Here is a 48,519-nt window from a genome sequence, read left to right on the forward strand (position 1 = left end):
TTGTACGTTTTGACTTCAAACGTGCTTAATTTTTAGCTTGTGACTTGTGATAAGAACACCAATAATGATGAGTTATTGGTGTTTTTTCTTTTCAGGCAAAGTGCGGTCAAATTTGAAATCGTTTTAGGAGTATTTTCCAATGAAGATAGCCTTAGGCATTGAATATAATGGAAAACAGTATTGTGGCTGGCAGCGACAAGAGAAAGTGCGTAGCGTACAAGAAGAATTAGAAAAAGCGTTATCTTTTGTGGCAAATGAAAAAATTGAAGTGTTTTGTGCGGGCAGAACAGACTCTGGAGTGCATGGCACAGGACAAGTCGTGCATTTTGAAACCACAGCAGTTCGTCCTGAAAAAGCTTGGGCATTTGGTACCAATGCGAATTTGCCTGATGATATTTCTGTGAGTTGGGCAAAGGTGGTAAATGATGAATTTCATGCCCGTTTTTCGGCAACAGCGCGTCGCTATCGTTATATTTTGTATTGTAATAAATTGCGTTCAGCCATTTTGCCGGATGGAATTACCCATTGCCATTTAGATTTGGACGAAAAGAAAATGCACCAAGCGGGGCAGTTTTTATTAGGCGAAAATGATTTTTCCTCTTTCCGTGCGGCACAATGTCAATCAAATACCCCTTGGCGAAATGTGCATCATTTAAATGTGGTGCGAAAAGGGCAGTACATTATTGTTGATATTCAAGCCAATGCTTTTGTGCATCATATGGTACGCAACATTGTGGGAAGCTTGATTGAAGTCGGTGCCGGTAATCAACCTGTTGAGTGGATGAAATGGTTGTTAGAGCAAAAAGATCGTAAATTAGCCGCTCCAACAGCGAAACCCGAAGGCTTATATTTAGTGAATGTCATTTACCCTGAAAAATTTGCAATTCCACAGAAAAATTTAGGGCCATTGTTTTTAGAAGATAATCTCATCTGACTAGCAAATTTCGCTAAATTATGATTAAATACGCAAACTTTTCTAGTTAATAAAAAAGGTAAAAAATGAGCTGGATTGATAGAATTTTTAGCAAAGGAACCTCTTCCTCTGCATCACGTAAAGCCAACGTACCAGAAGGGGTTTGGACAAAATGTACCTCTTGTGAACAAGTTCTTTACGGTGAAGAAGTAAAACGTAATTTATATGTTTGTCCAAAATGCGGTCATCATATGCGCATTGATGCTCGTGAGCGCCTTTTAGCCTTATTAGATGAAGGTTCAAGCCAAGAATTGTCAGCTGATTTAGAACCAAAAGATATTCTTAAATTTAAAGATTTAAAAAAATATAAAGATCGTATTACTGCTGCACAAAAAGAAACCGGTGAAAAAGATGCATTAATCACAATGACGGGTACACTTTACAACATGCCTGTAGTTGTTGCCGCATCTAACTTCAGTTTCATGGGCGGTTCAATGGGTTCTGTTGTGGGTGCAAAATTTGTGAAAGCGGCAGAAAAAGCAATGGAATTAAATTGTCCGTTCGTTTGTTTCTCTGCAAGTGGTGGTGCGCGTATGCAAGAAGCACTTTTCTCCTTAATGCAAATGGCAAAAACCAGTGCTGTCTTAGCAAAAATGCGTGAAAAAGGTGTGCCGTTTATTTCTGTATTAACGGATCCAACATTAGGTGGGGTGTCTGCAAGTTTTGCGATGTTAGGTGATGTGAACATCGCTGAGCCAAAAGCATTAATTGGTTTTGCAGGCCCACGTGTTATCGAACAAACTGTACGTGAAAAATTACCAGAAGGCTTCCAACGTAGTGAATTCTTACTTGAGAAAGGGGCGATTGATATGATCGTGAAACGTTCAGAAATGCGTTCAACCCTTGGAAACCTTTTAAGCAAACTCACCAATCAACCTTCACCTTTTGTTGAAGTAGAAGTTGTTGAACATGAGTAATGCAATGAATTTAAAAGCCACTTCGCCACTCGCTGAGTGGCTTTCTTATTTGGAAAACAGTCACTTTAAAGCTATTGATTTAGGGCTAGATCGTATTAAATCCGTGGCAGAAGAATTAGATCTTTTGAATCCCGCACCTTATGTGATCACGGTGGGGGGCACAAATGGCAAAGGCACGACTTGTCGTTTGCTTGAAACTATTTTGTTAAATCACGGTTTGCGTGTGGGTGTGTATTCCTCACCTCATTTATTGCGTTATAACGAACGTGTTCGTATTCAAAATCAAGACTTGCCAGATGAAATGCATACCGTTTCTTTTGATTTCATCGAAAAGCATAAAACGCAGTCCCTCACTTATTTTGAATTTAGTACCTTATCAGCTTTGCATTTATTCAAACAAGCAAAACTTGATGTGGTGATTTTAGAAGTAGGGCTTGGTGGGCGTTTGGATGCAACGAATATTGTCGATAATGATCTGGCGGTTATCACCAGTATTGATATTGATCATACGGATTTTCTGGGTTCAACTCGCGAAGAAATTAGCTTTGAGAAAGCGGGGATTTTCCGTGCGAATAAACCGGTTGTAATTGGCGAACCAAATGTTCCGCAACCTATGTTAGAACAAGCGGAGAAATTACATTGCCACGTTTCACGCCGAGATGTCACTTGGTCGTTTAAAGCTAATGAACAAACTTGGATGTGGCAGAGTAATAAAGTGCGGTTAGAAAATCTGCCGTTTTGCCAAATTCCATTAGCTAATGCGGCAACCGCTTTGGCTGCTATTGAACAGCTGCCTTTTGATATTTCTGTTGAGACCATCAAACGTTCATTAATTGAAGTGGAATTGGTGGGTCGTTTCCAACAATTAAAAGGTAATCAATTAGAAAAGCTAGCAGGACGCTTGAATGTCTCCTATTTACAGTTGCCAAAAGTGATCATTGATGTTGGGCATAATCCTCATGCGGCAAAATATTTAGCTGAAAAATTGACCGCACTTAAGACACAAATTTCAGGTTGCATCATTGCTGTTTGTGGTATGTTGAAAGATAAAGATGCCGAGTCGGTGTTTACCCAACTGATATCCGTTATTGATCAATGGCATTGTGTAACATTAGGCGGTTACCGTGGTCAATCAGGTGATGACTTAAATGCAAAATTAACATCAGTTTATTCATCAGCAAAAAGTGTTTCTGAAGATTCTGTTATTGAAGGGGTTCAAAGTGCGATTAAAAATGCAGATAAAAATGACATTGTGCTGGTATTTGGATCTTTCCACACCGTAGGGGAATTTTTAGAATATTTAGCTTAATGGATATAATAAAGGCTGGTTTTGACCAGCCTTTTGTTTTTAAAGTATTTTGTGAAAGTAATCACTTAATTCTGAGTATTGGAATGTAAATCCGCAATCTAACAAATGTTTTGGATAGGCATTTTGGCTATCTAAAAGAATGCAAGCACGCTCACCTAGAATAGTAGTTAATAAAAATTGAGGTACTTGAGCAAAACAAGGTCGATGTAATGCTTGACCTAATAATTGGTTAAAGGTCTTATTTTTAACTGGATGTGGTGCAGTAAAATTAAATGCCCCTTCGCAAGCGTTATGATCAAGTAAAAAGAGCAGGCCTTTTACCATATCCTCTAACGCTATCCAGCTCCAATATTGCTCACCATTCCCTAATTTTCCGCCTAGTCCAAAGCGATAGAGCGGTAGAATTTTAGCAAAAGCCCCACCTTTTGGAGAAAGCACTAATCCGGTTCTCACTAAACAGACTCTTGCATTGGCTTGTTGTGCTGCATTTTCCCAATCAATACAAAGCTGTGCGGTAAATTGAGTACTTGGATTTGTGTGTTCAGTGATCTGCTCGTCACCACAGTTTCCATAAATACCGGTTGCAGAACCTGAAATCAAGACTGGGGGATGTTCACTTTGGTTAATAAATTGAACAATCTGCTGTGTTAAATCAATGCGGCTATGACGCAGTTTTTCTTTTTGTTGAACTGTCCATTTTTTATCGAAGATTGGCTCACCGGCAAGATTAATAACTGCATCAAAGGTATTCAAGTCTTTGAGTGCTGAAAGTGCGGTCAAAAATTGCGGTGTTTTTTCAGGAAAAGCGGCTTGAGCTTTTTCAATAGAGCGAGTTAATACTGTAACACTATCGCCACGAGACAGTAGTGCCGTAACTAAGGCTTTTCCAACAAATCCAGTTCCACCGGTTACTAAGATATTCATTATAAGCTGCTTTCAAAGAGCGCTTGAATTTGTGCTAAAAGCGCTTTAATTGTTGTATTTTTGGTTGGAGTTACAAAAATAGTGTCATCTCCCGCAATCGTACCCAAAATGCCTTCAGGTTTACCAATGGAGTCCAATAAACGGGCAATTAACTGTGCCGCACCGGGAGAGGTTTTAATGACGATAACGAAATCATTGTGATCAATATCCAAAACCAGATTTTTTAATGGGCTGCTAGTAGCGGGGACGCTTAATTCACTTGGTAAGCAATACACCATTTCCATTTTCGTATTTCTTGCACGAACTGCACCAAATTTACTTAGCATGCGTGAAACTTTAGATTGATTAATGGTTTGGAATCCTTGATTCTTTAAGGCTTCAACAATTTCACTTTGAGAAGCAAATCGTTCTTGATTGAGCAGCTCTTTAAATGCTTTAGTTAATTGATCTGACATAGATATTCTCATATAGGGGAATTTGCATAAGAATTGCATAAAAATTCATTTTAGGCAATTAAAATAAACCTGTCATTTGAAAAGTTTGAACTAGATCTCATAATTGAATTTCTCTGTTTGTAATTTATTAATGAAAACCTTAAAATCCTACCTAGTTAGGATTAATTAATACATGAGGAGTATTTTATGAAAGTTGCAGTATTAGGCGCAGCAGGCGGTATTGGTCAAGCATTAGCCTTATTACTTAAATTACAATTACCCGCTGAAAGTGAATTAGCACTGTATGATATTGCACCAGTGACACCAGGTGTGGCCAAAGATGTGAGTCATATTCCGACAGCGGTTAAAGTAGAAGGTTTTGCAGGAGAAGATCCAACGCCTGCACTTAAAGGTGCTGATGTCGTTTTAATTTCTGCAGGGGTAGCTCGTAAACCGGGCATGGATCGTTCAGATCTTTTCAATATCAATGCAGGTATCGTGCGTAACTTAATTGAACATGTTGCAAAAACTTGTCCAAAAGCTTGTGTAGGTATTATCACCAACCCTGTGAACACGACTGTTGCGATTGCTGCAGAAGTATTGAAAAAAGCGGGTGTTTACGACAAACGTAAATTATTCGGTGTCACCACTTTAGACGTGTTACGTTCTGAAACATTTGTATCTGAATTAAAAGGCTTAAATGTTTCTCGTACAAGCGTACCAGTTATTGGGGGACACTCAGGTGTGACGATTCTTCCATTACTTTCACAAGTTCAATACGCTGAGTGGAAAGAAGAGGAAATTGCACCATTAACTAAACGTATCCAAAATGCAGGTACTGAAGTGGTTGAAGCAAAAGCAGGTGGCGGTTCTGCAACACTTTCTATGGCTCAAGCGGCAGCACGTTTTGCGCGTTCATTAGTGAAAGGCTTAAGCGGCGAAACTGTGGTTGAATGTACTTATGTTGAAGGTGACGGTAAATATGCACGTTTCTTTGCTCAACCTGTACGTTTAGGTAAAGAAGGGGTAGAAGAAATTTTACCAATCGGTACCTTAAGCAAATTTGAACAAGAAGCTTTAGAAGCAATGTTACCAACATTGCGTGCGGATATTGAATTAGGCGAAAAATTTATTAACGGCTAATTTAATTCTATTTCTGGAGAAGAGGAGTAGTCAGCTCCTCTTTTTTTATACGAAAACGATTAAACATAAAAAAGTGAAGAAAAATCGTGATTTAGCTCACAAATTTGAACATTGCTATTTGCAATGTAAAGGACTTTGCCGTATTCTTAAATCACTAAAAATAAGTGCTATTTTTAAATAGCCGACATCTATTTTGCTTTCCGAGTAGTGCCCCAGTGGGGCACTTTTTTTTGCCTTATTTTTAGTCGCAGCATAAAAAGTGCGGTCAAAAAACACTGGATTTTCTGACCGCACTTTTAAAATGAATGCTAAGCGAAAGAATTATTCAAACATTGCTGAAATAGATTCTTCATTACTGATACGACGAATTGCTTCAGCAAGCATAGCTGAAAGGGTAAGCACGCGTACTTTACCAAGCGCTTTCATTTCAGGTGAAAGTGGAACAGTATCAGTCACCACGATTTCATCAATCGCATCGCTCGCTAAATGTTGTGCGGCTGCACCAGAGAATACGGCGTGAGTTGCGTAAGCAAATACGCGTTTTGCACCGCGTTCTTTTAATGCTTCAGCTGCTTTACATAATGTACCACCTGTATCAATCATATCATCTACAAGGATACAATCACGATCTGCGACATCCCCGATAATATGCATAACTTGTGATACGTTTGCGCGTGGACGACGTTTGTCGATAATTGCCATTTCGGTATCGTTTAATAATTTCGCTACCGCGCGAGCACGTACCACACCGCCGATATCAGGAGAAACAACGATAGGATTGACAAGATCGGTTTTCTTCAAGATATCATCAAGTAAAACTGGTGAACCGAATACGTTATCAACTGGTACATCAAAGAAACCTTGGATTTGCTCTGCGTGTAAGTCACAAGTTAATACTCGGTCAATCCCTACTGTTGAAAGTAAATCTGCTACTACTTTTGCAGTGATTGGAACACGAGCAGAACGCACACGACGATCTTGACGAGCATAACCAAAATAAGGAACAACGGCAGTAATACGGCCGGCAGATGCACGACGTAAAGCATCAACCATTACAATCAATTCCATCAGGTTGTCATTCGTTGGCGCACAAGTGGATTGAATAATAAACACGTCTGCACCACGCACATTTTCATTAATTTGCACTTGGATTTCACCATCGCTAAAGCGTCCAACTGTGGCATCGCCTAATGAAATGTAAAGACGTTCAGAAATCTTTTTCGCTAGCTCAGGCGTAGCATTTCCAGCAAAGAGTTTAATGTCTGGCATTTTATATAACCTCAGGTTGAGTGTAGATAGATTGGTTGGTCGAGAGTTGTTTCAACATCGCATGTAATGGTGAAACGTTTAATCCTTTAGCAACAAAGCCGAAAAATTCCTTCGGTTTTTGTTGGAAAACAGCTTGTGCTGGTTTTTCATCATCAAATTCAGCAAAAACACAAGCCCCGGTTCCGGTTAATCTGGCTGGTGCATATTGTAGCAACCATAGTAGGGCTTTTTCAACTTCAGGATATTGAGTTCGCACGACTTTTTCGCAATCGTTTGCAAACGGTTGATTCAAAAGTTCGGCAAGGGATCTTTTTTCTGTATTGCGTGGTAAATCGGGAGCGCTAAAAACTACTGCAGTAGAAATCGCAGTTTCAGGTTTTAGTACCACATAATATTTTTCTTGTGGTTCGCAGTATTGAATTTTTTCACCCACACCTTCTGCAAAAGCGGCTTGGCCATGAACAAAGATAGGCACATCAGCCCCAAGTTTTAGCCCAAGTTCGGCAAGTTCATCAATGGATAAATGGGTTTGCCATAAATAGTTTAAAGCAAGCAGAGTCGTTGCGGCATTGGATGAGCCACCGCCAATCCCACCGCCCATTGGAAGAATTTTATCTAAATGAATTGTTGCGCCGAGCGTACAGCCTGTTTTTTCTTGTAGGAGCGTGGCTGCACGATAGATTAAGTTTTGCTCTAGAGGTAAGCCTGGAATTTCTGGTGTAATATGGATTTGTTTATCTTGGCGAATATCAATGGTGAGCCAATCGCCGAAATCAAGAAATTGGAAAAGAGTTTGTAATTCGTGGTAACCGTTTGACAGTTTACCGTTTATATAGAGAAATAAATTGAGTTTTGCGGGGCTTGGAAAGCGGTTAGGCTTTCCAAGAGAAGTTGAAAGTGCGGTCGAAAAGTGATGTGTTTTCATTAGAACGCCCATTCATCCACACGAATTTTTAGGGTTTGCGATGTGCTTTTGTTCTTTAACAGAATATTTTCAGGCATCGAATTATCGGCATGATAACTTAAGTAATCGGCTGTCCACATCGAGCCATCAAGTGGGTAGCTAAATTCGGATAAAAGATGATTCGTTCCAACTTGGTAATCTGCGTTATCTGCTGGCTGACCTTTTAACCAATAAGATAAGTGCTCTAATGGCACATCCATTCCGATGATTTCGCGTAATAATAATTTGGCATTTTTATCAGATTGTTGATTGCCTTTATTATCTGAAATTGTCATGCCATTAGGATGCATTTCCATAGTTAGCGTCGTTTTGCTAATCAGAGAATAAAGTTTTAACTTATAGGCTTTCGGGTTTTGATATTGCCATTCAAAGCGACTAGAAAAACGCTCTTGTGGACTGATGTAACCAATTTGTCCTTTTGTACTATAAGATTGAATTTGTTTGATTTTTTTGAGGTGCTGTTGCCACGTAATATCGTTCTTATCGATATGTTGAACATCTGTTGGGCGTTCTGCATCAAGGGTACAAGCAGACAAGATCACACTTGCAAATACAGGTGCGAGAAGAGATTTTAATAATTTCATAACAAAATATTTACTAAAAAATTGCGCATATTGTAAGGGTTAGTTTACTTTTAGTAAAGCTCGATTAAGCATTTAAGCGAGTTTTCTCGGCTTTCACTGCGGCAATTCTTCGACATGTTAATTCATCTCGAATACCTTGCTTTTCAAAACCATCGGAAATCACTTGTTGCACATCAACGGCTAGAGCAGCTTGATAAAGTGTTTTGAGGTAATCAATTTGCGGATATTCTTTATGTTCAAAGCCAGTTCGTCCGCGAGTATCAGATAAACATACCAATAAAAATTCCTCAAATCTCTGAGGTTTGCGCCAAACATCAAAAGTATTAAAGAGTTTCACTACCGTTTCTGGGCGAAGTTCTAATGCTTTGTGTGCATGCGTGTGATATTCGCAAGTTAATTCAGCTAATTCTTGAAGATAATTAGGCACTCTAAGGCGTTTGCATAATGAGCGAGTCGGTTTAATCCCCGCTTTTTCATGTCCATGATGACTAGGCCATATTTCTTTTGGGGTAAGGGCTTTTCCAAGATCATGACAAATCGCAGCAAAACGGACCGCACTTTTATTCAAATTGCTATTTTCTGTAAGCTTAACGGCTTGTTGCAATACGAGCATGGTATGAACAAAGCTATCAATTTCAGGATGATATTTGGCTGGGTTCGGTACACCATCTAAGGCCGCAATTTCAGGGAAGAGCACTTTGAGCGCGCCAACTTGATGCAGCGTTTCAAAATAAATTTCAGGATGCGGTTCGTTTAATGCTTTTTCCGTTTCCATCCAAACACGCTCAGCCGTTAGGTGGGCAAGTTCGCCTTGTTCAGTAAGTTCAGCCATTAATTTAAGGGTTTCTTCGGCAATTGAGAAACCTAAATGATGAAAGCGAGCAGCAAAGCGCGCAACACGTAATACACGAAGTGGATCTTCAGCAAAAGCGGGGGAAATATGGCGTAAAATACGTTGATGAATATCCTCTACACCATGATAAGGATCGTGCAGCTTGCCATCTTTGTCTTGGGCAATGGCATTAATAGTGAGATCTCGACGAATTAAATCCTGTTCAAGCGTAATATCATCTGAAAAATCACAAATAAATCCGGTGTAGCCTTTGCCTGATTTTCGTTCTGTACGGGCAAGTGCGTATTCTTCATGGCTTTCAGGATTGAGAAAAACAGGGAAGTCTTTTCCAACTTGTTGGTAACCTTGAGCCAGCAACATTTCTGGTGTGGCACCCACGACGACCCAGTCACGATCTTTAATCGGTAAACCTAAAAGTTGATCACGTACAGCACCGCCGACAAGATAAATTTCCATTTTGCTCTCCCGTCAAAATATAAAGAAAAGGTAGGCAAAAGCCTACCTCAACGATGAATCATTACCAGCTATCACGGCGTTTACGTCTAGGTAAAATGTAAGGTACTACAAGACCAATTAACAAACCTACGCCCAACACAGAACCACCATAAATAAACCATTGAATTGCAATTTCACGTTTATTGGCATCAAGCATGGCTTCTAAATCACGATTTTTATTTTTCGTCATTTCTAATTCACGTTTAAGTTGTGAATTTTGTTCAAGCAATTCACTGCTTTGTTGTTCAGCTTGTTTGCTACGGCGTTGAATTTCGTTTGTGCGTTGTTGCCAATCTGAATCGACACGATTCAGCTTTAACGTTAATTCTTGTACCTGAGCTTTTAATTTTGGATTTTCTTCACGGCTACTTGGTGTAGAGCTTAGTTCAGAGGTTAAAATCCAAGCTTCACGATTTTTATTATCACGAATTAGGGTGTATTTTCCTTGTTGTTCCAAGACTGTTACCGCTTCGCCAGATTGGATTGCACCCGCGATCTTAAACTGATCGCCTGCACCTTTGCGTAAATATGTGTTCAGATTTTCTGTCACATATTGCGTTTCAGCTTGTACTGTCCCAATGGTTGAGCCTAATAAAACACAAGAAAATAAAAGTTTGCTCACTTTTGACATAATACTTCCTAGATTCGTGAAGGAAGTGCGGTTAGAAAATACAATGAAAAATAACCGCACTTTTAATAATTATACTAATGGAAAATCGCGCGAAGGACGTAGAAAATCACAATCGCAAAGAATGCACCAGCAGGTAACGTCACAACCCATGAACTAATGATGTTACGGATAACCGTCAAGTTAAGCGCCGCAATACCACGTGCGAAACCGATACCTAAGATTGCACCCACTAAAGTTTGTGTGGTAGAGATTGGTAAACCTGTACCAGATGCCACAACAACAGTCATCGCCGTTGCAAATTGTGCAGCAAAACCACGACTTGGGGTTAAATCTGTAATTCCTGACCCTACGGTTGCCATCACTTTTTGTCCCATTGCGATAAGACCAACAGCGATACCTAATGCACCTAAAGGTAAAATCCACCAAGCTAAATCACCACCACTCAGGATTTTCCCGCCATTTTGCACGATTGATACCACAGAAGAAAGCGGACCAATTGCATTGGCTACGTCATTAGAACCATGTGCGAACGCCATAGCACAAGCGGTTAAAAGCATTAAGATACTAAAAATCTTTTCTACTGATCCGAACGATCCTTTTCTTGCTTTTGCTGTAAATGCTTTGCTGCGGAAGTAGAAATGGCAGAAAATCATACCAACAACACTGATAAGCAATGAAATAATGAGCGTTTCATTGTTGGAAAGATTTAAACCAACGTGTTTTAAACCTTTTGCCATGGTAACGATACAAAGTACGAATACGGTAATCGCCATGTAGTAAGGCCCGTATTTTTGTGCGTTTTTCAGCGGTTCTTCTGTATCGAAAATGAGTTTCTGGATACTTGCAAAGATGGTATAAGCTAAAAGTCCTGCGATTACGGGGGTGATAAACCAGCTTCCAACGATCCCACCGATAGTAGACCAGTCAACAGAACTTGGACCAATCGTAATACAAGCAAAACCAATTAAAGCCCCAATGATGGTGTGAGTACCTGAAACAGGCCAACCCATTTTAGTAGCGATAAATAACCAAGCTCCTGATGCAAAGAGAGCAGAAAGCATTCCCAATGCCAATACGTCTGGCATTTCGACAAATTGAGTGGGGTCGATCACACCACTTTTGATGGTTTCTGTTACTTCACCACCGGCTAAATAAGCCCCGGCAGATTCAAAAATAAGGGCAATAATAATTGCTTGTTTGGCTGTAATGGTACCAGAACCAACCGAGGTACCCATTGAGTTTGATACGTCGTTGGCACCAATACCAAATGCCATAAAAAAACCGAATACCGCGGTAATTAAGACTAACCACGAACCGTATGCATTAATAATTTCCATAGTGATTTCCTATGTTGTAGTTAATGTCGTCAAAATTAGGAACGGGCTAGCATTAATTCAATGCGAGATCCTACACGTTGAGCTTGATCGGCTAATACGCCCACCCATTCGATGATTTTGTATAAGAACATCACATCGATAGGGTTATAACGACTTTCAATCGTGTAGAGCATTTTGCGTAATTTAATTTGCATTTGATCCGTATCATCTTCAATGCTGTCTAGCTCTTGAATCATATGGTTCACTAACTTTAATTCACGGCCTTTAAAACCGGTTTCAAGTAGTTTATCCATTTCTTCAATCACTAAATGAGCTTGATGAATAGAATCTAAACTACGTTGAACATAATGCAAAAATTCTTCCTGCATTTCTTCAGGAATACCAAATTGGCGACCAATCATGCGGCCAGCAATATCTTTAGCATAGTTAGCTAATTTGTCTTGTTGGGTGACTAATTCGAGTAAATCGGTACGATCAATGGGTAAAAATAAACCGCGAGGCAATTTCAAACGGATTTCGCGTTTTAGACTATCTGCTTCACGTTCACATTGAGAAATGTCTAGACGTGTTTTTTCTGCATCATCCCATTGTTTTAAAAAGGTATGTTGGAAGAATGGAATTAATAAATCACAACATTCAGTCACTTTGTCAGAATGTTTCTGCAGTGGTTTTAAAGGAGAATGGGCAAATAATCCGAGAATATTATTCATTGCCATAGGTGTTTTACTCCATAACAAGGGTTAAAATTTCGGTTGCATATTACCTGATTTTATAAGGAAATACACGAAAAAGATCTTGATTTGTATAAAATTATCTGTATATTTAAACAGTTAAAAGTGATAAGGAAAAATAAAATGAGTAATGAAGTTGAATTAAAGCTTGCAGTTACCTCTGATGCTTTCGATACCTTAAAAGTACATCTCAATCAATTCAAAATCTTAGAACAAAATAAAGTCTTTCTGGGAAATACCTATTTCGATTATCCCGATCATTTTTTGGCAAAACAAAAAATGGGATTGCGTGTTCGTCGAGAAAATAATGATTTCACACTTACCTTAAAAACTGACGGAAAAGTGGTTGGTGGGTTGCATAGTCGTCCAGAATACAATTTATCTATACCTGATAATTCCGTACCCACAACGGAACAATTAACCTCATTGTATCCATTTGAAAGCTTGCCTTCCGCTACATTACAACCAATTTTCTCAACAGATTTTAACCGCACTTTTTGGTTAATTGCGTTTGGTGTATCAAAAATTGAAGTGGCCTTTGATCAAGGAAAAATTTTATCAGGGGAAAAAATACAGCCTATTTGTGAAATTGAATTTGAATTAAAAGAAGGGCTCGTTTCAGATCTTTTCCATTTTGTCTCACTTTTACCTTTTGAACAGGATGTCTATTTTAGCTCAGCAAGCAAAGCAAAACGCGGCTATCAATTAGGCAGTAAACCACTTCTGATTGATTGGTTAAATAAATGGCGGGATTTCTTAAAAGAAGAACGAGAGGGAAATGCGGTTGATTCTCGCGAACGATTAAGTGCAGTCATGAAAATGGAGCAGCAATTGATTGAGGAAACTCTTTCATTCCCAACGGATGTGTTTGCTTTTGATTTTATGAAAACCGTTGAACGTGTCGGCGCATTTTTCAATCTTTATCATTATTATGATGACAACAAAGCCTTGTTTGAAAAACTGGAAGAAAATCGATCAGCTGAGTTATTAGCAAGTAATCAATTTTTCCTTAATGAAATAAAAGGCTTGATTACCTTTCATAGCGAAACAAAAGATAATTTTCAAACTATTGAGAGGTTAAAAGCGTTATTAAAGAGCCGTGCGTATTTTGAAAGAATGCTTGGCTTAATGATGTTGATGGCGTAAAACGGGTTCTCGAAAGGATAATAAAAATGGCTAAAGCCCCGAAAACAGCTTATGTATGTAACGATTGTGGTGCGGAGTTTTCGCGCTGGCAAGGGCAATGTTCAGCCTGTAAAGCGTGGAATACGATTAGTGAAGTACGGTTAATTTCAGCCTCAAATTCCACAAAAAATGATCGTTTTAGTGGTTATGCAGGAGAAACTCGTGCAAAAATCCAAACACTTTCTGAAATTAGCTTACAAGAGACACCGCGTTTCACCAGTGGATTTAAAGAATTAGATCGAGTATTAGGTGGCGGGATTGTGCCGGGGAGTGCTATTTTAATTGGTGGGCATCCTGGTGCAGGGAAAAGTACCTTGTTACTTCAAGTCATGTGCGGATTAGCGAAAAATATGACCGCACTTTATGTAACAGGGGAAGAGTCACTTCAACAAGTGGCTATGCGAGCTAATCGCTTAAATCTGCCGACAGATAAATTAAATATGTTATCTGAAACCTCAGTTGAGCAAATTTGTAATTTGGCGGATCAACTAAAACCGCAAATTATCGTAGTAGACTCGATTCAGGTTATGCATCTTTCAGATATTCAATCCTCTCCAGGAAGTGTGGCACAAGTGCGTGAATGTGCCTCTTTTCTTACTCGTTATGCGAAAACCCGACAGGTCGCCATCATTATGGTTGGGCATGTCACCAAAGACGGCACCCTTGCTGGTCCGAAAGTATTGGAACATGCCATTGACTGTTCGTTATTGCTGGAAGGAGAGGCTGATTCCCGTTTCCGTACGTTACGTAGTCATAAAAACCGTTTTGGCGCAGTGAATGAGCTAGGGGTATTCGGTATGACAGAGCAAGGATTGCGCGAAGTGAAAAATCCATCGGCAATTTTCTTAAGTCGTGGAGATGAACAAACGCCTGGTAGCTCGGTAATGGTTCTTTGGGAAGGAACGCGTCCGCTTTTGGTGGAAATTCAAGCGTTAGTGGATCATTCCATGCTTGCAAATCCGCGCCGTGTGGCGGTGGGGTTAGAGCAAAATCGTTTAGCTTTATTGCTTGCGGTATTACATCGTCATGGTGGACTACAAATGTCGGATCAAGATGTTTTTGTGAATGTCGTTGGCGGTGTAAAAGTCGGGGAAACTGGAGCAGATCTTGCGTTATTGCTTGCATTAATTTCGAGTTTCCGTAATCGTCCATTGCCACAAGATTTAGTTGTCTTTGGTGAAGTAGGGTTAGCCGGTGAAATTCGTCCGGTAACTAGTGGTCAAGAACGCATTAGTGAAGCGGCAAAACATGGTTTTAAACGCGCGATTGTACCTTTTGCCAATAAGCCGAAAAGTGCGGTTGAGAATATGGAAGTTTTTACGGTGAAAAAACTCGCTGATGCACTTGCCATTTTGGATAATTTCTAAAAAAACGTTGTCCTATTGTTGTCTGATTACTGAAAGTTTTTGATAAATTAGATAGAATATGCGCCGCACATAAGGAAAGGTTATGGAAAAGAAATTAAATAAAGCGTTGGATAGCATTGATATCAAAATCTTAAATGAATTACAACGCAACGGTAAAATCTCTAATATCGATTTATCAAAGAAAGTGGGGTTATCGCCAACGCCTTGTTTAGAAAGGGTAAAACGCTTAGAAAAACAAGGTGTGATTATGGGCTATCGGGCGCTATTAAATCCTGAATTACTGGATGCGCCTTTATTGGTGATCGTTGAAATTACGCTCGTGCGTGGTAAACCTGATGTTTTCGAAGAGTTTAATGCAGCGATTCAAGCGCTTGATGAAATTCTCGAATGTCATTTGGTATCAGGTGATTTCGATTATTTACTCAAAACACGTGTAGCAGATATGGCGGCATATCGAAAATTATTGGGTACCACATTATTGCGCTTACCAGGTGTGAATGACACCCGAACTTATGTTGTAATGGAAGAAGTGAAACAAACTAATTATCTCGTACTAAAATAAAAATGATTAAACGAATTACAAAACGATTTACACCGAAACAATATTTAGCAGAATTATTACTCGGATTGACCGCGCTTTTAGGTTTATATTTAATCGTGGCATGGTCAAGCTATACGCCATTAGATAACTCTTGGTCTACAGCAAGTTTTCAAACTGAAACCATCAATAAAGCCGGTGCTTTTGGCGCTTGGTTAATTGATGCGTTTTTTGTTTTTCTCGGCTATGTAGGTCATCTCATTCCGTTTGTCATTTTCATCGTACCGATTTATTTACTGAAAACCAAAGCGGTGCATTCTCTCTCTGTAACCCGTATTGCATTACGTTCCTTTGGCTTTATTGCTCTCATCGTTGGTTTAACCATGATGGCAACATTGTTGCTTTCAAATACGAACTATTATTTAGCTGGTGGGGTGTTTGGTGGCAGCTTAGTGGTGAATTTATATCCTACACTCGGTAAGTTTGGCTGTATTTTAGTGGGCTTTATCTGTGCAGTTGTAGGCTTTATTTTCTGTTCCGGTGCATCATTAATTCGTTTAATTGTAAAATTCTATCATTGGCTGACAATGAAAAATCAGCCGGCAGAAGAGGAGCATGCAGAACATACTTCTGTAGATGATCTTGAACAAATTGTGATTGAGGCACCTCAACAACTTGCTTTCTCTGATTCTCAATTGGAAACTGAATCTACAGAAGATGAAAAAGAGGAGGGTTCTGCAAATACCTTTGTTAAGCCTGAGCAACTCATTAATATTAGTGGGTTATCCTCACCGAGTGCTTCAGAGCCTGCAGATGTTGAAAAATTAGAAGATAAGTTTAAAGGCTTCACCGTTGAATCTGACAATTTACCGAATGTGTCTATTTCTGCCTCTTCTTCCGTTGAATTACCAACAAAAGAAGATTTTTCAGCAACATGGAAAAATTCACCAGTGAATCATCAAAGTGCAGATGATTCAGATGATATTTTTGAAGAAAATGTCATACCAAAAGTGTCACTTAAAACACCTGAAAATACGACCGCACTTTATCCAACTTATGATGAACCTTTAGAATCAGACAATGATGGTTTAGAAGATGAATTAGCGCGTCAGTTTGCTGCGCAAGAGCAAGATCGTATGCAAGAAATGGAAGTGCGAGCAAAAGCCTCAAATGCTGAAGATGCATTAAAAGTGATCTTGAATGAGCCGACAGCTTCACCAGTTAAAGCGCGTGAAATCCATATTGAGAATGCAACTGAAACAACCTATAAGCCGTATTCTGATACGCTTATTCACCCAGCATTCCAACAACCAACGAATAAACGTGAAAAACCAACAACACCATTACCAAGTTTGGATTTACTTGAGCATCGTCCAACGCAGGCTCAAGACATTACGCGTGAAGAAATTTTAGACACATCTGCACGCATAGAACAACAATTAAAGAATTTTAATGTCAAAGCAACAGTACAAGATGTGTTAGTAGGCCCAGTGGTGACTCGTTATGAACTTGAATTACAACCGGGTGTAAAAGCATCTAAAGTAACAAGTATAGATACCGATTTAGCACGTGCCTTAATGTTCCGTGCGATTCGTGTAGCAGAAGTGATTCCAGGCAAACCTTATATTGGTATTGAAACGCCAAATGCGCACCGTCAAATGGTACCATTACGTGATGTGCTCGATAGCAATGAATTCCGTTCATCAACATCATTGCTTTCAATGGCTTTGGGTAAAGATATCAGCGGAAAACCTGTTGTGGTTGATTTGGCTAAAATGCCTCATTTGCTTGTTGCGGGTTCAACAGGCTCGGGTAAATCTGTGGGTGTGAATACCATGATTTTAAGTTTGCTTTTCCGTGTGACACCGGATGAAGTGAAATTTATTATGATTGACCCGAAAGTGGTTGAACTTTCTATTTATAACGATATTCCACACTTGCTTACTCCTGTGGTGACGGATATGAAAAAAGCGGCGAATGCATTGCGTTGGTGCGTAGATGAAATGGAACGTCGTTATCAATTATTGTCAGCCTTACGTGTGCGTAACATTGAAGGGTATAACGAAAAAATTGAAGAATATGAAAAACTCAATATGCCAATTCCAAATCCAATTTGGAAGCCTGGTGATACAATGGATAAGATGCCGCCTCCATTAGAAAAATTGAGTTATATTGTTGTGATCGTTGATGAGTTTGCTGACTTAATGATGGTTGCAGGCAAACAAATTGAAGAGTTAATTGCTCGCTTAGCACAAAAAGCTCGTGCGATTGGTATCCACTTGATTTTAGCAACACAACGCCCTTCAGTAGATGTAATTACAGGATTAATTAAAGCTAATATTCCAAGCCGTATTGCCTTTACTGTGGCAAGCAAAATTGACTCTAGAACGATTCTGGATCAGGGCGGTGCAGAAGCCTTATTGGGCCGTGGTGATATGTTATATTCAGGACAAGGCTCTTCGGATCTTGTTCGTGTACATGGTGCCTTTATGAGTGATGATGAGGTGGCGCGTGTAGCAGATGATTGGCGTGCACGAGGTAAGCCAAATTATATTGATGGCATTTTAGACGGCGCGGATGATGAAGATTCTGGTGAAAAATCAACGGCAAGCAGTGGCGATCTTGATGCATTATTTGATGAAGTCGTTGAGTTTGTATTAAGCACAGGCAATACCTCGACTTCTTATGTTCAACGTAAATTTAGTGTTGGGTTTAACCGAGCTGCTCGAATTATGGATCAGCTCGAAGAACAAGGTATTTTAGGCCCAATGAAAAATGGAAAACGAGAAATTTTAGCTCGACGTTCCGAATATTAATTCTCTTAAGTTTCACTTTATAAAAAGGAAAGTAGAATGAAAAAAACATTATTAAAAATGACCGCACTTACTGCGCTATTAAGTGCGAGTAATTTTGCCTTTGCCGATGCTGCTGATGAGCTGCAAAATCGCTTAAATCAAGTGACAGTATTGAGCGCTGATTTCTCTCAAACCGTGACCTCTGTTGGCGGTAAAAACGTCCAACAGGGAAGTGGAAAACTTCAAATTAAACGTCCAAATCTTTTCCGTATGGATACCAAATCACCGCAAGAAACACAAATTATTGCAGATGGTAAAACCCTTTGGTATTACGATCCATTCGTGCAACAAGTGACGGCTCAATGGGTGAAGGATGCGGTAAATAATACCCCTTTCGTCCTTTTAACCAGTAACGATAAAAGCCACTGGAATCAGTATTCAGTGACGCAGAATGCGGATACCTTTGTGTTAAAACCGAAGGCGAAAAATAGCAATATTAAACAATTTGATATTCGTGTAGATACAAATGGTGTGTTAAAAAATTTCAGCACCACAGAAAAAGATGGTCAAACCAATCTTTATGTGTTGCGTAACATTACAAATCAAACACTAGCTGATAGCTTATTCCAATTTAGCGTACCAAAAGGCGTGGAATTGGATGATCAACGTAAAGGTAAAAAATAATCCATAAGGTGTGAATGATAATCTTCACACCTTTTGCTTATTAAGGAAAGAATATGTCTAATCTTAATTTTGATTTTGCTGAAAATGACTTTCGCCCTTTAGCTGCTCGTATGCGTCCAACAAATTTGGAACAATATTATGGGCAGACGCATTTAATTGGGGAAGGAAAGCCGCTTCGTAAAGCAATTCAAGCAGGGCATGTTCATTCTATGATTCTGTGGGGACCGCCAGGTACAGGTAAAACAACGCTGGCGGAAATTATTGCACATCGTATCAATGCAGAAGTTGAACGAATTTCAGCGGTGACAAGTGGCGTGAAAGAGATTCGAGAATCGATTGAGCGCGCTAAACAAAATCGACTTGCAGATCGCCAAACGATTTTATTTGTGGATGAAGTGCATCGTTTTAACAAAAGCCAACAAGATGCGTTTTTACCCCATATTGAAGATGGGACGATTATTTTTATTGGCGCCACAACGGAAAATCCTTCTTTTGAATTAAATAATGCATTACTTTCTCGTGCGAGAGTCTACCTACTTAAGTCATTGACAGTGGCTGAAATCGAACAAGTTCTGCAACAAGCCATTTCTGATCCTGAGCGAGGATTAGGTAAAGAGCGTTTAGTTTTAGAAGAGAATTTGCTACAGGTTTTAGCTGAATATGTGAATGGTGATGCTCGCCTGGCTTTAAATTGTCTTGAACTGATGGTAGATATGGCTTCTGACACAGAAAACGGTAAGAAATTAGACCGCACTTTGTTGAAAGAAGTATTAGGTGAACGACAAGCGCGTTTTGATAAACAAGGCGATCGTTTTTATGACTTGATTTCTGCTTTACATAAATCAATTCGAGGTTCAGCAGCAGATGCAGCACTTTATTGGTATGCACGAATTATCACAGCCGGTGGAGATCCCCTTTATGTAGCACGACGTTTATTAGCGATAGCCTCAGAAGATGTAGGTAATGCTGACCCAAGAGCAATGCAAGTTGCACTAGCGGCTTGGGATTGTTTTACGAGAGTGGGCGCTTATGAAGGAGAGCGAGCTATTGCGCAAGCCATTATTTATTTGGCTGTAGCACCGAAGAGTAATGCGGTTTACAACGCATTTAATGCGGCAAAACAACATGCAAAAGAGTTTCCTGATTTTGATGTACCGCCTCATTTACGTAATGCGCCAACGGCTTTAATGAAAGAATTGGGCTATGGCGCTGAATATCGTTATGCACATGATGAACCTAATGCTTATGCCGCTGGAGAAAATTACTTCCCACCAGAACTGAAAGATACTCAATATTATTTCCCAACTAACCGTGGTATGGAAATTCAAATTAAAGAAAAGCTTGAGCGTTTACAAGAGCAAGATAAAAACGCATCAAAAAAACGCTATAAATAATTTTTCTAGTATGGTAAATATAAAAAAGTGCGGCTAAGTTTGGCCGCACTTTTTGTTATCACTTAAAAACGCATTATTTTGCTGCTTTTAACTCTTGGTAATACTGTTCGTAATATTGAATCGCATCACCTACATCATCTTGCCAGTGGCTTTTTTGAAGAATTTCAGCTGTTGGATAAATTGATGGATCTTCAGTGATTTCTTTTGGAAGTACTTTTTTCGCTTCAAGGTTAGCTGTAGGGTAACCGATCGCTAAAGTCAATTTTTCCGCAGCTTTTGCACCTAGCAAGTAGTTAATTAACTTGTGTGCACCATCTGGGTTTTTAGAAGTTTTAGGAATAGCTAAAGTATCAACCCAAAGAACAGGACCTTCTTTTGGGAACACCATATTTAATGGAGCTTGTTCTTTTTTCGCGATACGCACAGAACCATTCCATAACTGACCTAATTCTACTTCACCAGAGATGAATGAGTTTGCAGGGTTATCAGAATTGAAAGAAAGTACGTTTGGACGTAATTTCAATAACTCTTCATAAGCTTGCTTGATAATTGCAGGATCTTTGGTGTTTGGATCTTGACCAATTTTTAATAACGCAATATTGAATACTTCACGCGCATCATCCAATAATTGGATTTTGTTTGCATATTCTGGTTTCCAGAAATCGCCCCAAGAAGTGAAGTCAGAACCTTTATAGGTATTGGTATTAAATGCAATACCTGGCGCACCTAACAACTGAGGAAGTGAGTATTTATTGCCTTTGTCATAAGGTTTGTTGAGCCAATCAGGGTCTAATTCTTTGATAACAGGTAATTTACTGTGATCTAATTCTTGTAGCATTCCTTCGCGTGCCATTTTAGATACGAAGTAGTTAGATGGTGCAATAACATCATAACCGCCTGCATCACCTTGGGTTTTCATTTTGGCATACATCGTCTCATTAGATTCAAGACTTGCTACAATAACTTTGATACCAGTTTCTTTTGTGAAGTCATCTAAAAGACCATCTGGTACGTATTCAGTCCAAGTATATAAGTACACAGTATTATTTGCTGGAGCCTGTGCTTTTGTTGCATCAGACTTGGCTTCTTTGTCGTTACAAGCAGTTAATGTAGCGGCAACTAAACCGGCAGTAAGCAAACCTGCAAATTTTTTCATTTTTGTTTGTTCTCCGTAAAAGAGGGGTAAAAAACCACCTGCATTAATGCAGGTATAAAAAAACGCCTTGATTGTGCGTCAAGGCGTATTTTATTTGATCTTAAAAGATTTGTGAAACCTTTTTATATCAATGTTTAATGATTATTTTTGCGTGTAACTAATTGACTTAAAATTACTAATCCTAATGAAAGCACGATCATAATCGTTGCTAACGCATTTACTTCCGGTGTTACCCCTGTTTTTACAAGTGAGAAGATACGCAATGGTAGGATCTCATAGCTTACACCACTTACGAAAGAGGATACAACAACATCATCTAATGAAATAGTAAAGCTTAATAACCAACCTGATACTACCGCGGGTAAAGCAAGTGGTAGGATAATTTTACGTAAAATAGTGACTTCGCTAGCACCTAAATCTTTTGCTGCTTCAAGCATTCTTGCATCAAAGCCATTTAAGCGAGAGAAAATTGTCACGGTAACATAAGGTAGACAGAATGTTACGTGCGCCAATAGTAATGACCAGAAACCTAACGAAATCCCTACAACCATGAATAAGGCAAGTAGAGAAACCGCCATTACGATATCTGGAGACATCATGACGATAAATAACATACCGCTTACGGCTTGTTTACCGCGGAAACGATAGCGGTAAAGCGCGATAGCAGTTAAACCACCCACAATAGTCGCTAACGTTGCGGCAAAGAAAGCAATAGTGACAGAGTGGAACGCAGCTTGGATTAAGGTATCGTTATTAAATAAACGCTCATACCAGTTCCAACTAAAACCTTTCCAACTTAAACCATAACGGTCTTCGTTGAAGGAGTTAGTCACCAAAATAATAATTGGGATATACAAATAAGCGTATACCACAAACATAAAAATATTACGCAGTAAACGACTCATTATTCTAACTCCACTTTCTTATTCAACAATTTATTTGCACGATAGTAAACGAAAATCAACAATGCCATTAAAATGGTTAAACCGATGCTGATTGCCGAACCGAATGGCCAGTTACGGGAAATTAAGAATTCACTCTTAATCACGTTACCAACTAATAATACTTTCGCACCACCAAGTAAGTCTGCTACATAGAACATCCCCATTGCTGGTAGTAATACTAATAAACAACCTGCAACAATACCTGGCATGGTTAGTGGCAAAATAACGCGGAAAAAACGTTGAACAGCATTAGCACCTAAGTCTCTTGCCGCTTCTAATAAACGTCCGTCTAATTTTTCAATAGCAGAGTAGAGCGGTAGAATCATAAATGGTAAAAGGAGATAAACTAAACCAATGATTACAGCTACTTCGGTATTTAAAATACGAATAGGCTCACTTAAAATGCCCATATCCATTAACATGGTATTTAACACACCTTTCACACCAAGGAATACTTTCATCCCATAGATACGAATAAGTGAGTTTGTCCAGAATGGTAATACCACGAGGAACAACAAAAATGGACGATATTTTGGATTAATTTTGCTGATCATAAAGGCAAATGGATAGCCAATGAGTAAGCAAATAATCGTCGCGATGCCAGACATATACAATGAGTTCCACACTACCTGCGCATAAAGTGGATTAAACAGGTTCGTGTAGTTATCTAAAGTAAATGGCAAAGCATAAAAGTCGCTACCATCTCGGGTTAAAAAACTTACGGTTAAAACCAATAAGTTTGGAATTAGCACAAAGAAGATTAACCAACTGAAGATAATTGCAACAGTAATTTTCTGGAATTTATTATTGATTATCTTCATCGTTGAGTACAACCTCCCAACCTTCGTGCCATGTAATACCTACACGTTGACCAACACTGTGATCCATATGCGGGTCATCTTCGTTAAAGAATTCACTCACTAATACGCGTTTACCGTTGTGATCAAATTCTACTGTAGACTCAAGTGTCATCCCTTTATAGGTACGATCCACAATACGGCCAATAATTGCATTTGAGTGTTCATTTTCGTCAAGCTCCTCAATCACAATATCTTCTGGGCGTAATAATACTTGCAATTTTTGACCTTTTTCAGCAGAGATACTGGTGTGAATATCACATACACGACCTTCTACGTTAGCAAGTAGCTCATCATCAGATTTACGCTCAATGACAGTTGCATCAAATACGTTGATTTCACCAATGAAGCGAGCGACGAATAGGTTAGCTGGATCTTCATAGATTTCACGTGGTGAACCATCTTGTGCAATTTTACCTTTACGTAATAAGACGATACGGTCAGACATGGTGATCGCTTCTTCTTGATCATGGGTAACGAAAATAAAGGTAATACCAAGTTGACGCTGTAATTGTTTAAGTTCATTTTGCATTTGTTTACGTAACTTATAATCCAGCGCAGATAAAGATTCATCAAGTAGCAACACTTTTGGCTTATTCACAACAGCACGAGCAATCGCGATACGTTGTTGCTGACCACCAGAAAGTTGAGCTGGTTTACGGTCGGCCATTTCCTCTAATTGCACCATACGCAATGCATCCAGAACGCGAGGTTTAATTTCACTTTCTGCCACTTTTTGCATACGCAAACCAAAAGCCACGTTATCAAAAATAGTCATATGCGGGAATAACGCATAACTTTGGAATACGGTGTTAATGTGGCGTTTTTCTGCCGGAACATTAGTAATATCTTCACCGTCCAAAATAATATGACCTTCATCTAACTCTTCTAAACCCGCTAATAAACGCAATACTGTAGTTTTACCACAGCCGGATGGGCCAAGAATTGTGACGAATTCACCGTTATTAATGGTTAGATTAAAATCATTAATAATTGTGTTAGAACCATAGGATTTTTTGATTGAACGAAGCTCAATAATAGGCTTTTGAACCAGATTTTCCACTAGCTTTGGTTTTCTCCCTAATTTCACCAATTTAATCGGTACTGAGTAGAAATGAACCTGCAAAAATGATGCAGGGGCGACATAAAATTGAAACGCTATGATATAGCGAATTGTTAATGATGAAAAGGATTTAATCACGTTTTTAGGAAAAATTTTATTGAAATACTGACCGCACTTTTTTCAGAAAATTTTATAACTCTCCACTTTCTTGTTATATATCAAGAACTGTAACGAATTTTGGGATTAGACTAACGCTGATATAAAGGAGAATTTTAAAATGGAAGAACATTATAATGAATTATTACAGCGATTTTTAACTTATGTCGCATTTGATACGCAATCTAAATCGTCTGCAAAACATTCGCCAAGTTCAGCAGGGCAAATGAAGTTAGCTTTGCACTTACAGAAAGAATTGATTGAACTTGGTTTACAAGCTGTCAATGTGACTAAGCATGCCGTTGTCACGGCTTATTTACCCTCAAATCATCCTGATTTCACACACACTATTGGTTTTATTTCCCACCTTGATACCTCACCACAATGCAGCGGTAAAAATGTTCAACCTGAAGTGATTGAAAATTATCGGGGAGGAGATATTGCATTAGGTTTAGGGGATGAGTTTATTAGTCCTGTGTATTATCCATTTTTACATCAGCTTATTGGCAAAACCTTGATTGTAACAGATGGAACCACTTTACTTGGTGCAGATAATAAGGCCGGAATCGCAGAAATTATGACCGCACTTTCTGTCTTGCAACGGGAAAATATATCACATTGCAATATTCGGGTTGCATTTACGCCTGATGAAGAAATTGGCTTAGGAATGCATTATTTCCCATTGGAGGATTTTCCTTGTGATTGGGCATATACCATAGATGGTGGAGAAGTGGGTGAGTTAGAGTATGAGAACTTTAATGCCGCGACGGCAAAAATTACCTTTAAAGGTCGGAGCATTCATCCTGGTTATGCTAAAAACAAATTAGTGAATGCGCTTACGTTAGCTTGTGAGTTTCAACAAGGTTTTCCAAAAGATGATGTCCCTGAAAAAACATCGGGTAAAGAGGGTTTTTTCCATTTAGATGATTTTAAAGGGGATATTGAGAAAGTTGAGCTACATTATCTCATTCGAGATTTTGACCAAGCTAATTTTGAACAACGTAAAGCGTTTATTTATCAACTCGTAGAAAAATTTAATAGAGAGAAAAGCCTAAAAGATCCCGTAGTATGTGTTATTGAAGACAGTTACAAAAATATGTATGACACAGTCAGAAATGTCCCACAGGCGATTAAGTTAGCTGATGCTGCAATGAAAGCTTGTGGTATTACACCAAATCATAAACCAATACGCGGTGGAACGGATGGGGCATTTTTAGCGGAAAAAGGATTAGCTTGCCCAAATATCTTTACTGGCGGCTATAATTTCCATAGCAAGCATGAATTAGTTACTCTCGAAGGGATGGAAAAAGCAGTCGAAGTGATTATAAAAATAGCAAACTGTAAAGAATTGTAAATCTGTGTAAAGAAAAAGCTTGCATTTGCCAGAATATGTCAATATAATCGCTAGCGTTTTATCGAGATTCCTTTGATAAAGCTAAACTTTAGAGATTTTATTCATAAATTCCTTTTTGGTGCTCCTAAGAAATTAGGAGCTTTTTTTTACCAAAAATTCAGATCTTTACTTCAAAAACGGGTTGCTTCGTTTTTCTTGTCCAATAGTTGTGTAAGGACCATGTCCTGCAATAACAACCATATCATCATTTAATGTAAATAATTTATTCTTGATTGATGAGATCAATGTATCAAAATCCCCACGAGGGAAGTCTGTACGCCCAATGCTGTTTTGGAAAAGCACATCGCCAGTAAAGGCGATATTTTTTTCATGTTCAATAAAGCCAATGTGACCAGGTGTATGACCGGGAAGATGAAGAATTTCAAAGGTAAATGTACCAATTTGAATTTTTTCGCCTTCTTGATTAAACCAGCGATCCGGCGTAAATGCGGAAATATAAGGTAAACCAAATTGTTGAGATTGTTGTGGTAGACTTTCAAACAGAAAGCGATCTTCTTCCTGTGAGCCCCAGATTTCAATGTTAAAATGATCACGAATTGCTTCAGCGGCACCCACATGATCAAGATGGCCATGTGTTAATAAGACTGTTTTTAGGCTTAATTCTAATTCCTCAATACGTTGAATAAGCTTTTCAGCATTACCACCAGGGTCGATAATCGCCGCATTTTTTTCATCATCCCAAATAAGTGAACAATTTTGTTGAAAGGCTGTAACTGGAATAATTTCAATATTCATCTTTTTTCCTTATTATTTATAACAAAAAACCGCACTAAAGTGCGGTCTAAAATTAAACTGTTTTTTATGCACCACGCCATGTTCTTACAGGGCCGGTATCAACGTGAATAAAATTACTGTAAGGATAATATCCCACACCACCGTTCTCTAGATTTTCAGCAGCTTGGCGTAATCTTGCTAAAGACACACCAGGGATTCTAAAATCGATAGCTTGGCCTTTAATATGATAGCTATTGCTTGCTACACCTCGGCTTTGGCGATGACGCATAGCATTTGTTGCCGCACTACGATAGCCACAAATCACATCAATTTGTGCAGTACGTAAGCCCAAATCACTTTGTAAATGATAAAACTTCATGAAGAGATTGGGATCCATACGACGCACTTGGTCTGTACGGCGATCTCTCATAAAGTAATCAAGTTTACCAAGTAGTGAACGACTAAACCCTGTTGTTGCAGAGAATTCACCACTTAATCGTTCATTGGTGTTGACATTATAAAAGCTGAGAATGCGAGGTTTGGGTGTAGAGACCATGGCTAATACCGAAGTTGGCATCATGCTTGCGCCTAAAACAATGCCACCTAACGAAAGCCATTTGCGACGATTTTTGTCAATATTACCCATTTTATAGTCTCTTTTATTACCTATCTTTCACACTAGACAATTTTTGTATTAAAAAGTTCCCTAGTGTAAACCATTTTTAAAGATATTTTTTTACAACCGCCCAATCAATGTCGCTAAAGCTTGCTGCATCATCGTATTTATAAATGTCTGGTAAAACTTGTGTTTGACCGTTTTCTACCCATGCAGTTACATAATATAAGAATACAGGGTCATTTGTACGAATGTTAGCCGATACAGTTTTTTTACTCGCTAAAGCATTACGTTTTTTATCTTCTGACCAGCCCGCTTCTTTTAACAAGATAGAGGCAAGTTGATCTGATTTCTCTACACGCACACAACCAGAGCTTAATGCACGATCTTTTTTGCTAAATAAGCTATGATTTGGTGTATCGTGAAGATAAATCGCATCAGAGCTTGGCATATTAAATTTATAGTTACCTAATGCACTATCTCCCGCTGCTTGACGGATACGGTACGGGAATTTATCACCAATGCTACTCCAATTAATTGAGTAAGGATCGATAGTATTACCTGTGCTATCCAAAATAGAGTAGTTGTGTACAGCCGCATAGCCAGGGTCACGTTTTAATTTCGGTAAAATATCTTCATTGATTAAACGTGTTGGAGCATTCCAAGGTGGATTAACAACTACATTGCTCAAACGACTGTACATCACCGGTGTACGACGTTCATTTTTCCCTACAATAACGCGAGATTCTAAAATTGCTTTGCCATCACGATAATATTTCAATTGATAGCTTGGAATATTAACAAAGATTCCATTTTCAAAATCAGGAATAACGCGTAAACGTTGTGCATTAAGGGCAAGTTTTTTACCCATCGCAGAAATACCTGAAGATGAAATCATTGACGGGAGTGATTGTACAGTTTCACGGTATAAACGATTATGATTGGATAATCCATTCACAAAGTCAGAAACAGCATTGTTTTTAACCGCACTTTGCCATTGGTCAATAATTTCTTGATTTGGTAATTCTGGTTTGTAAGCATTCGTTGCATATAACCAACGTTGTGCTTGTTGATTTACGTTCTTGCTGTAATACAAGTAATCAAGGAAAGCATCACTTAACAACACATCGTAGGTAAGGCCGCCAGTCTTTTCAGCGTTATGTAAATTGATTAATGATTGCGCCGAACGTTTAGAAATACCAGACGCTACCATGGCCGCATATTCGCGTAGGAATTGTTTTTCCGCAGCCTTGTCTTTCCACATTAAGTCATATTTATTATCGGCATATAATTTTGCCAAAATTGGTTTGAACTGCAGATTTTGTTCGCCAATTTCATGAGTTAATGACATCTCTAGCATGGTTTGCTTTTCAGCTGCTAGGCGAGCTTGGTCTTCTTTGATTTCCGCTTCAAGTTTTGCACGCTCTTCAGGACTCAAGTTAGACATGTCCACGCCTTTATTTTCGGCTTGTTGAGGTTGCCCAACTGTTTTTGCCCAGTCTGCTAACGCACAACCTGATGTCATCATTGATAATGATAAGACTAATGTGCTTAATTTCATTGTTCCTTTTAACATTACTGTACCTTTAAAAATATTCATAAAAATAACCGCACTTCAGTTTTTTTATCTGCTAAAGTGCGGTCAAAATAATCGTTATTTTGTTGCTTTTGCCGCTTCTTGTTTTATTTCAGCATCCACTTTTTGTTGATTAGCATTGAGTTTCACTAAATCAGCTGCCATTTTTTCCGCTTCTTTTAAGAAGAAATCTGGCGCTTCATAGTCTTTCGGTAAATCATCAATATCTTTTAATGCTTTTTTACCTTCACGTTTAAAACGATCATTGAGATCTTTTAAACGTCTTGCATCATCTTTGTCATTTTCCGCTTTGCGTTCTTGGAAATTCAATGACAAGAATTTGCGCTCACGACGTTCATCACGGATTTTAAGATCTTCATTTAACGCAATAAACTCAGGATCTTTTGCAATACGCTCAAGATGTTTTTCATTTAATGGTTCAACATCTTTACGCGCTTTATTGGTTTCAGAATAAGTTGCCGGCGGAATTTTATCCCAAGGTAAGGCGTTATCTTCTTTTTCTTCACCAATTTCTTTGGCATCAATAATTTCAGGGAAATTAATATCTGCTGCTACACCTTTTAATTGGGTTGAACCACCATTAATTCGATAGAATTTTTGGATAGTGTATTGCAACACACCAAGTGGTGTTTGGTCTAAATCATAAACAAAGTTTAATGAACGACTTTGTTGTACCGTACCTTTACCAAAGGTATTTTGCCCAATGATGATACCACGGTTGTAATCTTGCATTGCTGCAGCAAAAATTTCAGAAGCAGACGCACTGAAACGATTAATCATCACCAATAATGGACCTTTATATTGTTGAGCATTATCATCATCTTCGTGTACACGAATACGTTGATAAGCATCACGAACTTGAACCACCGGACCATCAGTAATGAATAAACCACTCAACGCAACGGCTTCTGTTAAAGCACCACCGCCATTTTCACGAAGATCCACAATTAAAGCGCCAATTTTTTTCTTCTCAGCATCTACTAATAATTTTTTCACATCATCAGTTAAGCCAATATAGAAACTTGGGATTTTAATGACACCAACTGTTTCACCCTCTACTTTAGAAACAGTGAGTTTTGCTGCTTGGTCTTCAATACGTACTTTATCGCGAACTAAAGTGACAATACGGCTTTTTCCACCTTTTGCAGGTTCAATTTCAAGACGAACTTTTGTTCCTTTTTTACCTTTGATTTTGTCAACGATATCTTCTAAACGCCAGCCGATAATATCTTCGATTTCGCCTTTTTCTTGGCCGACACCAATGATTTTATCGCCCGCTTGTAATTTTTTACTGCGTTCAGCCGGCGCACCTGGTACTAAAGACTTGATGCTAGTTTCGTCATCTTCAGATTGTAATGTTGCACCAATCCCTTCTAAAGAAAGGTTCATGCTTTCATTAAAGCTTTTTGCAGTACGCGGAGCAAGATAGCTTGTATGCGGATCGATTTCTCGAGCAAAGGCATTAATATAAATCTGAACAATGTCATCCGCTTTGGTTTGAGTTAATCGACGAATGGCTAAATTGTAGCGTTTAGTCAGTTTTTCTTTAATTTCAGGCCATTTTTTATCTTTTAATTTCAGGCTGATTACATCATTTTTAACACGTTGTTCCCAAAGCTTGTTTACTTCTTCTTCGCTTGTAGGAAAAGGTGCTTTTTCACGGTCGATCTCAATTTGATCATTACCTTTTAAATCAGGTTCTTGATCTAATAAAGATAATGCATAAGCATAACGTTCATAGCGACGTTTCATCATCAGATCGTAAATCGCAAATGCAGCTGAAAGATCGCCCTCATTAAGTTGATCATCTAATTTAGAACCATATTTAGCACGTAAATCATCAATATCTGATTTTAAAAAGGTGTTATGGCTGTAATCTAAGCTTTTAATATAACGATCAAAAATCTTTTCGGAAAAGGCGTCATCAAGCTGGAATTTACGATAATGTGATTGTGTTAAACGTGTCGTTGCACGCTTTGTTGCTAACTGGTTTGCGTCAGTTGCGGAAGGAATCGTAATATCGCTTTGCTTTAATTTCGGCTGCACGGCAAATGTGTCAGACGAATGAAGAAATAACGCACCTAAAATTGCTGTCGCAATAAGACTTTTGGTTGTATGTAATTTCATTTAACCTTTCCCGATAAGAAATAAATTATTAGGCAAATAAACGATCTGCGGTGACAGTCATCACTAAACCATTCTCAAGTTCTACGCGTGCGCCATCTTTTTCCACATTTAATACGGTCGCATTTTTCGCTTGTTCTGCTACTTTCACTTTCACTTTGCTACCTGCAGAAAGTGTTGTGAAATCAACCGCACTTAGTTTTACTTGCGGGGCTTTTGGTTTGCGAGTTGCTTGATTTGAATTTGGTTTACGAGCAGGTCGTTTTTGTTGTGCTTTTTTGGCTGCTAATTCTGCTTTGCGTTTTTCTGCAAATTTAGCTTTTGCATCTGCTAATTGTTGAGTCGCATGAGAAACATGTTCTGCGTCTAATACACCAGCAGGGTTACCGTATAAATCCACACGCTCAGCACCTTCGCGGCAGCCGTGTAAATAGCGCCAGTTGGAGGTGTATTGACGTAAAGCCTGACGCAATTGAGTTTTGCTGACACGTTCATCATCTTTTAATGCTTCAGCAAGATCTTGGAAAAGACCAATTTTTAATGGTTTAGCTTCACCTTCTGCAATAAAGCAAAGTGGAAATTTTTCTATAAGATATGCAATGATCGCTTTTGTATCAGTTAATTTTTGAACGCCTTCAGCATTATTTTCAACTTGGGCTTCAACTTGAGAATCTGTCATTTCTGAGTTTTCCTAGGATAAAAAAATAAAAACTTGCACAGTTTACCGCACTTTTATAAGGATTGACAATGGTTGGACAGAATAATTCCGTTTCTAATTCTAATGAATAACTTCACAAATTCCCTTAATTCAGGCTAAAATAGTCCACTTTTATAATTTCTGAAAACATAATGACAAAAACACCTGATTTTACTCATGCCACTTATAGACTAGTGCGTTGCATAGGATGCGATGCAACGGTGTCTGTTTGTCGTCCGCAAGAAGGGGAATACGCGCAATGTCCGCGTTGCCATCATAAATTGCAATCAGGAAGTCGTTGGTCACTTAAACGTTGTTCATTAATCGCCCTTTCTATCTTAATTTTAATGCCATTTGCTTTAGGCTATCCTTTATTGAGCTTAGATTTACTGGGTACTAAAATTGATGCTTCTGTTTGGAAAGGAATTTGGAAAATGGCAGTGGAGGGATATTCCTATACTGCATTTATGATTTTTATCTGTGCTGTTTTAATGCCTGTATCTTTTGCGATTTTAGTCATTATGTTGCAGCTTTCTAAATTACTCAAAATTAAGCCTCGTAATGTCTTATTATTTGTGGGATATATTAAGCCTTGGGTCATGTTTGACGTCTATTTAGTTGCACTGGGTGTCACCATGTTTAAAGTGCGTGAATATGCCACATTAGAAGTAGATGTGTATTTAATTGCTTTTGTTTTTACTGCACTTTTAACCACGTTATTATTCATTAAAATTAATTTAGATGACTTGTGGCATGATTTTTATCCCGATCAGAAACCGGTTACCAAAAGCGATAAACCGTTAGAACTTTGTACTGCCTGTGATTACACTTTTTTAAAAGAAGATCAAGAATACGATTACCGTCATCGTGCAATTTGCCCACGTTGTGCATCCCTTATTGAAACACCTGATAGTGTGAAATTACAACGTGTTTGGGCGACATTAGTGGCGGGTATTATCATGCTTTTCCCGGCAAACTTGCTCCCAATATCCGGTGTTTATTTAACAGGAAATTTGTCACAAGATACCTTGATGTCGGGCGTGATGTCATTTATAAGCATGGGCAGCTATTTTGTTGCTTTCGTGGTATTCTTCGCCAGTATTTTTGTGCCAGTAAGCAAAGTCCTCATTATGTTGTATTTACTGGCAAGCGTGCATTTTAAATGGCGACATTCAATTAAATGGCAAATGCGGCTATTACATATCGTTCACTTTGTAGGACGTTGGTCAATGCTGGATCTTTTTGTGTTAGCTTTGATGATGTCTCTAGTGACACGCGGACAGATTATTAATTTTACTGTAGGCCCTGCCGCATTTTATTTCGGTGCAGCAGTGTTTTTAACTATGATTTCAACTTCTCAGTTTGATAGTCGATTAATTTGGAAAATTTATGACAGAAAACAATAAACCAGAATCTCAATCTATTGATGAGCAATATAACAATGTAGAAGCGTTATTACGTAAGAATAAACGCATCTCACCGTTTTGGTTGTTACCTTTTATTGCATTATGTATTGGTGCGATTTTATTTTTCCAAATTGTGCAAGAACAAGGAAAGATGATTACGATCACGTTTTCTAATGGTGCAGGGTTGGTTGCAGATAAAACACCGATTCGCTATCAAGGTTTGCAAATTGGTGTTGTGAAGAAGGTTAACTTTACTGACAATATGCAAAAAGTGAAAGTTGAGGCAAGTATTCATTCTGAAGCCACCGATGTGTTAAAGGAAAATACTAAATTTTGGCTTGTGCAACCGAGCGTATCGCTCGCGGGGATTTCAGGTTTAGACTCTTTAGTTTCAGGAAATTACATTACGCTTCAACCAGGTGATGGTGATTCAGAAGATGAATTTATTGCGGAAGAACAAGGGCCTATTGCACAAGTAAATCCTGGCGATTTATTAATTCATTTAATTTCGGATGATTTAGGTTCGATTTCAATTGGGGCTTCTGTTTACTTCAAAAAAATGCCGGTCGGGAAAATTTATGATTACCGCTTCAATAAAGAGAATAAAGTTGAAATTGATGTGGTGATTGATAAAGCCTTTACTCGTTTTGTGAAGAAAGATTCACGCTTCTGGAATATCAGTGGTATTAACGCTAACATTAATGCATCAGGTGTGAATGTAGAGATTGATAGTTTAAATTCAGTGGTGCAAGGTGCGGTATCATTTGATTCACCGCCAGATAGCCCACAAGCTGTGACTAATAGCCACTATACGCTTTATTCTAACTTGCAAGCAGCTAAACGAGGTATTGAAGTTGAGGTGACTATTCCAGTGACTGCGGGTTTAGATGCTGGGCAAACCTCGGTTTATTATGGTGATGAGCAAGTGGGTCTTCTTTCATCTTTAAGTGCGGACGAAAATAATGAAGAAATTTTAAAAGGCACATTATTAATCGATCCAAACCAAGCTAACCTCTTAAAAACGAATACACGTATTGTGTTAAAAAATCGTAAGTTAGATTTGGGTGATGTGGCTAATCCGAAAAAATTCTTCCGCGGAGATTATTTTGAAATTATTCCAGGTAGTGGAGAAAGCAAAACACAATTTGATGTGATTCGAGAACATGAGTTATTGCTCAAAGCACCGAATACTTTGATTTTAACCTTAACCGCACCAGAAACTTATGGTATTACTGAAGGGCAATCGGTGTTTTATAACAATATTGCTATTGGTCAAATTGTGAAGCAGCACTTAAATGTTGATGGTGTGAAATTTGAAGCGGCAATTGCGGCGGAATATCGCAATCTTATTCATGAGAACACTCAATTTGTGGCTGCCTCTAATTTTGATGTAAGTTTTGGTATAGACGGATTACGTTTTGAATCAGCAACACCATCAAAATGGCTACAAGGTGGGGTGAGAGTATTACCTAAAAAAGGAAGTGGCGCCCCACATTCAAGCTATCCACTTTATAAAGATATCAGTAGTGCAGAAACGGGTATTACGGGTAACTTAGTGAATCCAAGTATTGTGCTACATTCCACTAATTTGCCAAGTATTAGCAAAGGTTCTGTGGTGCTTTATCGTCAGTTTGAAGTGGGTAAAATTATTAACGTAAGACCGAAAGCCAATAACTTTGATATTGATGTGTATATTTATCCGGCTTATCAAAATCTTCTTACAGATAAAAGTGTATTCTGGGTAGAAAGTGCAGCACAAATTGATATTACGCCGAAAGGCATTAGTATCCAGGCATCACCAGTTGCTCGTTCATTAAAAGGCGCGATTAGCTTTGATAATACGGGTTCAGGCAAAAATAAAACGCTTTATCCAAGTGAACTGCGAGCCAAATCAGCAGGACAAGTGATTACGTTACTCACAGATGATGCAACGGCTTTAAGTAAAGGAATGAGCTTGCGTTATCTAGGTATGAATGTTGGGGAAGTTGAGCAGATTGCCCTTGATCAAAAAACAAATCGTATCACAGCAAAAGCATTAATTAACCCAAGTTATATGGGGATGATTGCAAAAGAGGGTACTGTATTTAAAGTGATTTCCCCACAAATCTCAGCGGGTGGAATTGAAAACTTAGATAGCCTTTTACAGCCTTACATTGATATTGAGTTAGGCAAAGGTCCATCAAAAACACAGTTTAATTTAGCACAAACTGCACAACCTCGAAATAAATACAGCAATGGCGTGCCATTTATTTTGGAAACCAGTGATGCGATGAATTTAACGGAAGGCTCACCAGTGCTTTATCGCGGTGTTGAAGTGGGAACCGTTCGTAAGTTTGAATTGAATTCTTTAGGCGATCGTGTGTTGGTACATATTGCGATTACACCGAAGTATCAACATTTGGTACGTAAAAATTCAGAGTTCTGGGTTTCATCGGGTTATGATTTCAACCTTGGTTGGAAAGGGGCTGAATTTAATACCGGTAGTGTACAACAATTGTTGAAAGGCGGTATTTCATTCTCGACCCCATCGGGTACGATTGTTCAACCACAAGCGACGGTAAATCAGCGCTTTATGCTACAAGTGAAGAAACCAGCTGAAGCACCGACTTGGAATTCAGGTGCATTACCGGCAAATCAATAAAACATAAAAAGAAATAACCGCACTTTTGAATCATCAAAGTGCGGTTATTTTTTTAGGTATTTTGAATAGTGTTATAGGTGTTATTGTCCCATATTTTTGACTGATTTTAAAAAGCCTTTGGCTGAAGTATAGACTTCATCTTTGCCCTGAGCATGTAAAATCATATCCGACATTTCACGGAATGCACCTTTTCCGCCGCCAAGTGAAAGCACATAATCCACAGCATTTTGCACATAAGGTGCAGAATCTGCTACAGCAAAAGAAAGGCCACAGGTGGCAAAAGCGGGAAGATCGACGCTGTCATCACCAATATAGGCAGTTTGTTCAGCAGTAACACCAGCTTGTTTCATGAGATCCAAACAAGCACTTTCTTTTTCAAGCTTACCTAAAAAGAACAATTTAATTCCGAGATCACTAATTCGCTTACGCAGAATCGCCGAATCTCTGCCCGATAATACGGCTACTTGAATACCTGCATCTATCAACATTTTGACACCAAGTCCATCGCGCACATGGAAACTTTTAATCGCTTCGCCATTTGCATCATAATGGAGTAGTCCGTCAGTTAATACGCCATCGACATCGGTAATGACCAATTTAATTTTCTTTAATTTTTCGTTAATCATTAGCTTGAGAACTCCACTAAGCCCACAACATTATTTTCATCATTGACCACAACAAGAGAGTGAATTTTCTTCTCTTTCATCAAGTCTTCCGCTTTCGCTAAGAATTCATTTTCATGAATAGTTTTTGGTGACGAGGTCATCAATTCTTTCGCGGTCTTATTAAGCGTGTCAGCACCGTTAGCCGTTAATGCTCGGCGCACATCACCATCGGTAATAATGCCTTTAAGTTGTTGGTTTTCCATGACTAATGCCACACCCATACGACCTTCATTCATAATAGTTAAGCAATCAGTGAAGCTGGTCTCTGGTGTCGTAATTGGCAGGCGAGTTTGCATTTGATCTTTTACTTTGCATAACAAACGACGACCAAGACTTCCACCCGGATGGAATTTCGCAAAATCAGCTGGTTGGAAATGGCGAGCAGTAATCAATGAAACGGCAAGGGCATCACCTAATGCTAAAGTCACTAACGCAGAAGTGGTTGGGGCGAGGTTATTTGGACAGACTTCGCGTTCGACAGTGATATCCAAAACATAATCCGCATGGCGAGCAAGTGTTGAGTTTTTATTGCTGGTTAGGGCAATAATTTTATTACCAAAGTTTTTCAAACTTGGAATGAGTTTATTTACATCATCGGTTTCACCGCTATAAGAAATCAGCATCACAATGTCGATGGGTTTTAACATACCTAAATCGCCATGAAAGGCTTCTGTAGGGTGAAGGAAGAAACTTGGTGTTCCTGTAGAAGCAAAAGTCGCCACCATTTTTTTGCCAATTAGCCCCGATTTACCAATGCCACCAATGACCAAACGACCTTCGCAAGCAAGGATAAGATCGACAACTTGAGAAAACTCATCATCCAAGCGTTGGCTTAGTTGTGCGAGCGCTTGGCTTTCAACGGAAAGGGTTTCTCGTGCGATTTGTAAATAATTCATAGGAAATCCTTATGATAAAAGTGCGGTTGAAAATAACCGTGTTTTGCAGGGCTATTCTAACGGAAGTTATTAAAAATAAGAATGAAAATTTGACCGCTCTTTGAATTCCCCCTATACTACGCCGCGAGTTGGTTAGACAATCGCTGGTTTATTGAAGCCCTTAACCGTGTTCGCACGACCTAGTGGGACAAGTAAACGAGAGGAAAGTCCGAGCTACAAAGGGCAGAGTGCCGGATAACGTCCGGGCGGCGTGAGCCGACGACCAGTGCAACAGAGAGCAGACCGCCGTGAAAACGGTAAGGGTGAAAGGGTGTGGTAAGAGCACACCGTGCCGTTGGTAACAACGTGCAGCAAGGTAAACTCCACTCGTAGCAAGACCAAATAGGAACTCAATGGATGGCCCGTCCAGAGTTCGGGTAGGTTGCTTGAGCGGCAGAGTAATTTGTCGCCTAGAGGAATGATTGTCCACGACAGAACTCGGCTTATCGACCAACTCAACAAATTCATAAGAATGACCGCACTTTTGTTTTTTCTTTATCCTACTCGGGATAGAATGAATAAAAGTGCGGTCATTTTCTTTTGTGTTTTACCACAAGCTCATTTGTTCTAAATGGCTTTCTTCCGGTAAATTTACGTGTAATCCCACGAGACGAATGGATTTTCCGTGGCTACGTTGCCAAATTTGTTCTAATAATTGCTGAAAGCTTTCTAACGATAAAGTTAAGCCAGTTTTTTCTAAGGTTGTCACCTGAAAATCTTCAAACTTTAATTTCACCCCAATTTTGCGAAAAGCAGTTAAGGGGATATTCGGCGCACTTCGTTCAATGCGACGAATAAGCTCGGCATAGAGATTATCTAGCAGCGCTATACCTTGTTCGAGATGGCTAATATTTTCGGATAAAGTGCGTTCTACACCGATAGATTTTCGTTCTCGATGAGCTTGGATTTCACGATCATCAATGCCATGGCTAAAATCCCAAATTCGCTTACCCATTTTACCGAAGATATTTAACAAAATAGATTGATCGAGTTTTTGCACATCTTCGCAAGTTTCTAATCCCATTTTTAATAAACGTTCAGAAGTGACTTTGCCCACACCAGGGATTTTTTTTAATGGCAACGTTTTTACAAACTGCTCAACTTCATGAGGTTGAATCACAAATTGTCCGTTCGGTTTATTCATATCGGAAGCAATTTTAGCGAGAAATTTAAGGGGCGCCACACCAGCAGAGGCGGTTAGTTTTAGCTCATCAAAAATGGCTTGGCGAATTTCTTGTGCGATCCAAGTGGCAGATCCTGAACATTGTGTACAATCCGTGACATCCAAATAAGCTTCATCTAATGAAAGTGGCTCAATGATAGAAGTATAGCGTTGAAAGATCTGATGAATTTGTGCGGATACCTGTTTATAAAGCGGCATATTAACGGGCACTAAAATCAGATTAGGGCATTTTTTGATGGCTTGTGCTGTCGGCATCGCGCTGTGTAGTCCAAATTTTCGAGCTTCATAATTACAGGTGGTGAGCACACCACGTTGTCGAGAACTTCCCCCCACAGCAACAGGTTTACCCTGTAGCGTTGGATTTTCACGGATTTCAACAGAGGCATAAAAGCAATCCATGTCAATGTGAATGATTTTTCGGGTGGAGTTCATGCGGTAAGTGCGGTCCAAATTAGGCGTGTTTTTAGTATATCGAAAAGAAAATAGCTGTTCAAGTATACAGTTGTTAAAAAGCCCACATTACGTGGGCTAGATAAGAGAATTAACGATCAGAAAGAACGGTTTTATCACCAAACAGGATAACGCGTTCAATAGGATAAACATCAATTTTTTCTTGTTGGTTCATAAAGACTTTACGAGCATCTTCAGCCAATTGAACAAACGGAATTTGTAAATTAATATTGATGGATTTACCTGGTTGTAATGGGGTTTCTAAATTGATTTGCATATCTTGGCTGTAAATAACTTTGCGGTTATTCACATACACACCCACCCATTGAATGTTTTTGATTGGTTTTTGACCAATGTTAGTGATTTCATGTTTGAATGCACTTAACGCTTGGCCATTTTCATCAACCACCATTTCACGATTACCAATATTGATGGCAAGGTATTTGTCGATGTTATCACTCGCTTTTACCGCTTGTTGTTGGGTTTGTGTTGCTTTTGCGGGTGTTGCTTCTTTTGCAATAACTTGTGTGTTAAATGCTAAACATAATGCACCTAATGAAAGTGCGGTCAGAGATTTTAATGTTTTCATTATTCGATTCCTTATAAAAAAGTGGCAAAATTTTACCCTAACTTCTATGGTTAATAAATAGCTTCTTTTCCTTTCTTAGATTTTTTGATAAACTGCCGAACGATTTTGGGGCTGATTCTGGATTCGACGGGATTAGCGAAGCCCAAGGTGCACGTCGAGGTGCGGTAGGCCTCGTAAATAAACCGCAAAAAAATAGTCGCAAACGACGAACAATACGCTTTAGCAGCTTAATAACCTGCTCATAGCCTTCGCTCCCCAGCTTCCGCTCGTAAGACGGGGATAAAGCGGAGTCAAACCAAAACGAGATCGTGTGGAAGCCGCTGTTTGAGGATCGAAGCACTAAATTGAATCAAACTAGCTTAAGTTTAGCGTGTCTGTCCGCATGCTTAAGTGAAATTAAAGACGAGACTAAACGTGTAGTGCTGAAGGTAGAGTAATTTCGGACGCGGGTTCAACTCCCGCCAGCTCCACCACAAAATAAACCTATCAAGTCCTATGAAAGACTTTAAAGCCTTGAAAATAATGACTTCAAGGCTTTTTTATTGCGCTTTTAACTTCTATCAAACTCTCGAATTTGAGTAGTGCATTTAATAGTTGGCGCTTATTGATTGGTTAAATTGTTGCATTAGTAAAGTGCTTAGTAATCGGTAAATTATCAGCTAAAGGAGAAAAAATGAATATTTTATTATTAGACGGTGGTAAAGATTTCGGCCATTCACATGGCGAGTTGAACCACACGATTCATAAAAAAGCGAAAGAAGTTTTGGCCGCACTTGGACACAATGTAAAAGAAACCGTGATAGATGCCGGCTATGATGTTGAAGCAGAAATCGAAAAATTCTTGTGGATGGATACCGTGATTTGGCAGATGCCAGGTTGGTGGATGCACGAACCTTGGACAGTGAAAAAATACATAGACGAAGTATTAACCGCTGGACACGGCAAGCTTTACCACAGTGATGGCCGCCATCGTGTAAATCCAACCGAAGGCTACGGCACAGGTGGCTTGTTGCAAGGCAAAAAACACATGCTTTCGCTTACGTGGAATGCGCCGATTGAAGCGTTCACCCGTGAAGGCGATTTCTTCGAAGGCAAAGGCGTAGATGCTGTGTACATGCCTTTCCACAAACTCAACGAGTTCATCGGCTTGACCCGTCTGCCAACATTCTTATGTAACGATGTGATTAAAAATCCACAAGTAGAACAATACTTAGCAGACTACCAAGCACACTTGGAAAAAGTGTTCGGCTAATTACAAAATGTGAGTTTAGAAGGTGAGTATTTTATCTCACCTTTTTTATTTCAAACGCTTATCAAACTTTTTGATAGGGAGGGGAAGAGGAATAGACTGAGTTTAGATCAAACAAGCGGTTTTAATTTTAAATTGAATTTGCAAAAACATCTAAAAATCTGACCGCACTTTAAAATAAAAAGATCTAAACATCCTCAATTTGAAACTGCTTACGCCAGCGATTCGGTGAAATTTTATGTTTTTTCAAGAAGTGCTGACGCAAGGCGGTATCGCTATGAAATCCACTTTGTTCTGCAATATCTGTAATAGATAAATCTGTGCTTTCCAAAAGCTCTCTTGCTCGTTGTAGCCTTGCTTCAATTAACCATTGATTTAATGACATTCCGGTTGCTTTACGAAAATGTCGGGTGAAAGTGCTACGGCTCATTGACAAACGTTCTGCAAGGCTATCAGTCGAATGAAGTGCGGTCAGATTTTCATTTAAATAAGCAAGCAACGCATTGATATTATGATTAGGTGTGGAACGAGAAATAGGGCGTTCGATAAATTGTGCTTGTCCGCCTTCACGATGAGGAGGGATAACCAGTATTCGGGCAATATGATTGGCAATTTTCACACCATATAATTTACGAACAATAGAAAGACAACAATCCATGGAAGCGGCTGTTCCTGCGGAGGTAATCAGTCGATCTTGTTCTAAATAAATAGGATTTAAATCCCATTTCACCTGTGGAAAGCGACAAGTAAAATCACTATCTCCTAGCCAATGTGTGGTTGCTTTTTTGCCGTTAAGTAGACCACTGCACGCTAACACATAGGCACCATAACATAAACCCACCACTGTCGCACCACGTTGATATGCTTGCCGTAATGCTGTTAATAAAGCCTCACTCGGCATTACTTGAGTATCATGCCATCCAGTCATCACAACAATATCGGCATTATCCAACCATTCTAAACCTCCATCTAAATGTATGTGAAATAGCGAGTTTGTCAGGTTGTCCGAATCGCTAACGATTTTACAGTCAAATAACGGCTTGCCGTTTAAATCCGACATAGAAAAAACGGAATATGCCATCGCAAAATGAATGGGCATCATTTGTTCATACACAATCAAAGCAACTGTGGGTGTATTCATTTTATTCTCCTACTTTGATATGAGCATAACACAGAAATGACCCGATTATTACGTTTATTGATTTTTTATCCATTTTTACGCAATCTTGTTCTCACTATAATATGTTTATTCATTCAATAACGTATAGAAAAGGAAAAACAATGAACTTAAAAACCTTAATTAGCACTACAGCATTGGCTATTAGCGCAAATACTTTCGCCGTAGATCTTGCCTCTAAAAACACTGATAGCTACCAACATATCCGCAATGCTACTGGTCGCCTAAACTATGCAGGGAAAACTTTTTTAATTGACCCGATGCTTGCTGAAAAAGGACGTTATGCAGGCTTTGAAGGAACATTAAATAGCCATTTGCGTAATCCACTTGTGGAATTGCCGATGAAAGCAGAAGATACTTTTAAAGATGTTGATGCCATTATTTTAACTCATACACATGAAGATCATTGGGATGAGGTTGCACAAAAAATTTTACCTAAATCCATCAAAATTTTTGTGCAACATGAACGGGATGGCGACTTACTCAAAGCGCAAGGTTTTACTAACATAACCAGTTTATCGCTAGAAAAACCGGTGGAGTTCGAAGGTATTATTTTAAATAAAACCGGCGGTTCTCACGGCACAACGGAAATGTACGCTGTACCACAATTAGCCGAGATTTTAGATGAGGCGATGGGCGTAACATTCCAAGCGAAAGACCATCCAACGGTTTATTTGGTTGGTGACACAGTTTGGACTGCCGAAGTAAACAAAGCCATTAATCGTTATAAACCTGATGTAATGATTATGAACACAGGTGATGCGCGTACCTTAGCTTTTCCGAATGATGGCATTATTATGGGGTTACAAGATGTTGCTCATGCTCGTAACATGCTACCAAATACAAAACTTATCACGGTGCACATGGATGCAGTAAATCATATGTCTGTTTACCGTAAGGATTTACGCCAATTTGTCCAAGCAAATAAGCTTGAAAATGTAGCAATTCCAGAAGATGGTGAAACAGTGAAGTTTTAAAAACAAGTGGTTGAGTTCTTAGGATAATTCACAAAAAACACCTAAAAATTTAACCGCACTTCGTTATATAAAAGCCGTCTGAATTTTCAGACGGCCTTTGATTATAGCCAGGCAAAGTCAGGCTATAAAAACCATACGCTATGCGTATGGAGACAAATAGCTTAAGCGATGAACAGAAAAAAATCCTCGCTATATAATGAACAAGGCTGACAACCAAAATTCAACATATAGGAGGATTATTTACCCCTCGTAGCGTGCATCTTGATGCACGACCGAATCACGCACGGAACGTTATTTAACCCTTTCGGGCATTCACGATTTCGTGCAACAAGTTGCACGCTACAATTCTTAAACCGACAGAATGCCCGATTATTCACAGCGACCAAGGTGTATTGTATGGCACGGCGGAATGGGTAAAGATGTTGGAGGGTAAAGCGGTGCAAAGTATGAGTCGCCGAGGAAATTGCTACGATAATGCGGTGATTGAAAGTTTTTTTGCGATACTAAAATCAGAGTGCTTTTACTCTCGGACTTATCATTCAATTGCTGAATTACAGGCTGAAATTGAAGAATATTTAGTGTATTACAACCAAAAACGAATTAAACTTGCTTTCAAAGGGTTGAGCCCGGTGCAATACCGAGCTCAATATTTAAGTTAACTAACCTGTCTAACTTTTGGGGGGCAGATCAAAGTGCGGTCAAAACCACGATTAATAATTTGATTGATTTCCTTTTGAACCCTATTAAACATTCAATATCCTAGCCATTTTTACTAATATGCCTTACAATTTGGCACATAATTTATTACAATGCATTTGTTATGTTACGTCTAAATCTGAGATTTTTATATTTTCTGCTCTGCATAAGCTAAAGTGTAGAATTACAGGCTGCGCCAAGTATTCCAACATTTTTAACTGAAAATGGCTTAACTTATTGCACCCACGCTTCAGGTTTTTCATTTAATCCACAAACTGATGTTACTCGTCGCTTAGTCGAAAGCTATTTTGGCAAAATTTTAGATGAAACCGCTTGACTCACTAAGGAAAGGAAAAATGAACACTCGTCCCTTTTATTTCGGACTTATATTTATTGCGATTATCGCTATACTTGCTAACTATTTAGGAAACACTGATTTTTCCCATCATTATCATATCAGTGCTTTAATTATTGCCATCTTGCTGGGAATGGCAATCGGCAATACCATTTATCCGCAATTTTCAACACAAGTGGAAAAAGGCGTGTTATTTGCGAAAGGCACGCTTCTTCGCACTGGCATTGTGTTGTATGGTTTCCGCCTCACTTTTGGCGATATTGCCGATGTAGGATTAAATGCTGTTGTCACTGATGCGATTATGCTAATTTCAACCTTCTTTTTTACCGCACTTTTAGGCATTCGTTATCTAAAAATGGATAAACAATTAGTTTATCTCACTGGGGCTGGATGTAGTATTTGTGGTGCGGCAGCGGTTATGGCGGCAGAGCCTGTTACCAAAGCAGAATCTCATAAAGTTTCAGTAGCGATTGCCGTAGTGGTCATTTTCGGGACGCTTGCTATTTTTACTTACCCCTTTTTCTACACTTGGTCACAACATTTAATTAATGCTCATCAATTCGGTATTTATGTTGGCTCTAGCGTGCATGAGGTGGCTCAAGTTTATGCGATTGGGGAAAATATTGATCCTATCGTGGCAAATACTGCCGTCATTTCCAAAATGATCCGAGTGATGATGCTCGCCCCATTTTTATTAATGCTTTCTTGGTTATTAACACGTAGTAATGGAGTATCAGAAAATACATCACACAAAATTACAATTCCTTGGTTTGCTGTACTTTTTATTGGTGTTGCGATTTTTAATTCTTTTGATTTATTACCAAAAGAACTTGTAAACTTATTAGTTGAAATCGATTCTTTCTTATTAATTTCAGCGATGGCTGCGCTCGGCTTAACTACACAAGCAAGCGCAATCAAGAAAGCAGGATTAAAACCTCTGATTTTAGGAATACTAATTTATTTATGGCTAGTGGTTGGTGGATTTTTAGTGAATTATGGAATATCAAAATTAATATAAAATTCACTTAAGATTGACCGCACTTTGATCTGCACCCCAAAACCTGGACCCCACGATAGCGTGCGTTTCCTAACGCGTGCCTGAAAATCAATTTCGTTTGATTCAGATTTTTACTATTTTCATGAATAACTTCAATTTGCTTATTTTTTAGATAGATAAAACTACGCGTCAGAAAGGGGGGCTATCTGGGGAGCCGTTGGTAAAGCCAACGTTCAGAATCCTTTTGATTTTATGACCGCACTTTTTTGTCATTAGAAGAAAATGAAGAACTTAAACAGGTAATCACTTTATCGCCAAATATCACTTTTCCGGTAAACTTTATTCGTGAGCTTGCCTCGGGATTTTGCTAACTCCGAAACCACAATAGATTGTAATGGCACAAGCGAGGACGCTTGCGCTATCAGGGGGAAAGAATGAAGGATTTGCTCTCTTGGTAGTCGTTCCTGCTGTTTGCCGGCATGCTGGCGGTAACGTATTCCACCCGCCTTATTGGTTTTTTCGCCTTGCGCAACCGTACCTTAAGCCGCCGCGCACAAATCGTGATGGAAGCTGCGCCGGGTTGCATGTTGATTTACGTCATCGCGCCTTATTTCGTGTCCAACAAACCGCACGAATTGATTGCCATTGCACTGACCGTGCTTGCCGCAAGCAGGTTTTCCATGTTGGTTACCGTGTTGATCGGCGTCGGCAGTTCTGGGCTGTAGGGGTATTTGATGCGGTAGTCGACTGCGTTTTCGTGATACCGGTTACACTTGTTTTCAGACGACCTTTCTCTTTCAGACGACCTTATCTTGTTATAATGTCGTCTGAAATTTTTTATAAAGCAAAATCATGGCAAACCAAAGACTCATCTACGGCTTCCACGCCGTCAACGCCCGCCTGTGGCAAAACCCGAAATCGATTACCGAACTCTACGTCCAAGAAGGCAAAAACGATGCCCGCACGCGCGACGTGTTGGATAAAGCGGCAAACGAAAACGTGCGCGTATACTTTGTCATCGCCGTCGCCATCACTACCCGTTGCGAAAGCTGCATCAGCGTACATGCCGCCGCAGCCGCCAAAGCGGGCGCGACTGAAAGCGAAATCGCCGGCGCGCTGGCAACCGCTATCGCCCTGAACGCAGGCGCAGCCTACACTTACGCCCTGCGCGCATTGGAAGCGGTTGATGCGCAGCGTTGATTTTGTCTCAAAGGGTCGTCTGAAAACCACTCCCGTTTCAGACGACCCTTTTGCTGACGGGCATTGCTTTTTGCCGCCGAACCGTTTAGATTGATGTCTTTATTCAACCGTTTGGAGAAACAACCATGAAAAAATTACTGACTGCTGCGCTGACTGCCGCCGCACTCGTCCTTCCTGCCGCCGTATCCTATGCCGCGCCCGCTGCTAAAGCCGCCAGCGCTTCACATAGCGGCGATGCCGCCCGACAAACCGATTCCCGACAAAGTTCAGCCATGAATCAAACCCATACCGCCGTCAGCAAATACAGCTTCGACGATACCGTCCGCCGTTTGGAAACCGCCGTTAAAGAAAAAGGCATGACCGTGTTCGCCGTCATCGACCACCAAGCCGCAGCGCGACAAAGTGGTTTGGACATGCAGCCCGCGAAAGTCATCGTTTTCGGCACGCCCAAAGCCGGCACACCGCTGATGCAAAAAGACCCCGCCTTCGCCCTGCAACTGCCGTTGCGCGTCCTCGTTACCGAAGCTGACGGCGCAGTCCAAGTCGTATTCAACGATACGCGCGCGCTGGTGTCGGGCAGCAAAATAGAGTTCGCCGAAGTGGAAAACACACTCGCCAATGCGGAAAAGCTCATCCGTAAAACGGTAACGGAATAAGGTTCGCCCAAATCCGAAGGTCGTCTGAAAACCTGAGCAAACCCTGAACTGCACCCCAAAAGTTGGACATCCCCTCCAACTCACAAGGTGCAGTTTTTTTATGAGCAAATATACATTACACTTCAAATACCAAGCCGTACTCCACTACCTGCATATACGCAGCCAACAGCGTACCGCAGATCATTACGGCATCTCCCGAACCCACCTGCGACGATGGATACGCGCCTATCAAGAAGGCGGCATCGGCGCACTCGAACATCCCCACGATAGCGCGCGTTTCCTAACGCGTGCCTGAAAATCAATTTCGTTTGATTCAGATTTTTACTATTTTCATGAATAACTTCAATTTGCTTATTTTTTAGATAGATAAAACTACGCGTCAGAAGGAGGGGCTATCTGGGGAGCCGTTGGCAAAGCCAACGTTCAGAATCCTTTTGATTTTATAACCGCACTTTTTTGTCATTAGAAGAAAATTGAAGAACTTAAACAGGTAATCACTTTATCGCCAAATATCACTTTTCCGGTAAACTTTATTCGTGAGCTTGCCTCGGGATTTTGCTAACTCCGAAACCACAATAGATTGTAATGGCACAAGCGAGGACGCTTGCGCTATCAGGGGGACTTCGACGGTGATGGCTTATGTGGTGTTGGTTATCGTGTTTGTGTCACTGTTTGAATACCTGATTACCAAGCCTTTGGAAATTTTGTTTATGCCGTGGAGAAGGTGATGCTCTGTCTTGAAAACGTGCGTTTTGAAATTCTCCGTGACCCCATCGTGCACGATTTCAGTTTGAACCTGCAACATGGCGAAGTGAAAGCTTTGTTCGGGCCGAGCGGCTGTGGCAAGACGACGGTTTTGCGTTTGATTGCGGGCTTGGAAACGCCGAAATCGGGCACGATACGCAATACTTTCCGCAAAACGGGTTTTCTGTTTCAGGAAAACCGCCTGCCGGAAAACTTGACTGCGATGCAGAATATCGCTATTTTTATGGACAAACCCGATGAAGGCGAAATCATCGCGCTGGCGGCGAAAGTCGGGCTGACTGCGGGCGATTTGAACAAATATCCGACCGAATTGTCCGGCGGCATGGCGAAACGGGTAGCATTTTTGCGCCTGCTGCTGTGCGGCTGCGACCTTGCCTTGCTGGACGAGCCGTTCGTCGGTTTGGACCGCGATTTGCGCGATATTTTGGTCGCCATGCTGGTGGAAAAAATCGAGCGGCAGGGCATGACGTGTATGCTGGTAACGCACGACCGCTTCGAAGCCGCACGCCTGAGCCATGAAATCATGCTGCTTTCCACTAAGGGCATGAACGTGCAAAACGTGATTACCCTGCCTACGCTGCTGTCCAAACGCGATTCGGCTTTTGAAGAAGCCGTGGTGGCAAGAGAGTTTCAGGGGATTCATTATTATGAGTGATAGGAATTTAAATTTCTGACAAACCTTGCGGTTCGTTGCCCTCTCCCTAGCCCTCTCC

Annotated in this window: 45 protein-coding genes, 2 other RNA genes and 1 pseudogene; 25 read left to right on the plus strand and 23 right to left on the minus strand. The window is 39.7% G+C overall.

Annotation, left to right across the window (positions count from 1 at the left end):
• Positions 1-139 precede the first annotated feature (139 nt).
• The 3 genes from truA (at position 140) to folC (ending at position 3,199) form a co-directional block, all read left to right on the plus strand.
• The gene (gene truA, locus A9500_RS10105; RefSeq protein WP_065244846.1) at positions 140-934 is read left to right on the plus strand and encodes a tRNA pseudouridine(38-40) synthase TruA; all 795 of its coding nucleotides are present in this window, start codon (positions 140-142) and stop codon (positions 932-934) included.
• Between the two features lie 65 nt (positions 935-999).
• The gene (gene accD / locus A9500_RS10110) at positions 1,000-1,890 is read left to right on the plus strand and encodes an acetyl-CoA carboxylase, carboxyltransferase subunit beta (protein ID WP_065244847.1); all 891 of its coding nucleotides are present in this window, start codon (positions 1,000-1,002) and stop codon (positions 1,888-1,890) included.
• Between the two features lie 4 nt (positions 1,891-1,894).
• Complete coding sequence (folC, locus tag A9500_RS10115) at positions 1,895-3,199, plus strand: bifunctional tetrahydrofolate synthase/dihydrofolate synthase (RefSeq protein ID WP_065244885.1); 1,305 nt, start codon at positions 1,895-1,897, stop codon at positions 3,197-3,199.
• 39 nt (positions 3,200-3,238) lie between these two features.
• Here the strand turns inward: folC and A9500_RS10120 are convergent, their stop codons facing one another.
• Both A9500_RS10120 and argR read right to left on the minus strand, forming a co-directional pair.
• Positions 3,239-4,123: a TIGR01777 family oxidoreductase gene (locus tag A9500_RS10120; RefSeq protein WP_065244848.1), complete on the minus strand. Its 885-nt coding sequence runs from the start codon at positions 4,121-4,123 to the stop codon at positions 3,239-3,241.
• Positions 4,123-4,578 (minus strand): transcriptional regulator ArgR, encoded by a 456-nt coding sequence (gene argR / locus A9500_RS10125; protein WP_065244849.1) that lies wholly within the window; start codon positions 4,576-4,578, stop codon positions 4,123-4,125. Before argR ends, A9500_RS10120 begins: the two co-directional genes overlap by 1 nt.
• 186 nt (positions 4,579-4,764) lie before the next feature.
• Between argR and mdh the strand changes: the two genes are divergently transcribed.
• Complete coding sequence (mdh, locus tag A9500_RS10130; protein WP_005698784.1) at positions 4,765-5,700, plus strand: malate dehydrogenase; 936 nt, start codon at positions 4,765-4,767, stop codon at positions 5,698-5,700.
• 321 nt (positions 5,701-6,021) lie between these two features.
• On the opposite strand, the gene A9500_RS10135 is transcribed toward mdh, so the two are convergent.
• The 7 genes from A9500_RS10135 to A9500_RS10165 all read right to left on the minus strand — a co-directional run bounded on the left by A9500_RS10135 (position 6,022) and on the right by A9500_RS10165 (position 12,549).
• Positions 6,022-6,969 carry a ribose-phosphate pyrophosphokinase gene (locus A9500_RS10135; RefSeq protein ID WP_065244850.1) on the minus strand — a complete coding sequence of 316 codons (948 nt, stop codon included), beginning with the start codon at positions 6,967-6,969 and terminating at the stop codon, positions 6,022-6,024.
• Position 6,970: 1 nt separating this feature from the next.
• Positions 6,971-7,894, minus strand: coding sequence for a 4-(cytidine 5'-diphospho)-2-C-methyl-D-erythritol kinase (gene ispE, locus A9500_RS10140; protein WP_083180432.1), 924 nt, complete (start codon positions 7,892-7,894; stop codon positions 6,971-6,973).
• Entirely contained in the window at positions 7,894-8,517 is a 624-nt protein-coding gene (gene lolB / locus A9500_RS10145) for a lipoprotein insertase outer membrane protein LolB (protein ID WP_005698818.1), read from the minus strand. The genes ispE and lolB overlap by 1 nt, the downstream gene beginning before the upstream one ends.
• Positions 8,518-8,581: 64 nt before the next feature.
• Positions 8,582-9,826 carry a multifunctional CCA addition/repair protein gene (locus tag A9500_RS10150; RefSeq protein WP_065244852.1) on the minus strand — a complete coding sequence of 415 codons (1,245 nt, stop codon included), beginning with the start codon at positions 9,824-9,826 and terminating at the stop codon, positions 8,582-8,584.
• Positions 9,827-9,887: 61 nt separating this feature from the next.
• The gene (locus A9500_RS10155; RefSeq protein ID WP_065244853.1) at positions 9,888-10,496 is read right to left on the minus strand and encodes a TIGR04211 family SH3 domain-containing protein; all 609 of its coding nucleotides are present in this window, start codon (positions 10,494-10,496) and stop codon (positions 9,888-9,890) included.
• A gap of 74 nt (positions 10,497-10,570) precedes the next feature.
• Positions 10,571-11,833 (minus strand): inorganic phosphate transporter, encoded by a 1,263-nt coding sequence (locus A9500_RS10160; RefSeq protein WP_065244854.1) that lies wholly within the window; start codon positions 11,831-11,833, stop codon positions 10,571-10,573.
• 35 nt (positions 11,834-11,868) lie between these two features.
• On the minus strand, positions 11,869-12,549 hold the full coding sequence (locus A9500_RS10165) for a TIGR00153 family protein (RefSeq protein WP_065244855.1): 681 nt from the start codon (positions 12,547-12,549) through the stop codon (positions 11,869-11,871).
• A 138-nt stretch (positions 12,550-12,687) separates the two neighbouring features.
• On the opposite strand from A9500_RS10165, the gene A9500_RS10170 reads away from it, so the two are divergent.
• The 6 genes from A9500_RS10170 (at position 12,688) to A9500_RS10195 (ending at position 20,527) form a co-directional block, all read left to right on the plus strand.
• Positions 12,688-13,710 carry an inorganic triphosphatase gene (locus A9500_RS10170; RefSeq protein ID WP_065244856.1) on the plus strand — a complete coding sequence of 341 codons (1,023 nt, stop codon included), beginning with the start codon at positions 12,688-12,690 and terminating at the stop codon, positions 13,708-13,710.
• A gap of 26 nt (positions 13,711-13,736) precedes the next feature.
• Positions 13,737-15,116: a DNA repair protein RadA gene (gene radA, locus A9500_RS10175; protein WP_049380993.1), complete on the plus strand. Its 1,380-nt coding sequence runs from the start codon at positions 13,737-13,739 to the stop codon at positions 15,114-15,116.
• Positions 15,117-15,198: 82 nt separating this feature from the next.
• Positions 15,199-15,678, plus strand: a complete 480-nt coding sequence (gene lrp, locus A9500_RS10180) for a leucine-responsive transcriptional regulator Lrp (protein ID WP_005695827.1) — start codon at positions 15,199-15,201, stop codon at positions 15,676-15,678.
• Between the two features lie 2 nt (positions 15,679-15,680).
• Positions 15,681-18,470, plus strand: coding sequence for a DNA translocase FtsK (locus A9500_RS10185; protein WP_065244857.1), 2,790 nt, complete (start codon positions 15,681-15,683; stop codon positions 18,468-18,470).
• Between the two features lie 36 nt (positions 18,471-18,506).
• A complete protein-coding gene (gene lolA / locus A9500_RS10190; protein ID WP_049362704.1) occupies positions 18,507-19,133 on the plus strand; it encodes an outer membrane lipoprotein chaperone LolA in 627 nt (208 codons plus the stop codon).
• A gap of 53 nt (positions 19,134-19,186) precedes the next feature.
• Positions 19,187-20,527, plus strand: a complete 1,341-nt coding sequence (locus A9500_RS10195) for a replication-associated recombination protein A (protein ID WP_065244858.1) — start codon at positions 19,187-19,189, stop codon at positions 20,525-20,527.
• A 73-nt stretch (positions 20,528-20,600) separates the two neighbouring features.
• Here the strand turns inward: A9500_RS10195 and A9500_RS10200 are convergent, their stop codons facing one another.
• From A9500_RS10200 to potA, 4 genes are all read right to left on the minus strand, one after another.
• Positions 20,601-21,683 carry an extracellular solute-binding protein gene (locus A9500_RS10200; RefSeq protein ID WP_049367435.1) on the minus strand — a complete coding sequence of 361 codons (1,083 nt, stop codon included), beginning with the start codon at positions 21,681-21,683 and terminating at the stop codon, positions 20,601-20,603.
• 134 nt (positions 21,684-21,817) lie between these two features.
• On the minus strand, positions 21,818-22,588 hold the full coding sequence (potC, locus tag A9500_RS10205; protein WP_005695832.1) for a spermidine/putrescine ABC transporter permease PotC: 771 nt from the start codon (positions 22,586-22,588) through the stop codon (positions 21,818-21,820).
• Entirely contained in the window at positions 22,588-23,448 is an 861-nt protein-coding gene (gene potB, locus A9500_RS10210) for a spermidine/putrescine ABC transporter permease PotB (protein WP_014065179.1), read from the minus strand. Before potB ends, potC begins: the two co-directional genes overlap by 1 nt.
• Positions 23,432-24,547 (minus strand): spermidine/putrescine ABC transporter ATP-binding protein PotA, encoded by a 1,116-nt coding sequence (gene potA / locus A9500_RS10215; protein WP_014065180.1) that lies wholly within the window; start codon positions 24,545-24,547, stop codon positions 23,432-23,434. Before potA ends, potB begins: the two co-directional genes overlap by 17 nt.
• Positions 24,548-24,824: 277 nt before the next feature.
• Here potA and pepT point away from each other — a divergent pair, with 277 nt between their 5' ends.
• Positions 24,825-26,057 (plus strand): peptidase T, encoded by a 1,233-nt coding sequence (pepT, locus tag A9500_RS10220; protein WP_065244859.1) that lies wholly within the window; start codon positions 24,825-24,827, stop codon positions 26,055-26,057.
• Between the two features lie 165 nt (positions 26,058-26,222).
• Here pepT and A9500_RS10225 read toward each other — a convergent pair whose 3' ends face one another.
• The 5 genes from A9500_RS10225 to proQ form a co-directional block, all read right to left on the minus strand.
• Entirely contained in the window at positions 26,223-26,852 is a 630-nt protein-coding gene (locus A9500_RS10225) for an MBL fold metallo-hydrolase (RefSeq protein WP_065244860.1), read from the minus strand.
• A gap of 64 nt (positions 26,853-26,916) precedes the next feature.
• Positions 26,917-27,477: a YcbK family protein gene (locus A9500_RS10230; RefSeq protein WP_054419961.1), complete on the minus strand. Its 561-nt coding sequence runs from the start codon at positions 27,475-27,477 to the stop codon at positions 26,917-26,919.
• A 76-nt stretch (positions 27,478-27,553) separates the two neighbouring features.
• Entirely contained in the window at positions 27,554-29,023 is a 1,470-nt protein-coding gene (locus tag A9500_RS10235; RefSeq protein ID WP_065244861.1) for a L,D-transpeptidase family protein, read from the minus strand.
• Positions 29,024-29,101: 78 nt separating this feature from the next.
• The gene (prc, locus tag A9500_RS10240; RefSeq protein WP_065244862.1) at positions 29,102-31,171 is read right to left on the minus strand and encodes a carboxy terminal-processing peptidase; all 2,070 of its coding nucleotides are present in this window, start codon (positions 31,169-31,171) and stop codon (positions 29,102-29,104) included.
• A 28-nt stretch (positions 31,172-31,199) separates the two neighbouring features.
• On the minus strand, positions 31,200-31,847 hold the full coding sequence (gene proQ / locus A9500_RS10245) for an RNA chaperone ProQ (protein WP_065244863.1): 648 nt from the start codon (positions 31,845-31,847) through the stop codon (positions 31,200-31,202).
• A gap of 170 nt (positions 31,848-32,017) precedes the next feature.
• On the opposite strand from proQ, the gene A9500_RS10250 reads away from it, so the two are divergent.
• Both A9500_RS10250 and A9500_RS10255 read left to right on the plus strand, forming a co-directional pair.
• Positions 32,018-33,271 (plus strand): PqiA/YebS family transporter subunit, encoded by a 1,254-nt coding sequence (locus tag A9500_RS10250; protein WP_065244864.1) that lies wholly within the window; start codon positions 32,018-32,020, stop codon positions 33,269-33,271.
• The gene (locus A9500_RS10255; protein ID WP_065244865.1) at positions 33,255-35,912 is read left to right on the plus strand and encodes a PqiB family protein; all 2,658 of its coding nucleotides are present in this window, start codon (positions 33,255-33,257) and stop codon (positions 35,910-35,912) included. Before A9500_RS10250 ends, A9500_RS10255 begins: the two co-directional genes overlap by 17 nt.
• A gap of 80 nt (positions 35,913-35,992) precedes the next feature.
• Here the strand turns inward: A9500_RS10255 and A9500_RS10260 are convergent, their stop codons facing one another.
• Both A9500_RS10260 and A9500_RS10265 read right to left on the minus strand, forming a co-directional pair.
• The gene (locus tag A9500_RS10260; protein WP_065244866.1) at positions 35,993-36,538 is read right to left on the minus strand and encodes an HAD family hydrolase; all 546 of its coding nucleotides are present in this window, start codon (positions 36,536-36,538) and stop codon (positions 35,993-35,995) included.
• Complete coding sequence (locus tag A9500_RS10265; RefSeq protein WP_065244867.1) at positions 36,538-37,473, minus strand: KpsF/GutQ family sugar isomerase; 936 nt, start codon at positions 37,471-37,473, stop codon at positions 36,538-36,540. The genes A9500_RS10260 and A9500_RS10265 overlap by 1 nt, the downstream gene beginning before the upstream one ends.
• A 124-nt stretch (positions 37,474-37,597) precedes the next feature.
• Here A9500_RS10265 and rnpB point away from each other — a divergent pair.
• Positions 37,598-37,974, plus strand: an RNA gene (rnpB, locus tag A9500_RS10270) — RNase P RNA component class A.
• Between the two features lie 85 nt (positions 37,975-38,059).
• Here rnpB and dinB read toward each other — a convergent pair.
• Together dinB and A9500_RS10280 are read right to left on the minus strand one after the other, a co-directional pair.
• Positions 38,060-39,127, minus strand: a complete 1,068-nt coding sequence (gene dinB, locus A9500_RS10275; protein WP_065244868.1) for a DNA polymerase IV — start codon at positions 39,125-39,127, stop codon at positions 38,060-38,062.
• Between the two features lie 109 nt (positions 39,128-39,236).
• Complete coding sequence (locus A9500_RS10280; protein ID WP_049367446.1) at positions 39,237-39,734, minus strand: hypothetical protein; 498 nt, start codon at positions 39,732-39,734, stop codon at positions 39,237-39,239.
• Between the two features lie 107 nt (positions 39,735-39,841).
• Here A9500_RS10280 and ssrA point away from each other — a divergent pair.
• Positions 39,842-40,207, plus strand: a transfer-messenger RNA (tmRNA) gene (ssrA, locus tag A9500_RS10285).
• Positions 40,208-40,407: 200 nt separating this feature from the next.
• Positions 40,408-40,986 (plus strand): NAD(P)H-dependent oxidoreductase, encoded by a 579-nt coding sequence (locus tag A9500_RS10290; RefSeq protein ID WP_065244869.1) that lies wholly within the window; start codon positions 40,408-40,410, stop codon positions 40,984-40,986.
• A gap of 184 nt (positions 40,987-41,170) precedes the next feature.
• Here A9500_RS10290 and A9500_RS10295 read toward each other — a convergent pair whose 3' ends face one another.
• Entirely contained in the window at positions 41,171-42,124 is a 954-nt protein-coding gene (locus A9500_RS10295; RefSeq protein ID WP_065244870.1) for a GlxA family transcriptional regulator, read from the minus strand.
• Between the two features lie 140 nt (positions 42,125-42,264).
• On the opposite strand from A9500_RS10295, the gene A9500_RS10300 reads away from it, so the two are divergent.
• The 9 genes and pseudogenes from A9500_RS10300 to A9500_RS10330 all read left to right on the plus strand — a co-directional run bounded on the left by A9500_RS10300 (position 42,265) and on the right by A9500_RS10330 (position 48,461).
• Positions 42,265-43,137, plus strand: coding sequence for an MBL fold metallo-hydrolase (locus A9500_RS10300; RefSeq protein ID WP_048953291.1), 873 nt, complete (start codon positions 42,265-42,267; stop codon positions 43,135-43,137).
• A gap of 332 nt (positions 43,138-43,469) precedes the next feature.
• Complete coding sequence (locus A9500_RS10305) at positions 43,470-43,796, plus strand: IS3 family transposase (RefSeq protein ID WP_133253120.1); 327 nt, start codon at positions 43,470-43,472, stop codon at positions 43,794-43,796.
• A 393-nt stretch (positions 43,797-44,189) separates the two neighbouring features.
• The gene (locus A9500_RS10310; RefSeq protein WP_065244871.1) at positions 44,190-45,206 is read left to right on the plus strand and encodes a YeiH family protein; all 1,017 of its coding nucleotides are present in this window, start codon (positions 44,190-44,192) and stop codon (positions 45,204-45,206) included.
• A gap of 446 nt (positions 45,207-45,652) precedes the next feature.
• Complete coding sequence (locus A9500_RS10315; RefSeq protein WP_257005721.1) at positions 45,653-45,910, plus strand: AzlD family protein; 258 nt, start codon at positions 45,653-45,655, stop codon at positions 45,908-45,910.
• 127 nt (positions 45,911-46,037) lie between these two features.
• Positions 46,038-46,385 carry an RNA methyltransferase substrate-binding domain-containing protein gene (locus tag A9500_RS11015; protein WP_080351510.1) on the plus strand — a complete coding sequence of 116 codons (348 nt, stop codon included), beginning with the start codon at positions 46,038-46,040 and terminating at the stop codon, positions 46,383-46,385.
• 125 nt (positions 46,386-46,510) lie between these two features.
• A complete protein-coding gene (locus A9500_RS10325) occupies positions 46,511-47,041 on the plus strand; it encodes a DUF302 domain-containing protein (protein WP_048952635.1) in 531 nt (176 codons plus the stop codon).
• 100 nt (positions 47,042-47,141) lie between these two features.
• Positions 47,142-47,336: a helix-turn-helix domain-containing protein gene (locus tag A9500_RS11020; RefSeq protein ID WP_204371006.1), complete on the plus strand. Its 195-nt coding sequence runs from the start codon at positions 47,142-47,144 to the stop codon at positions 47,334-47,336.
• A 304-nt stretch (positions 47,337-47,640) separates the two neighbouring features.
• Positions 47,641-47,769, plus strand: a pseudogene (locus A9500_RS10610) (ABC transporter permease); the annotation flags it as partial.
• Positions 47,769-48,461, plus strand: coding sequence for an ATP-binding cassette domain-containing protein (locus tag A9500_RS10330; protein WP_179854572.1), 693 nt, complete (start codon positions 47,769-47,771; stop codon positions 48,459-48,461). The pseudogene A9500_RS10610 and the gene A9500_RS10330, both read left to right, overlap by 1 nt.
• The last annotated feature ends 58 nt before the right edge of the window (positions 48,462-48,519 follow it).

This window comes from Haemophilus sp. CCUG 60358 (assembly GCF_001679485.1).
Classification (GTDB): Bacteria; Pseudomonadota; Gammaproteobacteria; order Enterobacterales; family Pasteurellaceae; genus Haemophilus_D.

What these genes read in the sequence shown, in the direction of transcription:
- truA (WP_065244846.1), top strand. Translation starts at nt 140, where the DNA reads ATGAAGATAGCCTTAGGCATTGAATATAATGGAAAACAGTATTGTGGC.
- accD (WP_065244847.1), top strand. Translation starts at nt 1,000, where the DNA reads ATGAGCTGGATTGATAGAATTTTTAGCAAAGGAACCTCTTCCTCTGCA.
- folC (WP_065244885.1), top strand. Translation starts at nt 1,895, where the DNA reads ATGAATTTAAAAGCCACTTCGCCACTCGCTGAGTGGCTTTCTTATTTG.
- A9500_RS10120 (WP_065244848.1), bottom strand. Translation starts at nt 4,123, where the DNA reads ATGAATATCTTAGTAACCGGTGGAACTGGATTTGTTGGAAAAGCCTTA.
- argR (WP_065244849.1), bottom strand. Translation starts at nt 4,578, where the DNA reads ATGTCAGATCAATTAACTAAAGCATTTAAAGAGCTGCTCAATCAAGAA.
- mdh (WP_005698784.1), top strand. Translation starts at nt 4,765, where the DNA reads ATGAAAGTTGCAGTATTAGGCGCAGCAGGCGGTATTGGTCAAGCATTA.
- A9500_RS10135 (WP_065244850.1), bottom strand. Translation starts at nt 6,969, where the DNA reads ATGCCAGACATTAAACTCTTTGCTGGAAATGCTACGCCTGAGCTAGCG.
- ispE (WP_083180432.1), bottom strand. Translation starts at nt 7,894, where the DNA reads ATGAAAACACATCACTTTTCGACCGCACTTTCAACTTCTCTTGGAAAG.
- lolB (WP_005698818.1), bottom strand. Translation starts at nt 8,517, where the DNA reads ATGAAATTATTAAAATCTCTTCTCGCACCTGTATTTGCAAGTGTGATC.
- A9500_RS10150 (WP_065244852.1), bottom strand. Translation starts at nt 9,826, where the DNA reads ATGGAAATTTATCTTGTCGGCGGTGCTGTACGTGATCAACTTTTAGGT.
- A9500_RS10155 (WP_065244853.1), bottom strand. Translation starts at nt 10,496, where the DNA reads ATGTCAAAAGTGAGCAAACTTTTATTTTCTTGTGTTTTATTAGGCTCA.
- A9500_RS10160 (WP_065244854.1), bottom strand. Translation starts at nt 11,833, where the DNA reads ATGGAAATTATTAATGCATACGGTTCGTGGTTAGTCTTAATTACCGCG.
- A9500_RS10165 (WP_065244855.1), bottom strand. Translation starts at nt 12,549, where the DNA reads ATGGCAATGAATAATATTCTCGGATTATTTGCCCATTCTCCTTTAAAA.
- A9500_RS10170 (WP_065244856.1), top strand. Translation starts at nt 12,688, where the DNA reads ATGAGTAATGAAGTTGAATTAAAGCTTGCAGTTACCTCTGATGCTTTC.
- radA (WP_049380993.1), top strand. Translation starts at nt 13,737, where the DNA reads ATGGCTAAAGCCCCGAAAACAGCTTATGTATGTAACGATTGTGGTGCG.
- lrp (WP_005695827.1), top strand. Translation starts at nt 15,199, where the DNA reads ATGGAAAAGAAATTAAATAAAGCGTTGGATAGCATTGATATCAAAATC.
- A9500_RS10185 (WP_065244857.1), top strand. Translation starts at nt 15,681, where the DNA reads ATGATTAAACGAATTACAAAACGATTTACACCGAAACAATATTTAGCA.
- lolA (WP_049362704.1), top strand. Translation starts at nt 18,507, where the DNA reads ATGAAAAAAACATTATTAAAAATGACCGCACTTACTGCGCTATTAAGT.
- A9500_RS10195 (WP_065244858.1), top strand. Translation starts at nt 19,187, where the DNA reads ATGTCTAATCTTAATTTTGATTTTGCTGAAAATGACTTTCGCCCTTTA.
- A9500_RS10200 (WP_049367435.1), bottom strand. Translation starts at nt 21,683, where the DNA reads ATGAAAAAATTTGCAGGTTTGCTTACTGCCGGTTTAGTTGCCGCTACA.
- potC (WP_005695832.1), bottom strand. Translation starts at nt 22,588, where the DNA reads ATGAGTCGTTTACTGCGTAATATTTTTATGTTTGTGGTATACGCTTAT.
- potB (WP_014065179.1), bottom strand. Translation starts at nt 23,448, where the DNA reads ATGAAGATAATCAATAATAAATTCCAGAAAATTACTGTTGCAATTATC.
- pepT (WP_065244859.1), top strand. Translation starts at nt 24,825, where the DNA reads ATGGAAGAACATTATAATGAATTATTACAGCGATTTTTAACTTATGTC.
- A9500_RS10225 (WP_065244860.1), bottom strand. Translation starts at nt 26,852, where the DNA reads ATGAATATTGAAATTATTCCAGTTACAGCCTTTCAACAAAATTGTTCA.
- A9500_RS10230 (WP_054419961.1), bottom strand. Translation starts at nt 27,477, where the DNA reads ATGGGTAATATTGACAAAAATCGTCGCAAATGGCTTTCGTTAGGTGGC.
- A9500_RS10235 (WP_065244861.1), bottom strand. Translation starts at nt 29,023, where the DNA reads ATGTTAAAAGGAACAATGAAATTAAGCACATTAGTCTTATCATTATCA.
- prc (WP_065244862.1), bottom strand. Translation starts at nt 31,171, where the DNA reads ATGAAATTACATACAACCAAAAGTCTTATTGCGACAGCAATTTTAGGT.
- proQ (WP_065244863.1), bottom strand. Translation starts at nt 31,847, where the DNA reads ATGACAGATTCTCAAGTTGAAGCCCAAGTTGAAAATAATGCTGAAGGC.
- A9500_RS10250 (WP_065244864.1), top strand. Translation starts at nt 32,018, where the DNA reads ATGACAAAAACACCTGATTTTACTCATGCCACTTATAGACTAGTGCGT.
- A9500_RS10255 (WP_065244865.1), top strand. Translation starts at nt 33,255, where the DNA reads ATGACAGAAAACAATAAACCAGAATCTCAATCTATTGATGAGCAATAT.
- A9500_RS10260 (WP_065244866.1), bottom strand. Translation starts at nt 36,538, where the DNA reads ATGATTAACGAAAAATTAAAGAAAATTAAATTGGTCATTACCGATGTC.
- A9500_RS10265 (WP_065244867.1), bottom strand. Translation starts at nt 37,473, where the DNA reads ATGAATTATTTACAAATCGCACGAGAAACCCTTTCCGTTGAAAGCCAA.
- dinB (WP_065244868.1), bottom strand. Translation starts at nt 39,127, where the DNA reads ATGAACTCCACCCGAAAAATCATTCACATTGACATGGATTGCTTTTAT.
- A9500_RS10280 (WP_049367446.1), bottom strand. Translation starts at nt 39,734, where the DNA reads ATGAAAACATTAAAATCTCTGACCGCACTTTCATTAGGTGCATTATGT.
- A9500_RS10290 (WP_065244869.1), top strand. Translation starts at nt 40,408, where the DNA reads ATGAATATTTTATTATTAGACGGTGGTAAAGATTTCGGCCATTCACAT.
- A9500_RS10295 (WP_065244870.1), bottom strand. Translation starts at nt 42,124, where the DNA reads ATGAATACACCCACAGTTGCTTTGATTGTGTATGAACAAATGATGCCC.
- A9500_RS10300 (WP_048953291.1), top strand. Translation starts at nt 42,265, where the DNA reads ATGAACTTAAAAACCTTAATTAGCACTACAGCATTGGCTATTAGCGCA.
- A9500_RS10310 (WP_065244871.1), top strand. Translation starts at nt 44,190, where the DNA reads ATGAACACTCGTCCCTTTTATTTCGGACTTATATTTATTGCGATTATC.
- A9500_RS11015 (WP_080351510.1), top strand. Translation starts at nt 46,038, where the DNA reads ATGGCAAACCAAAGACTCATCTACGGCTTCCACGCCGTCAACGCCCGC.
- A9500_RS10325 (WP_048952635.1), top strand. Translation starts at nt 46,511, where the DNA reads ATGAAAAAATTACTGACTGCTGCGCTGACTGCCGCCGCACTCGTCCTT.
- A9500_RS11020 (WP_204371006.1), top strand. Translation starts at nt 47,142, where the DNA reads ATGAGCAAATATACATTACACTTCAAATACCAAGCCGTACTCCACTAC.
- A9500_RS10330 (WP_179854572.1), top strand. Translation starts at nt 47,769, where the DNA reads ATGCTCTGTCTTGAAAACGTGCGTTTTGAAATTCTCCGTGACCCCATC.